Here is a 57,671-nt window from a genome sequence, read left to right as displayed (position 1 = left end):
TTTAACGGGATGTTGGAGCGTTATTCCAATAGAACTAAACGTTAACCCAAGTCCAATAGCCCCGGTTGATTTAGATGACATTGTAGTTTGTGATGATGATAACAATACCCAAGATGCCATTACCAGTATTGATTTGACTGTCAATACAGCTAGTATCTTGGCCCAACAACCTTTGGCTGCAAGTAATTATACTGTTGAGTATTACACCTCTCAAACGGCTGCTCAGGATGGAATTGCCCCGATTATGAATGTGACCAATTATACGGCTATGAACAACCAAACTATTTGGGTTAGAGTAGAAGATAATACCACGGGTTGTTTCAATATAGGTTCATTTGATGTTATCATCAATATTCCATTGTTACTAACCACACCTGCACCACTGAGTGTTTGTGATAATGATACCGATCCGAATAATCAATACCACAGTTTTGATTTAACGGTAAAAGATGCTGAGATCACCCAAGGATTATCAGGTTATACAGTAACGTATTACCCATCATTATCAGAAGCCCAAGCCGGAGGAGCAACCACCATAACAGATTTTACGGCTTATACCAATATATTTCCGGCGGTTCAAACCTTAGGCGTTTTGGTAACCAGCGCAGCGGGTTGTCAAAGCATTACGACTTTAGACATTAGAGTATTACCGGTACCAACACCGAACACCGACCCGAATCCTTTAGCACCACTATGTGATGACAACAATCCGGGAGATATGGTTGAAGTTTTTGATGTAACGGTAAATGCGGCTTATATCATTAACGGCGCCACGAATGTTACCTTGACTTACTATACCAATGAGGCAGATGCTCATGCTGCTCAGTTCCCGATAGCCGACCCGACTCAGGCTTTGGTAGGCGATAATGTTTGGATTAGAGTAGAGAACAACCAAGTGGATTATTTGGGTAATAACTGTTATGTATTGGTGGAACAACCCTTAACGGTTAATCCTTTACCTGAAGTCATCCAACCTTTGGCACCATACAGAATGTGTGATGACAATACCGACGGTATTGCACAGTTTGATTTGACCAACCCAATCTTGGCCACCGCCATTTTGGGTGCGAACCAAAGCCCGGCTGATTTTACCATTACGTATTACCTCACGGCAGCAGGAGCCAATCCGTTTACCAATACGGGAGAGACACCACTGGTGTCACCATATACTAATATTACGGCAGATGCTCAAGATATTTACATCAGAGTAGTGAACAATGCTACAGGTTGTGTTAATGCAACGGGAGTACTGACTTTGGCAGTGGAGGAATATGCTACGGCAACAGGAGCGCAAGAGTTTTCACAATGTGATGATTACAACGACCCATATGATGGGGTATTCCAATTGGATTTAACGCAATTCAACACGGCTATTCTCAACGGACAAGACCCGGCTGTTTTCTTGATTAGTTACTACCACAGTCAGGCTGATGCAGAGGCAGGGATTAATGCTATCCCACTGGCGGAAGCACAAGCTTATATTACCCAACCCGATACGGATCAGATTTGGGTTAAGGTAGAGAACAGCAGCAATAGCATTGTACCATTCTGTTATGCACTGACCACTATTGATATAGAGATAGAGCGTTACCCTAATCCGGTTATTGATACCCAGAATGATGTCACTACGATATGTGTTGACTTCACCACGGGAGAAGTGGTAAGACCACTGGTTTTAGAGAGTGGTATTGTCAACGCTTCGGATTATACTTTTGAGTGGTATGAGGATGGCAACTTAATTGTAGGTGCTACGGGTTCAACGTATACGGTAAACACTTCTTCACCAACGGGTGCTACCAGAAACTACCATGTACGAGTGATAAGCAATAGTGATTTATTGTGTGAGACTACCTCGGCAGACTTCCCGGTGATACAATCAGGACAGGCGGTTATAGCGTCAGGGACAGTAGGTTATACGGTAACCAATGCCTTTACGGATAGTCAAATTATTACGGTTACTGTTGAAGGTTGGGGAACGTATGAATACAGTTTGGATGACGGCCCAAGACAATCGAGCAATATCTTTGAAGGGGTTTCTTTAGGTGAGCATGTGATACATGTTTGGGATACCGAAGGAGGAGTAGCGTTTAGTTGTGAAGAGCTGACAATAATGGATGTTCAGGTAATTGATTATCCGCTTTATTTTACACCAAACGGAGACGGTATCCACGATACATGGAATATTGTTGGGTTGGATGGACAACCTAACGCAAAAATTTATATATTTGACCGCTATGGAAAATTACTGAAACAAATTAGTTCAGATGGAGACGGTTGGGACGGAACCTACAACGGAAAACCCTTACCATCAACTGATTACTGGTTTAGTGTGGAATATTTAGAACAAACCGCAGCCAAACAATTTAGAGCCCATTTCTCATTAAAAAGATAGTTTACAATGAATTTTAGAAGATTTTGTTTATTAGCATTACTTTTTTTATCACAAATTTCAATTTCTCAAGAAGGATTACCTGTTTATTCTGATTATTTATCAGACAACTATTACTTACTTCATCCTTCGATGGCAGGAGCTTCCAATTGTGCAAAATTAAGATTGACCGCCAGACAACAATGGTTTGGACAAGAAGATGCACCGGCGTTACAAACATTGAGTTTCAACGGTTCATTAGGAGAAAGATCTGGAGGAGGAATTATTGTTTTTAATGATAAAAACGGGTATCACTCTCAAACCGGGATGAAATTAACCTATGCCCACCATTTAATGTTTTCTCGTGACAGGGTTGACTTAAACCAACTATCATTTGGGATGAGTGCCGGTTTTGTACAGAGTAATTTAGATCAAAGTACTTTTTATACGAATGACCCAACTTATGATCCGTTAATTTTCCCATCAATGCAGAGAGCTTCTTATTTTAACGTTGACATTGGAGCTTCTTATAATTTCCTTGATTTTTATGTTCATGCAACGGTAAAAAATGCTTTGGCCAGTGATAGAAAATTATACTCTGACAGAGAACCTGTTAATCTTAGACGATTTATTTTGAATTCGGGTTATACTTTTGGTGATGAGGAAACTATTCTTTGGGAACCTTCTTTTATGTTCCAATTGGTTACCCAAACTCAAGAGAAAACCATTGATTTAAATATCAAGGCTTACAAAGAATTAGATTTTGGGCGATTATGGGGCGGCATATCTTATAGAAGAAGCCTTGACGGAGCACAATTCGTTGAGGGAAATGCGGTGTCTGATCAAAAAATGCAATATGTGACTCCTATTATTGGAGTTAATTTTAAGAATTATGTATTCTCCTATACTTACTCTCATTTATTGGGTAACGTAAATTTTGATACCGGAGGTTTTCACCAAATTACTTTAGGAATTAATTTATTCTGTAAAGCGGAGAAATACCACTGTAATTGTCCGGCAATTAATTAATTTAAATATACGTCCCGATTTATCGGGACTTTTTTTATGGTCATAAAATCTGTTAAAGGTAAGCATCCACAAATTCCAAAGGATTGTTATGTAGCTGAAAATGCCACCATTGTTGGGGATGTTATTTTGGGTAGTTCTTGTAGTGTTTGGTTCAATGCCGTCATTCGCGGGGATGTTCATTTTATAAAAATTGGCAATAAAGTCAATATTCAGGATGGTGCTATCATTCATTGTACTTATCAAAAACATCCGACGATTATTGGTAATAATGTTTCAATTGGGCACAATGCGATTGTTCATGGTTGTACTATACACGATAATGTATTGATTGGTATGGGTGCTATTGTGATGGACAATTGTGTGGTGGAAAGTAATTCGATAATTGCTGCCGGCGCTGTGGTTACTCAAAATACCGTGGTGGAATCGGGGACGATTTATGCCGGTGTTCCGGCTAAGAAGGTAAAAGATATTAATCAGTCTGACTTTGCCGGAGAGATTGAGCGTATTTCTAACAATTACGTGATGTATTCGAGTTGGTTTAAAGACGAATAAAAGAAGCCTGCCGTTTGATTTTAGCCCCGATTGGCGCGACTACCTTGTAGTGCAGAAAGCGGGAAAATGGTTTAAACGATTCCCGAGTGATTGGCTCCTAGAAATCTTTCCTTATTACTTCGTATTTATTTTGGAGAATATCATCCAAAACTTTTGGATTTGAATTAGAATAGAAAAGAGCTTTCCCTTTTTTAGATTTATCACTTAATCCGACACTTTCTATTAAAACTTTTTTAGTTTGGCGGGCTACTGCTTCCCCTGAATCAATGATTTTAATGTGATTTGGGAGTATTTTTTTGATTTGTGGGATAAGATAAGGGTAATGGCTGCATCCTAAGACGAGATAGTCGATATTGGCTTCAATCATAGGCTCTAAATAAGTATGCAATAGGTGATTCATTTCAGGGGAATTGATTTCCCCATTTTCTATAAGACCAACTAAGCCGTGGCCGATTTGCTCAATGATTTTGGTGTTTTGATATTTTTCGGCAGTTTGGTGGAATAATTCACTGTTTAAAGTACCTTGAGTGGCTAAAATTCCGATGATATGTTTTTCTGAATTGAGAGCTGCGGGTTTGATGGCCGGTTCTATTCCGATAAAGGGAACATCATATTTGGCACGTAATTCTTTGATGGCGTTGGTGGTTGCGGTGTTGCAAGCTACCACAATAATTTTGGCATTTTGGTTGAGAAGAAACTCGGTATTTTTTATGCTTAATTGGATGATTTCTTCTTTTGATTTTTGGCCATAGGGTGCATTTTTACTGTCGGCCAGATAAATAGTGTCTTCGTTTGGTAGTACATCATAGATTTCTTTCCAAATGGATGTGCCACCAATTCCGGAGTCAAAAAGGCCTATGGGGTTGTTGTTAGTCATAATAACAAAAGTAAAAAAAAACTGCTCAATCCCGAAGTCTCAGGTGAGCAGTTTTATAAAAGTATTTTTGATTTTAGAAACCTAAGTCTTTTTTAACATCGGCAGTTAAATCCGGACCGTCAGCTAGTAATAAATCAGCTAAGTTTAAAACGTATTGGTATCCTTTGGCTTTACCTACTTTAGTAATAGAAGCTTTGATTTTATCCATCAAAGGTTTTACCAGATCAGATTCTTTCTTTTGCAACTCTTTTTGAGCGTTATCTCTGTAATCAGTGATTCTTTTTACTAAATCTTGTACTTCCGCTTGACGGGTTTGATTCACAGCATCTCCTACAGTACCGGCTTCTTTTTCGTATTTATCAACTTTGGTTTGATATTCCTGAGCCATAGTTTTGTATTCCGCATCATAAGTGGCGCTCAATTTTTCCAATTGCTTTTGGGCATCTAACATCGCCGGCATTTTAGAAATAATTTCATTTACATCTACATGTGCAGTTTTAGCTTGAGCACTGATGGTTTGGCTTGTTCCTAAAAACAATACAGTAGCTATTAGTAATGATTTCAATCGTTTCATTTTAAAAAGTATTAATTATTTATTTATTATTATTTATTCTTCTTTTTTCGGTTCCCCGGTTTTTTCTTCTTTGGTTTTTTTTGCAGCTTCTCTATCGGCTAATATTTTTTTCTTTTTTTCTTCTAAAGCTTTCTTCTTGTCTTCTACAAGTTTTGCTCTGGCGGCAGCCTTTGCTTCTTTTGAGTTAGGGTCAACCGTTGTTGAATCTGAAGTTTTTTTATTGGTTTCAGGCGCAACTGTTTTATCACTTGTTGTTTTATCGTTAGCAGGAACCGTGCCACTTTTTTTGGCTTCTCGAGCTTCTGCGGCTGCTTTTCTTTTATCGTCTTGTTCTTTTTTCTTGGCCTCGGCAGCTAATTTTCTGTCTTCCATCAACTTATCTCTGGCCGCTTTTTTTTCTTCCAAGGCTTTTTTTCGAGCAGCCAATGCCGGATTTTCGTCTTCAACATCTTCCATGTATTCTTTCTTTTCCTGCTCTTTTAATTCTTTTTTAGAGAGTTGTTCTCTTCTTTCGGCTCTGGTGATACTTCTAACTACTTGGTCACTGATATCGTGTCTTTTGGCAGAAAACAACATGGTTAAATCAGAAGATTTGTCAAAGATAAAATCATACTTTTTTAGCTCGGCGATGTCTTGCACAGCATTGAAAACTTGGTCTTGAATAGGTTTTACCAAAACGGCTTTTTGGGTCATTAAATCACCATTAGGGCCGAATTTTTTTTGTTGAAAATCTAAAAGTTCATCTTCTTGAAACTTGATTTCTTCCTCACGCTCTTCTATTAATTCTTTAGTCAATAGTGCTTTTTCAGTTTTTAAAGCATCTTTTAATTTTGCAATTTCAATTTTTTTAGTTTCAATATCTTGCTTCCATTTTTGAGCTTTTTGCTCTAATTGGTTATTGGCTTCAGTATAATCGGGAACATTTTGCAGAATATATTCCATGTCAATGTAGCCAATTTTCACGCCTCTTGATTGAGCTTTTGCTTCAAAAACAAGGGATAAAAGTAATATTGATATTGCAAAATATTTTTTCATACTATTATGATTTATAAATATGTACCAAATATAATTAAAATTGTTGACCAATTATAAAATGTGTTTCCCATCCATTCTTTTGATTAGAACCCGAATTCGGAATTGCATCGAAACCGTGAGCAAAGTCTATACCTAACAAACCAAAGGCAGGCATGAATATTCTGATTCCGAAACCGGCAGAACGTTGCAATACGAATGGATTGTATTCTTTAAACGTATTGTAAGACGAACCGGCTTCTAAGAAAGTCAAAGCATAAATAGAAGCAGCTGCTTTTAAGGTTAAAGGATATCTTAGCTCTAAAGAGAATTTATTGTAAACGGTTGCACCGTCTGTGTTTGACAAGGATTGGTTAGGATATCCTCTTAACTGAATTACTTCGCGGCCATCTAAGGAGAAGTTGGCCAAACCATCCCCACCCAAGAAGAACCTTTCAAAAGGTACTAAACCGCGGCTATTGTTGTAAGCCCCTAGATAACCAAATTCGCCCAATGCTCTTAAGACCAGTGCTTTTGATTGAGAGCCGGCTAACCTGGTGTACCAATCGGCTTTGAATTTCAATTTGTAATACTCTAACCAATTAAATTTTTCTTGGTCAACTTTTGCTTTGTCTGCGGAAGCTTGAGTATAGTCGGCTCCCACTGTTTGGTATATATTTGAGCCTTCAGAAGTTTCAGCCAAGTAATCACCTACGGCCGGAATTTGTCCGGTAGCGGTTTCTACATAATTGATGCCTGCATTTTCACGGTATCTTAATTTGTAGGCTTTTTGATTTTCTAAATCGCCATAGTCTATGCCATTGAATAATGAATAAGGTAAAGTGAATTTAGCAGACACACTGAATTCAGAACCCGAAGTAGGGTAGATTGGATTTACGCCTTTGTTATTTCTACTCAAACCAAGGGTAAAAGCTAAATTACGTGAGGCACCATCTCCAAAAGTAAACAAACCGGTGTTGTAATTATTCAAATCATAGTATTGAAAACTTATGGAATTTGAAAACACAAAGAAATCATCCGGAACAGTTAATCGTTTGGCATATCCTACAGATAATGAGGTAATATTAAAACTTTTGCTTCGGTCTACATTGGTCGATCTTCCGGAGTATAAAAACTGTTTACTGTGCGACAATGAAGTCGAAAACTGAATTGGTTTTTTCCCACCTAACCAAGGTTCAGAGAACGACAAGCTGTAGGTTTGGAAAAACGAACTGGCTTGCAAACGCAAGGCTACTTTTTGTCCGTCACCCATAGGTAATGGTTTGTAGGCTTCTTTTTTAAACATATTTCTGGCGGAGAAATTGTTAAAAGACAAACCTAAGGTTCCGATGAAACCGCCGCCGCCGTAACCACCTTGTAACTCAATTTGGCTCGAGCCTTTTTCTACTACATTGTACTCAATGTCAACTGTTCCGGCAGCCGGATCTACATTTTTAAATTTGGGATCAATAGCTTCCGGGTCAAAGAACCCTAATTGTCCGATTTCACGAATGGTTCTAACTAAGTCTTCTTTGCTGTATTTTTGCCCGGGTTGGGTTCTTAATTCTCTGTAAATTACGCGGTCGTTGGTTTTGTCGTTTCCTACTACAGTAATGTTGTTGAAATAAGCAATCGGACCTTCCAAAACCCTGATTTCAAAATCGATTGTATCATTGGCTGTTTTAACTTCTACGGCATTAATGTTAGAGAATAAATAACCGCTGTTTTGGTACAAGTTGGTGATGTCATCACCATCAGGTTTTGATTTGTCAGCGATGCGTTTTTCCAATAAAACACCGTTGTAAGTGTCGCCTTTTTTAATACCCAAGATTCTACCCAATAATTGGTCTGAATATACCGAGTTTCCTAAGAATTTAATATTACCAAAATAGTATTTTCTACCTTCTTCTACTTTAATATTGATGGCCAGTTTCGATTTTTTGGCATTTAAAAACACCGAATCTTTGGTTACTCGAGCATCTCGGTATCCTTTTTCTTTGTATTTTTCTACTATGGAAGTTAAATCTTCTTGGTATTTTTCCTTAATGAATTTGGAAGCTTTAAATATTCTGATTGGATTGATTTGCTTGGTATTTTTCATGGCTTTTCTCAGTTTTTTGTCTGAGAATTTTTCATTGCCGTCAAAATTGATTTTTGTAATTTTCAATTTATCACCTTTATCAATATTAACCAACATTTTAACTTGGTTTCCTTCAGTGGTGTCGCGAGTAGTTGTAATGAAGACTTTGGTTTTGTAGTAACCGTCTTTTTTGTATTTGTTTTCGATGTAGTTCTTGGTTGTGGTAATCAAGTTTTCATTAACAATTTTCCCTTTTGTCAATTCATTTTCTTTGATTAAATCTTCCGCTTTTGCTTTTTTTAAGCCTTGAATTTTTACTTCACTCAATTTAGGAAGTTCGGCTATGTCTAAGTCAAGCCAAATGCTGTCACCTTCTGTTTTATTTACATAAAAATCAATGTCGCTGAATAACCCCAGTTTTCCTAATTTTTTGATGGCATTACTGATTTCTTCTCCGGGAACAGTCAATTGCTGCCCTTTTTCCAAACCGGAAAATGTTACTACGGTTTGCTCGTTGTAACTGATTTTCCCATTTACCTTAACATTCGCTAAAATATATTTTTTTCCTTGTTCAAAAGGGATTCTGTCTTGGGCTTGTAATTGAAAAATACTTCCAAAAAATAAGATAATTAGAAATATTTTTGAGGTTTTAATATGCACTGAAATTTTATTTAACTTGTTCACTTGTTTTTCCAAATCTTCGTTCTCTTTTTTGATAGCTGATGATGGCTTCATATAAATCGTCTTCTTTAAAATCGGGCCACAGTACGTCTGTAAAATAAAATTCTGCATAAGCAATTTGCCAAAGCAGAAAGTTACTGATCCTGTGCTCGCCACTGGTCCTAATTACCAAATCTACATCAGGTAGATTGTGCGTGTAAAGATGCTGATTAATAATTGATTCATCAAGACTGTCTATCGAAATTATATTATTTTTAACTTTATCACTGATAATTTTAACAGCATTTAACAATTCCTCCCTCGAGCCGTAGCTTAACGCCAATGTCAGCGTCATTCGGGTGTTATTTTTTGTTTTTTCTATTACGGATAAAAGTTCTTTTTTGGCTGATGAAGGAAGCATGTCAATGTTTCCTATACAGTTTAATCGGATGTTATTTTTTTGTAGGGTTTCTAACTCTTTCTTTAAAGAAGAAATCAAGAGTTTCATTAAAGTATCTACTTCCAATTTAGGGCGGTTCCAATTTTCGGTAGAAAATGCGTAAAGCGTCAAGTTTTCAACGCCTAATTTGGCGCATGTTTCTACTGTTACTCGAACAGATTTGGTCCCGTTTTCATGACCAAATGCTCTCAATAAACCTTTTTGTTTTGCCCAACGACCGTTCCCGTCCATAATGATGGCCAAGTGTTTGGGTAAATTCTCTTTGTTTATTTTGTCTAGTAAATTCATGCTTTATTCTGCGCAATAACATGGTTTTTCGGTGAAGGTGTACGTTAGTGTAAACCCTGTGAAAACATACCAATCTTTGCTGTTTATGTTGCCAAATTGCAATGGCGCTAAATTTTTATTCTTGGGTAAACTTCCATCCAAATTATCAGTAAAAGTGTACCGAGCACCGACTTCAAGTCCCAGCACAAGATGATTTGAAATATTGGTTTTGACGCCAACAATCATCGGAATGGCCAAAGTGCTTTCTGTATAATCTTTTTTGGTTTCTCCATTAACTACATACAACTCGTCGTAAGCAAAATAAGAAAGACCGCTAAAAACATACGGCGTAAATTTTCTTTTTAATAATTCATGCAGGTTGAAATCAAAAAAATTGAATTCCATACCGGCAGTGAACTCTTTAATGTTATTTTTAAATTTATAACCTCTTAAATTCCTGCCCGGAATTTCTGAGTCTAAATCGTTTGCTGTTATAGCCGACTGCATATAGGAAAATCTATATGAATGTCTAGGGCTTTTGTTCCATTTGTATACAATTCCGAAAGCCGGCTCATTTGGTGAGATGTAATTTGTTTTACCTACATCACCAATGAAGTTACTCCCGCCAAGAAAAACGCCAATCTCATTGATTTGCGCCCTCAAATTATTTTGGAAAACCAAACAAAAAAATAATACTAAAATCTTTTTCATTAAATTGAAAATAGCGTGCAAATATAACAATTCTCAGTACTTATATAGCATGAATTTCGGATTTCTGCCAAATAAAATAAAGCACTGATAATTACCAATGTTAGCAAGGTTCTATTCTAAAACGATTTTTTTAGAATTGTAGTATAAATAGGGGTGGATTTTTTCTAGTTTCTCTTGTCTTCTCCCCAAAGTAATTTGGTCCGTAGTGTCTTAAAAAAAGTCTCTTCCGGAATTTCCACCATGTTAATGTTGAAAGGAGTTTTCTTAATTTTGATAATCGAATGGTTATCCATCGAAGTAATTCGAGAGTCAAGCGAAACCAAATATTGTGCTTCTCTTCCCGAAACTTTCAGCGTGATTTCGGTCTCGTCCGGAATGACGAGCGGTCTGGCGTTCAAATTGTGTGGTGCAATGGGCGTAATAACCAAGCCCTTGACATCCGGGGTTAAAATGGGTCCGCCACAACTCAAAGAATAGCCGGTTGACCCTGTTGGTGTAGCAATAATTAATCCGTCAGCCCAATAAGAATTCAAATATTCGCCGTTCAAGGAAGTCTCAATTGTAATCATCGAAGTAGTATCTTTTCGACTCACAGCCACTTCGTTCATGGCAAAATTAATGTCGATTTCAGCATTGTTAGGGAAACAATCAATGGTGAGTAGTGTTCTTTGTGAGATGGTGTATTTTTTTTCTAAAACAATTTGCAAAAAAGATTCAATATTTTCTTTTTGTACTTTGGCCAAAAAACCCAATCTTCCGGCATTAACGCCCAAAATTGGTATCCCCGAATCCCGCACAAAAGTAGCGGCTCTTAAAATGGTTCCGTCACCACCAATACTAATCAAAATATCAAAGCCTTTATCTAAATCCTTGTGCGAAGAAAAAGTATTATATTGTTTTTCGACAATTTTTTCTTCATACAATATCTTCAAAAATCTTTCTTCAATAACCAATTCCACATTGTTTCTGTTGAAAAAAACAAAAATATCTTTGATAATCGGTCGCGTGTCGTTTTGATAATATTGTCCGAAGATGGCAACTTTCATAGGGTTTAGATTTTACTTTGTACCTTGTATTTCTAACTTCGTACTCAAGATTACATGTTTAAATATTTGTCCAAATACTCCGAACGCTCCTTCAGTGTATTCAAATAGTCATCTTCGTGGTGTTCGGAAATGATTTCGTAATTGTAGCGTCTGAACGATTGGATGATTTCATTAATACTGCCCAAAGTAATTTTTACCGTGACTTGTACTTTTTCTGCATTGGCTTCTGAAACAAAAAGGCCTAGAAGCTTACCGTTATTGCTTTCTACAATTTGGGCAATCTGACTCATCGAGTAATCAGAGACCGGTTTTTCAACCACAATAATGCCACCGGTTTCTTTTAAGAAAGGCGTTTCGTTTAAAAACTTGATCACATCGGTAATATCGTAGTAGCCGACATATTTGTTGTTTTCATCCAAAATCGGAACCACATTCGCATTGTTTCGGGCAAAAATCTCCAAAACATCCAACCAAATCATCGTAGTCCTGACAAAAAATCCCTCTAAAGCATAGCGGTAATCGGTGATGTCTTTTTGCATTTCAAAAGTTTCCGCATCAACAGCTGAGATACAACCTAAGTAAACACCATTGTCCAAAACCGGAAAATGAGAATATGTACTTTCGGCAAAAAAATCCTGAATATCGGCTACCGTTTCTCGACTGGAAAAAGGTTTAAAATCGTTGTTAATGTATTCTGAAAGTTCTCTCATGTATTCTTTTCTTTAGCGACTGCAAAATAATCAAATTTTGGGACATGCGTACTTGGTTTTACTTTGTATTTTTGTAATCACCCGAGGACGGTAGTCCGAACTGTATGAAATAAAATTTGTAAACGATATGCTTTATCAAAAATTGCTATGACAAAATTAAGTGTAAACATCAATAAAATAGCCACTTTGCGAAATGCCCGAGGTGGCAATGTCCCCGATTTATTACAAGTAGCCAAAGACATTCAGCATTTCGGTGCGCAAGGTATTACCATTCATCCCCGTCCCGACGAAAGACACATTCGCTACCAAGATGCGCGCGATTTAAGGCCAATTGTCTACACCGAATTCAACATCGAAGGCAATCCGCAACACAATTTTATCGATTTGGTTTTAGAATGTAAACCAGAACAAGTGACTTTGGTGCCTGATGCCATTGGTGCGATTACGTCATCAGCCGGTTGGGATACCATAAAGTTTCAGGATTATTTAACCGATGTCATAGCCGAATTCAAAAGAAACAACATTAGAACATCCATCTTTGTCGATCCAATTTCAGCGATGATTGAAGGCGCCAAAAAAACCGGAACCGACCGAATCGAATTGTACACCGAAGCATTCGCCCACCAATACAGTTTAGGCAACAAAGCCGGAATCGAACCGTATGTAAAAGCCGCCGTTTTGGCGAATGAATTGGATTTAGGGATTAATGCCGGACACGATTTGAGCTTAGACAACATCCAGTTCTTCAAACAAAATATTCCCGGATTATTGGAAGTTTCCATCGGTCACGCCCTAATTTCCGAGGCTTTGTATCTCGGCTTGGATAATGTTGTGAATATGTATTTGCAAAAATTAAAATAGATGTTACACTCCAGAATCGAAGGCGAAGGAAAGCCACTACTCATCATCCACGGATTTCTCGGTATGTCTGATAATTGGAAATCCTTTGGCTCACTCTATGCCGCCGAAGGTTTTCAAGTGCATATGCTTGATTTGCGCAATCACGGCAGAAGTTTTCATTCCGAGGAATTTAGTTATACGATTATGGCCAATGACGTTTTAGAGTATTGTCAGCACCATCAATTAACTAACATAAATGTGATTGGTCATTCCATGGGCGGCAAAGTAGCCATGCTTTTGGCCACAACACATCCGGAATTAGTAGAAAAATTAATCGTAGCCGACATCGGTCCGAAATACTATGCGCCGCACCATCAAGACATTTTAGCCGGATTGAATGCGGTAGATTTTTCGGAGAAACCCGATAGGAATCAGGTAGAAGAAACCTTGTATCCGTTTATTCCTGATTTTGGCACGCGCCAATTCCTAATGAAAAACCTCTATTGGATAGAACCGGGTCAACTGGCTTTTCGATTCAATTTGCCGGTTTTTAATGCCAAAATTGAAACAATCGGTGAAGCTTTGCCTAGTCAAAATCATTTTGACAAACCCACTATGTTCATCCGTGGCGGCAACTCAAAATACATTTTAGACAACGACGTACCCGAAATTCAAAAACATTTTCCTAATTTTAAATTAGTAACCATTCCCAACGTCGGCCATTGGCTGCATGCCGAAAATCCAAAGTTGTTTTTCGAAGAGACTATTAAATTTTTAAAATAAAACTATGAAACTACTTTTCAGAATACTAATTACCGCCATATTAGCCTTGGTCATATCCAAACTAATGAAAGGCGTAATCATCGACGAGTTCACTACCGCTTTAACCGTTGCCATCGTTTTAGGGTTGCTCAACTTTTTTGTAAAACCTATTTTGGTGCTCTTTACTTTGCCGGTCACTTTCTTTACACTTGGGTTGTTTTTATTGGTAATCAATGCTGTCATCATCCTACTTTGCGATGAATTTGTCGAAGGCTTTGAGGTCAGTTCTTTCTGGACAGCCATGCTCTTCAGCATCATCTTATCGCTTTCGCAATCTTTGGTTTACCAAATCACAGGCGATACAAAATAAGACCGTTAAAATCAACAAAATAAACTTGGTTGGGTTGCAGAAATGTTATACTTTTGCAACCCAATTTTAGTATGTAAAAAACACAAGAAATGAACATCACAAGAAATAATGTAGACGCATTAAATGCTGTAGTTACTGTTGAAGTATCAAAATCGGATTACGCAGAAAAAGTAGAAAAAGTATTAGCAGATTACCGAAAAAATGCTGCTATTCCCGGATTCAGAAAAGGTGCCGTGCCGATGAGTTTAATCCAAAAACAATACGGAAAAGCCGTGTTGTTAGACGAAGTAAACAAATTGTTGCAAGAAAACTTGAACAACTATTTAGTTGAAGAAAAATTAGACATCTTAGGGAATCCGCTACCTAAAGTAACTGAAGATTTCAATTGGGATGTGGAAGATTATAAATTCGAATTCGAATTGGGTTTAGCACCGGAATTCAATGTAGATTTAACAGCTAAAAACAATGTAGTGCAGTACAAAATCGTAGCCGACGATAAAATGTTAAACGACCAAGTGGCACGCATCCAAAAACAATACGGAAAACTAATCTCTAAAGATACTGTTGAAGCCGGTGATGATGTTTCAGGTATTTTTGCCAACGAAGAAAAAGGCATCAACAACAGAACAACTTTGTCTTTAGACGTTTTCGCAGATAAGAAAACCGCAAAAGCCTTCATCGGTAAAAAAGTAGGCGATGTAGTAACCTTAAAAACCAAAGGCCTATTCGATGACGATCACAAATTAATGGATTATTTGGCCGTGGGTCACGATGATGTTCACGGTTTAGATATCGAAGTAACGTTCACCATCGATGAAGTAAATACACACGAACCGGCTACTTTAGACCAAGAATTGTTCGACAAATTATTCGGACCTAAAGTGGTAACGTCTGTAGACGAGTTGAAAGCCAAAATCAAAGAAGACGCCGAAAAACAATTCGCCCAACAAGCCGATCAAAAATTCTTAAACGATGTAACCGAGTTCTTAATCGCCAACACCAAGTTCGATTTACCGGCCGAGTTTTTGAAAAAATGGATCCAGTCTGCCGGTGAAAATCCGTTAACTGCGGAAGAAGCTGAAGCGGAATACACCAAGTCTGAAAACGGTTTGCGTTACCAATTGATCGAAGGCAAAATCATCACCGAAAACGGTTTGCAAATCACTTTCGACGATTTAAAAGCCTACACTACTGAGCTAATCAAAAAACAAATGGCACAGTTCGGTCAAATGAACCCAACCGACGAAGATGTGCAAGGTATCGTAGCCCGCGTCATGTCAAACCAAGACGAAGTACGTCGTTTGTCAGAGCAAGTAATGAACGAAAAAATGCTAAACTTGTTCAAAGACAAAGTTAAAGCCAAAACCAAAGAAGTCAACTACGACGAGTTCATCAAAGCAATGTACGGTGAATTAAAACACTAAAAGATTATTTACTATATTTGAGCGTCAAAGTAATTTGGCGCTTTTTTATTGGAAGCTAATCCGGCTATCCGCGCTACACGGTAGCTTGCTCCTATCCGGGCTAGGGCATTGTAGTCAGACACAATGTCATCTTTTAAAAAAGGCACAACCTTTGACTGAATCAAAAGCATAGGAAGTTTACGGTGTACTACTTTAAACTTTTAAACTCATAAACTTTTAAACCAAAATCTAAAATGGACTACGGAAAAGAATTTAAAAAGTTTGCGACCAAAAAACATGGCGTAAACAGTCTGTATTACGATAAAATCGTAGGAAGCATGACCCCTTACATCATTGAAGAGCGTCAATTAAACATTTCGCAACTCGACGTGTTTTCACGTTTGATGATGGACAGAATCATCTTCATGGGAACGGGTGTCGACGATTATATGGCCAACATCATCCAAGCGCAATTGTTGTTCTTAGAAAGTGTTGACGCTTCTAAAGACATCCAAATTTACATCAACTCTCCGGGTGGCAGCGTGTATGCCGGACTCGGAATTTACGATACCATGCAGTACATCAAACCCGATGTAGCGACCATTTGTACGGGTATGGCAGCCTCAATGGGCGCCGTATTATTGTGTGCTGGAGCGGCCGGAAAACGTTCAGCCTTACCGCATTCCAGAGTCATGATTCACCAACCATCTGGCGGCGCCTCAGGTGTAGCTTCGGATATGGAAATCAACTTAAAAGAAATGTTGAAACTGAAAGACGAATTGTACCAAATCATTTCTCAACACTCAGGACAACCATTCGATAAAGTGTACAAAGACTCAGAACGCGACTATTGGATGATCGCCGATGAAGCCAAAGAGTACGGAATGATTGATGAAGTGTTAAGAAGATAAAAAAGGTGTCAGTTGTCGGTTGTCGGTTGAAAGCTAAATGCTGACAACCAACAACCGACAACCGATAACCGACAACAAAAAAAATGGCAAAACAAGTTTTAGAATGTTCCTTTTGCGGGAGGAAAAAACCGGAGACCAATTTATTAATCGCCGGGATTAATGCGCATGTCTGTGATCGTTGCATCGAGCAAGCACACGGTATCGTCATGGAGGAATTAAAAGGAAATGCCGTAAAACAATCGGCCGATTTGGTGTTGAAAAAACCCAAAGAAATTCGAGCGTTTCTCGACCAATACGTAATCGGACAAGACCAAACCAAAAAAGTCATGTCGGTAGCCGTATACAACCACTACAAGCGTTTAATGCAGTTGCAACACGAAGAAGATGTAGAGATTGAAAAATCCAACATCATCATGGTAGGCCAAACCGGAACTGGAAAAACCTTAGTAGCCAAAACCATCGCGCGAATGTTAGATGTTCCGTTGGCGATTGTGGATGCCACCGTTTTAACCGAAGCCGGTTATGTGGGTGAAGACGTGGAAAGTATTTTAACCCGTTTGCTGCAAGCCGCCGATTACGACGTGGCCAAAGCGGAAAGAGGGATTGTATTTATTGACGAAATAGATAAAATTGCCCGCAAGAGCGATAATCCATCCATAACCCGAGATGTTTCGGGTGAAGGTGTGCAACAAGCTTTACTGAAATTATTGGAAGGAACCATGGTCAATGTGCCGCCTAAAGGTGGGAGAAAACATCCCGACCAAAAATTCGTAGAAGTCAACACCAAAGATATTCTGTTCATAGCCGGTGGTGCTTTTGACGGAGTAGAGAGAATCATTTCCAAAAGATTAAACCGTCAAGCGGTTGGGTACAGCACATCTAAAAATGCAGAAGGGATTGACAAAGACAATTTGTTGCAATACATCATCCCGAAAGACATTAAAGATTTTGGATTAATTCCCGAAATCATTGGTCGTTTGCCGGTGTTGACCCACATGGATCCGTTAGATAAAGCCACCTTACGCGCCATACTAACCGAACCCAAAAACGCTCTAATCAAACAATACGAAAAGTTATTCGCCATGGATGAAGTGAAGTTCACCATCACTGATGAAGCTTTGGATTATATAGTAGAAAAAGCGTTGGAGTACAAACTCGGTGCCCGCGGATTGCGTTCGTTGTGCGAAGCCATTTTAACCGATGCGATGTACGACTTACCAAGTTCGGACGAAAAACAACTCCACATCGATTTGGATTATACCCACGATGCGTTGACCAAAAACTTATTGAAACGTTTAGAAATAGCGTCCTAAAAAAAATCCCTCGACTGAGGGATTTTTTTATTTATCAATCTTACTGTTTGCCGGATTCTAAAACCAGTTTCGCAATATTTTGCACAAGCTGGGTAGGTGAAATACAATCGCAATTGGTAAATCCAACAACATAAATATCTTCATTAGGCAAGTAAACCCCCATCGATTTATAGCCAAAAATACTACCGCCGTGTTCGCGAGACATACTGTCGTTAATTTTTCTGAGATGCCAACCATAACCGTAGTTTATAGTTTCACCATTGTTTAGTGAATAGGGTTGGAATAGTTTTTTGGTGTTTTCCTTGTTCAATAATGTGTTGTTGTTTAAGGCTATTTGCCATTTCAACATATCTTTTAAGGAAGACATAATCGCTCCGGAAGCAAAAGGAACACTATAGTTGATCACGGTTTTGTTGACATAACCGGATTCTTTTTTGTGATAACCGTAAGCTCTTCTGCTAATGATTTGTCTGTCGGTTGCATAACCGGATTGCGTCATGTCGATTTTATTAAAAATATGGTTTTCAATAAAATCTTCATAAGTCTCCCCGGAAACTAACTCAATGATATAACCTAAAATCACATAACCCGAGTTGTTGTAGTCAAACTTTTGTCCGGGAGAAAAATCAACCGGTTCATTTTTAAAAAAGTCAACCATCATTTTGGGTGTCATTTCTTTCTGAGCAATGTCTTTAATAGATTTCATTTTGGTAAAATCTTTGATGCCCGAAGTATGCGTCAACAAATGATGAATGGTAATTTTATCACCGGCAGGAAAATCAGGAACATACTTTGATAACAAATCATTGGTGTTTAGTTTGCCCTGCTCTTGTAACATCAAAATTGAAACGGCTGTAAACTGTTTTGTCATCGAGCCAACTTGGAAAACATAATCGGTAGTAAGGTTAACCTCTAACTCAATATTGGCTTTTCCAAAAGCATTTTGATAGATGATTTCCCCTTTTTTCGCGACCATGAAAACACCTCCGGGACCATTCTTGTCTTTGATTTCAGGTTGAATTAAAGCTTCAATTTTTTCCGAAAGACTCTGAGCAAAAATCGGATTAGGAATTGCAGTAGCAAGCACAGACAGTAAAGCTATAAAGGCACTTTTAAAATGGTATTTCTTCATTTTTTTTCGAATTTTAAAAGTTCTTTATTTCATAAAACCACCGCCTGAACGGTTTTTTTCAATATTAATTTCTGTATTTTCTTTTTTCAAACTTAAATCACCAAAATTATAAGTCAATGATATTCTGAAAGTTCTCGAATCTTGTTTTTGGTAAAACTTGGTTTGTAAATTGGTCGAAGAAACCAAGGCATTTACCTCATTACTATTGAAAACATCAAAACAATGCAAACCGATTTTCAGGTTTTTGTTTAGGAAATCTTTGTTGAAAGAAATGTCAAATTGTTGTATAGGTTTGGTGATTTGATAGATTTCCCAAGTGCCTTTCGGTAAAATAAAGTAGGACATGGTATTCTTAATTTCCCAAGGCAAAATAAATTGCGCTTGCGCAGAATAGTTCCAAATGGGTTTATTCTCAAATGAGAAAGTATAACCTTCCGTAGTGGTTTTGATGTAATTCACATTGAAGAAAATGTAATTCATCTTGTCCATATTGTTCATGCGCTTTTCAAACTCTTCTTTTCCTTTAAAAAAGTAATCCAACGGAACCGGAAAGGAAGCAAACAAACTCATTGTTTTAACTTTATCAAACTGTTGGAAGGTTTGGTTACTAACCAGTTCTCCGGGTTCGGCAGTGAAAATAAAATTATTTCTGTCGCGCGCAATGGTATAATTTCCACCCAAACTCACAAACTGAAACGCCGTCAGTTTTAATTCGAAGTTGTCAAAAAATGCCGGATCTAAAAACGGATTTCCCTGAGAAGTATTGTACTGGTCAAAGTTGGCAAAATTGTTCGGATCTAAGACATTATAATCCGCTTGGAAAATTTTCTTAGAGTAAGAAGCCGACAAATTCATGTTTTCGCTAAACTCATACAAAGCACTGGCATTGGGGAAAAAGTTGGAATTGGTGAAATCAACTTCTGTCTCAGTACCATCCTGAATCGCCAAACGATCTACCTTGTAATCTTCAAAACGCAATCCGGCAGTCAAACTCAGTTTTTTGATTTTTTTGCGAACTTCTGCATAAAAGGCTAAGTTGGTTTCGGTATAATCAAAATCGATTATGCTGTTGGTTGGCGTATTTAGGTTGTAAATTCCCTTGTCATTTACTTTAAGGATATTGTATTTTCCACCGGTGTTGAGCGATAAATCCAATTTTTTAAACGGAATAGCAAAGTCGTATTTCAAATAATAATTGGCCAAATTAAAATCGATTTTTCCATTGTAGTAAGTCGACTCTCCATTGTTTTGACCATTAGAAGTTGTGTTTGGATTTCTGTTGAAAAAATTACTGTAAGCAATAATATCCAAAGTCCTGCCAATAGTATCCAATTTGGTTTTGTATTGCAAACTCAACTCGTTAACGCTGTTTTTCATTTTTGACAAACCATTGTTGGAAAAGTCAATTCCGGTGCCGACTGTGCTGGCTTCATTGGTAATTCTATCGTTGCCTAAATTCAAATTGTAATTCAATAACAAATTCGATTTTTCGTTCAATTTATAGTTCGTACCGGTTCTGAAATAGAAATTACGATTGGTAAACTGAGCAAAATTCTTTTGGAATAATCTTTCATTTGGGGAAAAAGAGGTGAAGGTTTGGTCATTGCGGTTGTTACTTTCGCTGTCCATATAATTGTAGCCAATCATGGTTTGCCAACTCAATTCTTTTACTTTTCCGTTTAGTAAAATTTGCGGACTCGGTTTTTGATATTGGTTAAAATTATAGTTGATATTGAAACTAGCATTCAATCCTTTTTTGCGTTTCGTACTGGTGACAATATTGATAATCGAACCGCTCGCATCAGCATCAAAGGAAGCGCCGGGATTGTAAATCAGTTCGACTTTTTCAATAGCGTTAGCGGGTAAAGTTGATAGGTAATTTTGTAAATCATTGCCGCTTAACGAACTCGGAGCGCCATCAATATAAATGGTAACCCCTTTGCTGTTTAAAGTAATCGTTCCTGTGGGTGAAGTAATTACACCCGGAATTTTTTTTACGGCTTCGAGACTGCTCCCGCTGTTGAGCATCGCATTGTCGCGGACGCTGATGGTGGTTTTGTCGGATTCGACTTTTAGGTACTGTTTTTTGTTCCCGTAAATCGTAACCTCTTTTAATTCATTCGGATTTTCTGAAGTTTTTTTTTCTTCTGTTTTTGGTGCTTCTTGCGCAAAAGTAAAAGCAGTCGCAAGTAGGCACAAGGCGATACTTAGTGATTTCATTGGTGATTGATTTATTGAACATCAGTAAACTGATATTCGATTGATTGATGATTGTCTGTAAGACTTTCATGAAAACCAAATGTTACACTTCCAATGAAATTTTTTAGCAAATATTTTTTAATGGAACAATGTCGAGCGTTGGTTTTTCGATATCACATCGACTTGGACCACAGCCCAATCTTCTTGGTCCACAAGAAGTTAGAAAGCAAAAGAGTAGTAGTAAAACAAGGATTTTTTTCATTTGAAATTTTCTTGAAATTTTAAGATTTAGAATTTACAGAATGTTGCATCTGCATCAACTGTTCCAAATAATCCCTTTGGTTTGACAGTCTCGGTATTTTATGTTGACCGCCCAGTTTGTCATTTTCCTTGAGCCAATCATAGAATAAGTTCTCTCGAGCCACATTGATTTTGAGTTCGTTCAAAGTCATGTTGTTGTAGCGTTTGGCTTCGTAATCGGAGTTGACAGACTGAATATTTTCGTCCAATACTTTTTGGAACAAAGCGATATCTTCCGGGTGTTTTTTAAACTCTATCATCCATTCGTGCGCGCCTTTTTCTTTACCTTCCATAAAAATCGGAGCCACAGTATAATCAATCACTTCGCAATGAAGCGCCGAACAAGTTTTCGCCAAAGCCAAATCGGTGTTTTCTATCATTAACTCTTCGCCAAAAACATTGATATGGTGTTTCGTTCTTCCGGAAACTCTGATTCTGTATGGATTTAAAGAAGTAAAACGAACGGTATCGCCAATCATATAACGCCAAAGTCCGGCATTGGTGGTAATCACTATTGCATAATTTTTGAACAATTCCACATCAGCTAAACGAACAATTTTTTGATTTGGTGTGCCAAAAGTATCCATCGGAATGAACTCGTAGAAAATCCCGTAATCCAACATCAACAACAAATCATTAGAATAATTCAAATCCTGAATGGCGAAAAAGCCTTCGGAAGCGTTGTAAATTTCGTAGTATTTAAAATCCGATTTCGGCAAAATCTTCTTGTATTGCTCGCGATAAGGTTCAAAACTCACGCCGCCGTGGAAATACACTTCCAAATTCGGCCATAGCTCAAACATATTTTCTTTTCCGGATTCGGTTAAAATTCGGTTTAGCAATACCAACATCCAAGACGGCACACCGGCAAAACTCGTTACGTTTTCGGTCTTCGTTTCGTTGATGATGGCGGTGAGTTTGCTTTCCCATTCGCTCATCAAAGAAACTTTATTGCTTGGCGTACTGCTGAATTCCGCCCACATCGGCATATTTTCAATCAAAATCGCTGATAAATCGCCGAAGAAAGTATTGTTGTTTTCGTAAATCTGAGAACTGCCGCCTAGGCGCAAACTTTTGCCCAAAAACATCTCGGAATTCTCATTATTGTTCAAATACATGCACAACAAATCTTTGCTGGCTTTGTAATGACAATCTTCTAAGGCTTCGTTACTTACTGGGATAAATTTGCTTTTGGCGTTGGTGGTTCCGCTCGATTTGGCGAACCATTTAATGGGTGTGTTCCAAAAAATATTCTGATAGCCTTTGCGCGTTTCTTCAATCATCGGCTCCAAATCTTCATAAGAAGAAACCGGTATTCGCTCGGCAAAAGTTTCGTAAGATTTGATGCTGTCGAAATCGTATTTTTTGCCCAAAACCGTTTCGTCACAATTCCGAATCAAATTCATCAACAACTCATTCTGCACTTCATGCGGGTATTTTAAAAACAACTCAATCTGGTGAATGCGCTGTTTCAAAACCCAAGTGGCGATAGAATTGATGATTGGAAATGGCATAAAATAGAATTATAAATTATGAATTACGAATTATGACTTGAGTGCGCAGCGCGAATTATATGTAGCGAAGCGAAATAAGTTATAACTTTACCAAATATAGAAAATAATTTTAAGAATAAAAGATGACTTACGAAGGGGTTTTAACCAAAATGCAAACCGAATTCTCCAATCCAATCCAATATTATTTGGTGTTTGAGAACAGTTTTTTAAGCCTGAACCAATTGTTAGACAAATCTTTGGAAATTAATTTTGTGGGTTACCAATGTTTGAATTGCGGTAAAAAGAAGAAGATTTTCCGTCAGGGATTTTGTTATGATTGCTTTATGAGCTCAGCCGCTGCCGGCGATTGGATTATGAAACCGGAGTTAAGTACAGCACATTTAGACATCGAAGATCGTGATTTAGAATATGAGAAAAAAGTGCAATTGCAACCGCATATTGTTTACTTGGCTTTATCGAGTGAAGTGAAAGTCGGCGTAACCCGAAAAACCCAAGTGCCAACACGTTGGATTGACCAAGGTGCAGTCCAAGCCGTTCCGATTGTAGAAGTACCAAATCGCTATTTGGCCGGAATAACCGAAGTCGCTTTGAAAAACCATTATGCCGATAAAACCAATTGGCAAAAAATGTTGAAGAATGATGTGCCCGAAGTAGATTTGATGGCAGAAAGATTAAAATTGGAAAATCTGATTCCAACAGAAGTGCAAGAATTTTTCAACCCGAATAAAGAAGATTTATACCAATTACATTATCCGGTGCTACAGTATCCAGGTAAAGTGAATAGTTTGAGTTTAGACAAATCACCGAATTTTTCCGGAAAACTCACCGGAGTCAAGGGACAATACCTCATGTTTGAAGACGGAACCGTTTTTAACGTTCGAACCTTTGAAGGCTATGTGGTGAAAATCAGTATTTAAATAAAAACCCTTTCCGTTGAGAAAGGGTTTACTTCGTTCGTGTCTTTATTTTATTTAGTTGGCGTCGGTGTTGTTTCCGTTTTTGGCGCTTCTTTTTTCTTTTTGTTGAATAAATCTTTAATTAAACTGTTCGCTTTGGTTTGAACGTCCTTCTTGACATCGGTTTTGGTGGTGTCGGTTTTGGGTTTGGTCGCGTTAGAAATGATAGAATTGACTGCGTCTTTTCCGCCGGAAACTAACTTGTCTTTTTGTTGTTTCACCAAATTGTTGACTAATGATGTGGTGGCTTGTTTGACATCGGTAGTTACTTTCGGATTGGAAAAACTGCCGCCCAAAATAGCGTTAATCGGCACATTCTCTACTTTTTTGGCATCGGCCGGAGACAATTTGGCAATCAGATTATTGGCTTCGGTTCCTAAATATTTCGCCGGAACATCGAGCTTTAAATTGTAGTTCATGTTTTGGTCAAAACCATGCGTGCCGCCGATGGTTGCTTTAATGTCTTGGTATTTTAAATCGAAAGGTTTTACGTTCACTTTTCCGTCTTTAAAAGTAATGGCAGCTTTCAAATCGTTGAGGTTTAGTTTTTTCAAATCCACAAAACCTAGCTTGCTGTCTAAGGCAGTCAACAAAGTAGAATTACTTGAGTTTACAGTTGTCGAAAGCAATTGTCCCAATAAATCTCCCGAGAGACTTTTTAAATCGGGGGTCATTTCTTTGGCGTCTAAATTTCCGGACAATTTAATTTTGGAATTTAGTTTTCCGTTGATCACTCCGGCAATCGGGGCTATTTTTTTCATCATTTCCAATTGGGTGAAAGTCTGCATGATGTCAACCCCATTTAAACCTAAATCCATGTTGAATTTCGGGGTTTTTTCTTTAGTCGAAACATCGCCGTTAAACGCGATCGAACCACCGAAAATATCGGTTTTTCCGTTTTCTAAAGTAGCTTTTTGGTCTTTAATAATCACTTTCCCCGAAACATTTTTCAAAACCAAGTTGTCGTACAAAACGGTGTTGGCTTTGGCGGTTAAAGAGCAGTTTAAGAAAGCCGGAATCTTCATAGGTTCGCTGGCTTTGGCTTCTTTAGCAGTTTCGGTTCCGGTAGTCATGAAATCATTTACCGCTAACTGATTAGATTGCAGATTGAAATTGCCTTTCAACTCTTGGTTTTTGAATACAAAACCGTAGAAGTTTTCCAACACACCATTTACAGCCAAATCAGTTTTGCCGGTTGTCGCATTGAATTGTTTTAAATTCACCCGACTTGGATCAAAAGAAACCAAAGCACGACTGATTTTCATCGTTTTGCCATTTTCATCCGTATAATTGAAACCCGTTAAGTCAATCGTTCCCGCATTTTTAATTCGGGCATAATCGCTTTTTTCTACCGATTGCATATCAAATTCCGTAGTCACATCGGCTTTTAAAACTCCGGTTAACGGTTTGTCTAATTTTACAGGATAAGCTTTGGTTAAGTTTCCTAAGTTGATTGTTCCTTTTAAAGCGGCATTCACCAAAGCATTTTCGGCTATATTTTTAATATTGGCTTTCGCATTAAATACATCTTGGTCGATTTGGAACGAGAGTTTGTCTAAATTGACATAAGTATCATTCATCAAACCGGTTTCGTTGATGATTTTAGTATCGATGATAATATTTTGAACCGATTTCGGCAAATTCGGATATTGGAACGAAGCGTTATTCGAAGCAATATCGATATTGAATTTCGGAACAGTCGTGTCGGTTAATTTTCCTTTGGCAAAACCTTTTACGGTAAAATCGCCACTGGTTTTCACGTCTTTCAAATTGCTCGAATATTGCGCCGGAATTAAGCCCAGAAAGTTTTTAAAGGAAGAAGTCGGCGTTTGAAAAGTCAAATCATACACTTGTCCGTCATCCGCCATTTGGATAAAACCGTCAAATTTAAGAGGCAATTCGTTGATTTTAGCTTCGTTTTTCTTGAAGGTATATTTACTTTGGTCTAAGTCGATGCCGAGTACAGCATCTAAAGATATCGCTACGTTTTTCATGTAGTTGACTTTATCCATATCAAGCGAAACTTTTGTAGTAGTTTTGGTAACCAAATCCAATTTGGAAGCAGCAAAATCTCCGGTTCCTTCGTGGTTGATACTGTCTAAAACCATTTTGATTTTAGAACGTTCATCGTAGTATTGGAACTTGAAATTTTCTACCGAGTATTCTTTTATAGATAAGGAAAGCGGTTTGCTTTTACTATCGTCTGCTTTCTTTTCTTCTTTTAAAGCGATGTCGAAATTACCAAGGCCGTCTTTGTTAAAAATGATATTAATCAGTCCGTTTTTAGAATCGATTCCGTCAATTTGCATCGGTTCATCATCGCTATTGAACAATTGTCCGATGGACATTTTCAAATTCAATTCTTCAAAAGCCACTAAAGTATCGCCTTCAAACGGCGCTTTGTTGATGATAGAGAGTTTTTCAATATTGACACTCGCATTCGGGAAGTTTTTGAACAAACTCAAATCGGCATCTGCGAAAGCCACTTTGGCATCGACTTTTTCATTGATGGCTTTTTCGATTTTGGCTTTGATTTGGTCTTTAAAGAAATACGGAATCGCAAAAGCGGAAACTACTAAAAGCAACAAAACAATTCCGACTATTTTTAGGATTTTCTTTAACATGATGTGATAGATTTAGTTACGCATTGGCTAAACAAAAATAATGCCTTTTCCATACAAAGTGGTTACTATTTATAGAAGTTTTATGATTTAGGGCCAAATGAATTGTTGAGAAATTGTTATTAATAGTCGGGCTGTTTTTGCCGTTATTCTGAAATAGTTTTAGTTAATTTGTGCATCTATGAATAAGCAGCATCAAGTCATTTTATCTTTAGGCACCAATCAAGGCAATCGTCTCGAAAATATTGAGCGTTGTATTGATGATTTGCACAAAGAAGTTGGCACTATCATCAAAGTTTCTAAACTATATGAAACACCATCTTGGGGTTTTGAAAGTCACTCGTTTTACAATTGTGCTTTGGTAATGAACACGAACAAATCGGCACACCAAATCTTGGAAGAAGTTTTGTTGCTCGAAGAAGCTTTAGGCAGAGTTCGTGAAGATGTAGTCGGTTATCAAGCTCGAATGATTGATATTGATGTAATTGCTTTTGATGAAGAAATTATCGCCTCTGAAAAGTTACAAGTGCCGCATCCGGAAATGCAGAACCGCTTGTTTGTGTTGTTGCCGATGCGCGATTTAAACCTCGATTGGCGTCATCCGATTTTACAAAAATATTTGCATGAATTGTTAGTCTTGTCAGAAGATAAAAGCAACTGCAAAGTGGTTCAGAATTTAGAAATTCCAATTGCCAAAATCAAACTAGATCATTTCAACTATATTGCCATCGAAGGAAATATTGGCGCCGGGAAAACCACATTGACCAATAAATTAGCCGAAGATTTTAATGCGAAAACCGTGTTGGAACGATTTGCAGACAATCCTTTTTTGCCGAAGTTTTATGAAGATCAAAATCGGTATGCATTTCCGTTGGAGATGTCTTTTTTGGCCGACAGGTATCAGCAAATTTCCGATGATTTGGCGCAATTTGATTTGTTCAAGGATTTTATCGTGGCGGATTATCATATTTTTAAATCGTTGATTTTTGCCAAAGTAACTTTAGCCGAAGATGAGTTTCGTTTGTACAAAACGATGTTTGATATCATCTACAAAGAAATGCCTAAACCCGATTTGTATATTTATTTGTACCAAAGCACCGAAAGACTTTTGGCGAATATCAAAACCCGAGGCAGAAGCTACGAACAAGAAATTCCGGCGGAGTATTTAGAAAAAATCAATAATGGTTATTTGGATTACATCAAATCTCAAAAGGATTTGAACGTCTTAATTATAGATGTAACCAATAGGGATTTTCTAAACAACCAAGACGATTATGTTTTTGTTTTGGAAGAAATTCGAAATAAGATACAATAATATTATCGCATCATCGCAAAGTGACCTTTGATTTCAGGCGTAGAGTCGTTTATTTTAGCCACAAACCAATAATCGGTAGAAGGCAAAAGCGCCCCGTTATAAGTGCCGTCCCAAAAAGGGTTATAACGATTTAAAACGGTTATTAATTTTCCGAATCGATCAAAAATCCTTACTTCTGCATTCGAGAAGAAACTCGCACCTTTGATAGACCAAGTATCATTAACGTTATCCCCGTTAGGGGTGAAAAAAGCAGGAACAGAAATGACGATAAAAGTTTTTTGATCAAAGCCACATTGGTTTCTTTCTCTCACATAGCCTATATACATTCCGCCTTCATTTACCGTAAAAACATTCGAACTTTGGTATATAATACCATCCAGTGAGTATTCAAAATCACCGCTTTGAGTGGTGTTGATAGTTACTATTAAACCATTGGTTTCTATAGATGAAATTACCGGTTGTGCATGATAAGTAATACTGAAATTTTTTGTTTTAGAACAGTTTTCCGGGGCCGGTGTTGTTACTATTACAGAATAATTAGTCAAGCCATTACTGACAATAGTTTGTGTGGTTGCTCCGGTCGACCAAAGATAGTTCATGTTTGGATTGCCGGCACTGAGTACAATGGTTTCGCCTTCGCAAAGGTCTATAAATTCATCGGCTACAACAGGAGATGCAAAAACCTGAACTTCAACCATTTCTCTATCAGAAAGACAGCCATTGTTATTGGCTTCAGCGTAAAAAAAAGTATCTTGTTGGATGTTAGGAACAACAAATTGAGTTCCGGTAAAAATAGGGGTTGTACTGTTTGGGCTGTCATACCAAAAAAGAGTTCCGATTGTGGTTGCCAAAGCAATGGTTGTATTGCTACCAGTACATAATGAATAAGGTGAGTTAACGGTCAAAACAGGCTTTGGCGTAACTGAGGCCGTCACCGGAACTCTCAAATCATCAGGACAACTGCCTGAGTGGGCTGCGGCATAAAATAGGGTAGTTGAGGTTATATTGGGTGTATTAAAAGTATTGCCCGTGGCTATAGGTGTTCCGCCTGTAGGTTGTGAATACCAATTGACTGTGCCTGTATTTGAAACCGCTTGTAACGTAACCGAACCTGATCCGCATCTGGAACCATTTGTGGTAGCAGTTATTGAACCGATAGTCAGTGTTGTGCTCGTTGCGATATTTAAGATAGGATCTCCGGGAGTTCCGCCATATTCCACTATATATCCTTTGGGTTGGTAATTGCCACTGGTTTCGCCTGTATTCGACAAATCATTCCACGAACCGGGAATTCCTACTCCCGGAGCCGTGATGTGAGCATAATCTTCATCTCCCGCATTATTGGGTTCACCGGTATTCCAAAAGGCAAAATTATTGGTAAAACCGGAAAAGGTTCCATTCCAAAAAACGGTACCGATTTCAGGACCGGTCATCCACCTCCAAATGCCTTCTGTTTGCTCATCACTGCCGCCAATCCATCCGGCGCCGGTGGTTTGCTCTCCCGAAATTTGGGCTTCCTCGGCGGAGGTTATGGTGGCCAAATAGCCTTGTAACCCGTAATAAGTACTGCTTTGAGCAGCAGCTCTGGCTGCCGTCCAAGTGATTCCTAAATTGGGGATATAAAGATAGTAATGACCGTTTGACGGAAGGTAATTCGCTTGTCCGATGGTAATAGAAAAGTTTCGAGTACCTGTTGGATTGGCGGCGCTTGTGGAAAATTCGATATCTTTTATGGCGGCTACTAATTCGACATAAGTGGGTTGTCCGCTGACACCGGTTAATGTTAATGTGCCTGTAGTAGCATTCCAGACCGTATTGATGTTAGGGTGGTTTCCGGTCAATGTCAGGGAATCATCGCCTAAATCATAACCTGATGAAATCTGGATGTATATGGCATCAATTCCCGTGTCATCAGGATCAGTGATGGTCATATCTGTAACGATTTTCATCGATGTTCCCGGACAATAAATTTGATTTCCTACTGCAATTAAAGTTGGAGCGATATTAGTAGCTTGCATTTTGCCTAATGAGACAGATGCACTTCCATAAATGAAGGGTGAAGTGCAAAACAATATCACTAGCAATACAAGGTAATTCTTTTTCATGGCCATAAAAATAATCAAAAACGGCCCTTTTGTATTATAAAATTATCTTAAAAAGTAAGGAAGAGATTTAAAATGTCATCTTTTGGAATAAATCCCAAACAACAATTCCGGCACTAACGGATATGTTTAGAGAATGTTTGGTGCCAATTTGGGGAATCTCAATGCAACCATCGCAAAGTTCGATGGCTTTTTGGGAAACGCCGTAAACTTCATTCCCAAAAACTAAAGCGTATCTTTCGGTTTTCTCTATTTTGAAATTCTGAAGAAATACAGCCTTGTCTACTTGTTCAATGGCAAAAACTTTAATATCTTCTTCTTTAAGGCTTTCAATTACCTCAGTCACTTCTTTTTGGTATTCCCAAGCGACGGTTTCGGTGGCGCCTAAGGCTGTTTTGTGAATTTCTTTGTTCGGCGGAATTGCTGTAATGCCGCACAAGTATATTTTTTCAATCAAAAAAGCATCAGCGGTTCTGAATACAGAACCAATATTATGCAAACTTCTGATGTCATCAAGGATGATAATAATGGGCGTTTTTTCAGCTTCTTTGAAATCAGCTATTGATTTTCGGTCTAATTCTTTATTTTCAAGCTTTCGCATTGCTTTATTTTTATTTTATGGAATTCTCCCTTTGGGTTTGTGTGGCAAAGATATTCAAAAAAAAAGTCCCGATTAAATCAGGACTTTTTCGAATTTATAATTAAGTTCAATTAGCTTTTTGTAGGCTCAACTTTAGTTTCAGCCGGTAAAACGTTTCCTTTAATAGTAAGTACTTTGTTTTCTTGACCTACTGCATTTGATTTTACAGTAACTGTTTTTTGGAAAGATTGCCCTGCTCTTGAAGTGTCATATTTCACTCCGATTACACCTCTTTCTCCCGGTTGGATTGGTTTTTCCGGTTTAGAAGGAACGGTACATCCGCAAGAACCTTGTGTGCTTTCGATAATTAATGGTTTTGTTCCGTTATTTACGAATACAAATTCTCTTTTTCCGTCAGAATTAGCAGGAATTGTTCCGTAATCGATAGTTTCGTTTTCGAATAACATTCCCGGTCCGTCCACTTTAGGAGTTTCCACTTTTGCAGCAGCTTTTGTAGCTACTTTTTTTGCTGTTTGAGCGTTTGAATTTGTAACGCCAAAAGCAACTAAGGCAGCAAGTAAAATTATTTTTTTCATCGTATAATGTTTTTAAGTTTCTGTAGCAAATCTATCTAAAATTTAAAACCGAGTCTTTTTTTTTACCTTAATATTAAATTAATTTTTTTTGCATCAGCTATTCGACCTAAAATATTTAAATTCGCTTTCTTATTCAATTTAAATCGAAATCCATTGTCAGCCAAAGAAACCAAAGCCAAGGAAACGCCTTTAATGAAGCAATACAACGAGATTAAAAATAAATATCCCGATGCTTGTTTGTTATTCAGAGTTGGCGATTTTTATGAAACTTTTGGAGAAGATGCCATTCGAGCTTCTAAAATTCTCGGCATAGTTTTGACCAAACGTGGCGCCGGTTCAGAAACCGAAACCGCTTTGGCCGGGTTTCCACATCATTCCTTAAATACGTATTTGCCTAAATTAGTCAAAGCCGGATTGCGTGTGGCGATTTGTGACCAATTGGAAGATCCTAAAATGACCAAAACCATTGTAAAACGTGGTGTAACCGAATTGGTAACACCGGGTGTTTCGATGAATGATGAGGTTTTGCATTCTAAATCCAATAATTTTTTGGCTTCTGTTTACTTTAGCAAGCGACAACTCGGTGTGGCTTTTTTGGATGTTTCCACCGGGGAATTTTTAACCGCGCAAGGTAATGAAGAATACATAGATAAGTTGTTGCAGAATTTTAGTCCGAGTGAGATTTTAATTCAAAAAAACAACAAAGCCCAATTCAAAGAAGTTTTCGGAGAAGATTTTAATGTTTTTTATCTGGAAGATTGGGTTTATAAAGAAGATTATGCAATTGAGACTTTGCAAAATCATTTCCAAACCAATTCCTTAAAAGGTTTTGGGATTGAAGAATTGCAAGATGGGATTATTGCATCAGGGGCGATTCTTTATTACTTATCTGAAACACAACATAACAAAGTTCAGCACATCACCAATATCCAACGCATAGCGGAAGACGCTTATGTTTGGATGGATCGATTTACGATTCGCAATTTGGAATTGTACCACAGTCATTCTCAAAATGCCGTAACGCTTTTGGATGTGATTGATAGGACGCTTTCGCCAATGGGTTCAAGGTTACTAAAACGTTGGTTGGCTTTGCCTTTGAAAGACATTAATAAAATCAGAAGCCGTCATGAAGTGGTTACTTATTTGAAAGACAATCAGGAAATCCTTCAAAAAATTCAATACCAAATTAAACAGATCTCCGATTTGGAACGTTTGATTTCGAAAGTAGCCACCGGTAAAATTTCGCCCCGTGAAGTGATTTATCTCAAAGAATCTTTAGATGCGATTATTCCAATAAAGACGATTGCATTGGAAAGCAAACAAGAAGCGGTTCGTGTCATTGGCGACAATTTGCATGCTTGTGATTTGCTTCGCGAAAAAATAAAAACGACGATCAATCAAGATTCACCGGTTTCGATTGCCAAAGGAAATGCCATCGCTACTGGAGTTCATGCCGAATTGGATGAACTGAGAAGTATTGCATTTTCAGGTAAGGAATATTTGGAAGGAATTGAAACTCGTGAGTCTGAGCGCACCGGAATATCTTCACTTAAAATCTCTTTCAATAATGTGTTCGGTTACTATATTGAAGTTAGAAATACCCACAAAGACAAAGTGCCGGCGGAATGGATCAGAAAGCAAACTTTAGTCAACGCCGAAAGATACATTACTGAAGAATTAAAAGAATACGAAACTAAAATTCTCGGCGCCGAAGAAAAAATTCATCAAATCGAAAGCCATTTGTTTGAGCAATTGGTGATTTGGATTGGGACTTACATCAAACAAGTTCAATTGAACGCTAATTTGGTAGCCCAATTGGATTGCTTAACTTCTTTTGCGCAATTGGCAATAGAAAATGATTATGTGTGTCCGATTTTGGATGATACTTTTGAATTGGAAATTACCAATGGTCGTCATCCTGTGATTGAGAAACAATTACCGGTCGGTGTTCCTTATGTGGCCAATGATGTTTTCTTAGACAGAGAAACCCAACAATTAATCATGATTACCGGACCGAACATGTCGGGTAAGTCGGCGATTTTAAGACAAACCGCTTTAATTGTATTGCTGGCGCAAATGGGAAGCTTTGTTCCGGCAGAAAAAGTCAGAATGGGCGTAGTCGATAAAATCTTTACTCGAGTAGGCGCCAGCGATAACATTTCGATGGGTGAATCGACTTTTATGGTCGAGATGAATGAAACAGCTTCTATTTTGAATAATATTTCAGACAGAAGTTTGGTCTTGTTAGATGAAATCGGTCGAGGAACCAGTACTTATGACGGAATTTCGATAGCTTGGGCGATTGCCGAGTTTATACACGAAAATCCGGCAAGACCAAAAACTTTATTTGCAACGCATTATCACGAACTAAATGAAATGAGTGAATTGTTGCCGAGAATTCAGAATTATAATGTTTCGGTAAAAGAGTTAAAAGACAATGTCCTTTTTATTCGAAAGTTGGTTAAAGGCGGCAGCGCACACAGTTTCGGAATTCATGTAGCCAAAATGGCCGGAATGCCGCAAATGGTAATTCAAAAAGCCCAAAAGCTTTTAAAGAAATTAGAGAAGAATCATTCCAGTGATGCATTAAACACTATCAAATCGGCTAAAGATGAAATGCAACTCAATATTTTCAGTATGGATGATCCTTTGTTGGAAGAAATCAGAGAAGACATCCTCAATTTAGATATCAATACTTTGACACCGGTGGAAGCTTTAATGAAGCTAAATGAGCTAAAAAGAATGTTGTTAAAAAAATAACACAATCGGTTGATTTTGCTAATCAGCGAATTAGATTTTCAAAAAGTTTTTTTCTAAAAAAAGGTTTGTATAATTCAATTTTAGTGTTACATTTGCATCCGCAATACAGCACAAGTATTGTGTTCTTATAAAATTTGAAATGCGAAAATAGCTCAGTTGGTAGAGCGCGACCTTGCCAAGGTCGAGGTCGCGGGTTCGAGCCCCGTTTTTCGCTCAACATCTATACGCTCGGATGGTGAAATTGGTAGACACGCTGGACTTAAAATCCAGTGAACAGCAATGTTCGTGCGGGTTCAAGTCCCGCTCTGAGTACAAAAGCCTCTAACTTTGTTAGGGGCTTTTTTTATGTTTTTCACTTTGATTTTTTAATTAAGACTATGGCTTTTACGAATCCAACTTCGTAACTTCGAAGCTAATTTGAAAGCAAAAGCCTCTAACTAACATTAGGGACTTTTTTATTTTATTATCTTTAGATTTCTATGGGCACTTTTGTAATTAGCAAACGATTGAATGATTTCTACAAATTTGAGTTTGTCTCCAGAAAGGGGAAGACTATTTTTACCGGCAATGATTATGAGCTTCGATTTGAATGCGAGGAAGCTATTGAGGATTTAAAAGCTTCAATAGATGCTTGTCAGTTTCTGAGATTTAAAACCGCTAAAGGAAAATGTTTTTTTAAGTTGATGAAAGCCGAAACGGTATTGGCTACCAGCAGAAAATATTCTACAGAATTGATGATGCAGAAAGGGATAGCTGAGATTGTAAAATATGGTTCGGCAGCTGAAATTCTGGATTTCTCTACCGGAGATTCTATATTTTCTGAACTCTAACTATTACTTAAAAGTTTTTCAATATTAATTTAAAAAAGAAAGCCACGCATTGCGTGGCTTAATTTCTTACTGTAATTTAAAATTACTTAGCAGCTGGAGCTTCAGCAGCTGGAGTTTCAACAGCTGGAGAGTCAACCGCTGGAGAGTCAACAGCAACTTCTGGAGTTTCAACAGCTGGAGAATCAACCGCTACTGAATCAGTAGTAGCAGCAGCTTCAGTCTCAGCTTGTTTACAAGATACTACAGTTAATGCAGCAACAACAGCTAAACTTAAAAATACTTTTTTCATCTTACTTAATTATAAAAGGTTAATTATTAATTCGGAGCAAAGATATAAATTTTTTCATTTGGAAAAACTTTTATTTTAACTTTTTTTAAAATCTCTATTTTGCTTCGCTTTTTTACTTAACAATAATCGTGCCAAAACTTAAGAATTGCTTAATTTCTTCTATTTTTTCTTTGGAGCAATAATTTTCATTTCTTTAATCAAATTTTCTGCGCCGGCAAATTTATCTATCACAAACAATACATAACGGATGTCAACCATAATGTTTCGGCATATTTCAGGAGAGTAATAAATGTCGCTCATCGTTCCTTCCCAAACCCTGTCAAAATTCAGGCCAATTAAATTTCCGTTGGCATCCAAGGCCGGACTTCCAGAGTTTCCTCCGGTGGTGTGATTAGTAGCAATAAAAGCTACCGGCATTTTGCCTTTTACACCGTAATTTCCGTAATCTTTAGTGTTGTATAAATCAATTAGTTTTTTGGGAACATCAAATTCGTAATCGCCGGGAATGTATTTTTCAATTACACCGTCTAAGTAAGTAAATGGTTCATAAACTACAGCATCATTAGGCTTGTAGCCTTTGATTTTTCCGTAAGTTACTCTAAAAGTACTGTTGGCATCCGGGAAAATGCGATCTGATTTTTGGCTCAATTCTAAGATGGCTTTCATATAGGTTCGTTGCGTAGCCACATTTCTCAAATTGATTTCATCGTATTTGGGCGCCACATTTTTCAAATATCCATCAGCCATAGCTTTAATTACTTGGAATCCTTTGTCTTTATTTAAGTTTTCTAAAACGGTTTTGCTGTCGCCGGTTAGTAGTACTTTTATTTTGTCGTAACTTACCAATTGGGATTGGGAAAAAACTTCAGCGGTCAAACTCGGAACATTGATATTTTCAAACGCACTCGGCAAAAATTGTTTCGGATATTTCTTTGCATAAATTTCTATCAATTTCTCGAATACTTTTTCGTCAACCTGCGCATTAAAATCTTTGTAAAAATCTCCCAAACCGTTGATTAAATTGTTTCTTCTGTCGTTGAAAGATTGTTCTCCTTTGGTATTGTAAATTTGTTCTAATTGGTACAATTTATAACCCAAACTCAGGATTTCAGTATTGCGCAAAGCCACTTCTGTAAATACATCTCTGGCCAAAGCATAGTCTCTGATCTCAGCATAATTTTTTTCAAAATCAGCTAACAAATTGCCATATTCTGCTTGCTTTCCGGCAGTAATAACCTTTTGTTGGAACTTGACTTCAAATTCTTTTTTGATGCCAATCGCATTTGATTTTTTTAATCCTTTGGTTTCGCCCATCCATTTTTTCCATGAATTGGCAATGCTGGCATTTTTTGAAGCGTATTGAATTTTAATCGCATTGTCTTTTCGCATGAATTCATTTTGCACTTTTAAGGCGGCATCGCGAATGTCAACTTTAGCCGGATTCAAAGTGTTTACTATTTGTTCAACGGCAACTGCGGGCAAGTATTCTTGCGTTCTTCCGGGATAACCCATGACCATAGTGAAATCATTTTCTTTTAAGCCTTTGATGGAAATAGGGAAGAAATATTTGGGTTTGTAAGGTACATTTTCTGTAGAGTAAGCAGCCGGGCGATTGTTTTTATCGGCATAAATTCGGAACAATGAAAAATCGCCGGTATGTCTTGGCCAAACCCAGTTATCTGTATCCGAACCAAATTTTCCAATCGAACTTGGTGGTGCGCCAACCAAACGAACATCGCGGAAAGTTTCGGTTACAAATAAAAGGTATTGATTGCCGTCATAAAAAGTACGAATGCTGTTTTCCTGCCAAGATTCTTTAGGCAATGTTCGGCTCAAAACCCCAATGTTCTCCTGAATTTTTTTCTGCTTTTCCGTTTCAGAGGCTAAAGTGGTTACGCCTTCCAGAACTTTTGTGGTAACATCTTCAATTCGAATGATGAAGGTTACAAATAAGTCTTTGTTGGGCAATTCATCTTCCATTTTGTAAGCCCAAAAACCATTGGTCAAGTAATCGTGTTCAACGGTAGAGTGACTTTGAATGTTGTCATAACCACAGTGGTGATTGGTTAAGATTAACCCTTTGTCTGAAATCACTTCGGCCGTACAACCACCATCAAAATGCGGTACAGCATCTTTCAAACTGGATTTGTTGATGGAATAAATATCATCGGCACTGATTTTCATGCCTAAATTTTTCATTTCGCTTTCGTTCATCCCTTTTAATAAAGAAGGAATCCACATACCGCCTTGTTGCGCTTGGGTTTGAACGAAAACAAATAAGAGAAGCAGTCTTAAAAATTTCATGAGTTTGTTTTATTTGTTAAGTTTATTTGTTTGTTTTTAGTTTGATTTGTTACCAATGTGTCTCAAAATTACATCGGTAGCACCAATGTTCATTTGGACAAATGTTTCGCAAATATGTCCTTTTTCATGTCGAATATCTTCGTTTGAAATTAAATTATCAAAAGCATCATTGAGTTCGCTTTGAGTTGAAATCGAAATACAACCTTCCATATTAACCAAGGCCGTAGCTTCTGCAAAGTGCGAATAATTAGGGCCAACCACAATCGGAATTCCAAAAGTTGCCGGTTCCAAAATGTTATGAACGCCCGGATTACCGAAGCCGCCACCAACATAAGCGATATCGGCATAACTGTAAATTTTGGTCAAAATACCGATGGTATCAATGATGAAAACTTGAAATTCGGTCAAATTACGGGTTTCCTTTTCCGATAATAAAATGGTTGACTTTGTGATTTGAGATTGAAGATTCGAAATTTGTTCCGATTTAATGTTGTGCGGCGCAATGATGAATTTTACCTTGTGATTGCTTTCATTGATGAAATTCACCAACAAACTTTCGTCTTTGGGCCAAGAACTTCCAATGACAATCGTTGTAGTGTTGTTTTTAAATTGATTGATAAAATTTAAAGTGTTGTCTCGGTACAAAATAGAAACTACGCGGTCAAATCGGGTGTCGCCCGATATTTTGACGTTATGGTAGCCTAAAGATTGTAACAGCTTTTTCGAACTTTCATTTTGCACAAAAAAGTAGTCAAAGGTTTTCAGTGCGTTACGATAAAATCCGCCATACCATTTAAAGAATGCTTGCTTTTCTCTGAAAATCCCCGAAATCAAATAAGTTTTGATCCCTACGCTTAGGGACGCTTTCTTCAATTCATTCAAATAATTCGGCCAATATTCATATTTGATAAAAAACACCAAGTCGGGATGAACCCATTTCAGAAATTCTCGAGCGTTCGATTTGGTGTCTAATGGCAAGTAAACCGTCACATCCGCAATTGGATTGTTTTTGCGAACTTCATAACCCGAAGGCGAAAAAAAAGTGAGTACAATTTTATGATTCGGAAATTCTTGTTTGATGCGTTCCATCACCGGCAACCCTTGTTCGTATTCGCCTAAAGAAGCGGCGTGGAACCAAATGGTTTGGTCTTCGGGATTAATTTTGGCCTCTAAAGTTTCAAAAACCGACTTTCTGCCGTTGACAAACAGTTTTATTTTGGGACTGAAAAGCGCCAATACTTTCACAAGTTGTGAAGCCAAAACCAGTAAAATATTGTATAAAAAAAACATCCCTAAAATTTTGATGCGCTAAAATACGTTTCTTTTACGGAACATGGAATTCTACTTCAGAATTTCTTACTTTTGCTACTCATAATTTTTTAGAACATGAGAAAAATTCAGATGGTTGACTTAAAAAGTCAATACGAAAAAATAAAAGATACTGTTAACGCTTCGATTCAGGAGGTTTTAGATACCACAACTTACATTAACGGACCATTGGTTCACGAATTTCAGAAAAATTTAGAGGAATATTTAAACGTGAAACACGTGATTCCTTGCGCCAACGGAACTGATGCTTTGCAAATTGCCATGATGGGCTTGGATTTAAAACCCGGCGATGAGGTAATTACAGCCGATTTTACGTTTGCCGCAACCGTTGAAGTAATCGCTTTGCTACAATTGACGCCGGTTTTAGTCGATGTTGATATAGTGAATATGAACATTTCTATCGAGGCAATTAAGAAAGCGATTACGCCTAAAACCAAAGCCATTGTACCGGTGCATTTGTTTGGTCGCGCTGCGAATATGGAAGCGATTATGGCGATTGCCAAGGAACACAATTTATACGTAATTGAAGACAATGCCCAAGCGATTGGTGCCAATTGTAAATTTTCTGACGGAACTAAAAAGAAAGCGGGAACTATTGGTCACGTATCTTCAACCTCATTTTTTCCTTCTAAAAACTTAGGTTGTTACGGTGATGGTGGTGCGATTTTTACCAACGACGATGCTTTGGCACACAAAATCAGAGGAATCGTAAATCATGGAATGTACGTGCGTTACCATCATGATGTGGTAGGCGTAAATTCCCGATTGGATAGTATTCAAGCCGGTGTTTTGAATGCTAAATTGCCTTTCTTGGATGCTTACGGAAGAGCGCGTCAAGATGCGGCTCGTAAATATTCGGCAGCTTTTGAAGGGCATAAAAATATTATTGCTCCGAGTATTTGTGATATTTGTGATTGCCACGTTTTTCATCAATATACTCTAAGAATTATTGATGCCGACAGAAATGGGTTGATGGAACATTTATTAGCGAAAGGGATTCCGTGCGCTATTTATTATCCGATTCCGTTACACAGTCAGAAAGCTTACGCCGATTCTCGTTACAAGGAAGAAGATTTTCCGGTAACGAATCAATTGGTGAAAGAAGTAATTTCATTGCCAATGCACACCGAATTAGATGACGAGCAAATTAAGTTCATCACCGACAGCGTTTTAGAGTTTTTAAAATAGTTGATGGTTTATGGTTGATAGTTGAAGGTTTTTCATCTAACAACCAACAACCAACAACAGACAACTTAATTTATGAAAGTAGTAGTAACAGGCGGTTTAGGATTTATAGGGTCACATACCGTGGTTGAATTACAAAACCAAGGTTTTGAAGTTATAGCCATTGATAATTTATCGAATTCTTCCATTACAGTTTTAGACGGCATTGAAAAAATAACCGGTAAAAAACCGCTTTTTGAAAACATCGATTTAAGAGAAAAATCGGCAGTTCAAAATTTCTTCCAAAAACACCCTGATGTTGTTGGGATAATACATTTTGCTGCGTCAAAAGCTGTTGGAGAAAGTGTAGAGAATCCATTGTTATATTACGAAAATAACATCAATGCTTTGGTGTATGTTTTACAAGAATTGACCCAGTTAACTCAAGCCAACTTTATCTTCAGTTCATCTTGTACGGTTTATGGTCAAGCCGAAAAAATGCCGATTACCGAAGACGCTTCAGTGCAACCGGCCATTTCGCCTTATGGCAATACCAAGCAAATTGGAGAAGAAATCATCAAAGATGCTGCTAAAGTTACCAAAATCAACGCTGTTTTATTACGCTATTTTAATCCGATTGGAGCGCATCCGACGGCCGAAATAGGGGAATTGCCTTTGGGTGTACCACAAAATTTAGTACCGTTTATTACCCAAACCGCCATGGGATTGCGTCAGGAATTATCGGTTTTCGGCAATGATTATCCAACTCCTGACGGAACTGCTGTTCGTGATTATATTCATGTAGTCGATTTGGCCAAAGCCCACGTCATTGCTTTACAAAGGTTGTTAAACCAACAAAATGCTGAAAAAGTAGAAACTTTCAATCTTGGAACCGGAAAAGGAAGTTCTGTTTTGGAAGTCATCAATGCCTTCGAAAAAGTATCCGGACAAAAATTACCTTATAAAATGGTAGCCCGAAGAGAAGGCGATATTACATCGGCTTATGCTAATACCGATAAAGCCCGAGAAATTCTAGGCTGGCAAACCGAATTGTCTTTAGAAGAGGCTTTGGCTTCCGCCTGGAAATGGGAGCAAAAAATTAGAAGCTAAGACGCCAAAAACCGCAACTTAAGTGTCGCAAATCTCTTTTTTACATGAATGAAAAACCCGATTTCAAATTACTATTCTGTCTATTTATAGTAGCGGTAGTTTGGGGCACCACTTATTTGGGCATTCGCGTAGCAGTAGAAACCATGCAACCTTGGTACATCACTTCTACTCGACAAGGATTAGCCGCCTTAATCGTTTTGGTTATTTTACTTTACAAAAAACAATTGGCTTGGATTGGTTGGGAAAACTTAAAATTACAATTCATACCGGCAATCTTAATGATTGTTTTGGCCAATGGTTTTACCACGATTGCTGAACAAAGCGTTCCGAGTGGCTTGACTTCCATCTTGAGTGCACTTTCGCCTTTGGTGGTTTTCTTAGGCGGAACCATGATTGGACAGCAAAAGATCTCACTCAAAGGTTTTATAGGGGTTATGGTAGGTTTCTTGGGAGTTGTTTTTATTTTCAGGGATGGTTTGGGGGATATTTTAGATCCCAATTACAAAACCGGAATCTTTTTCTTGAGTATAGCTATTTTATCTTGGTCGGTCGGAACGATTTATACCAAAATGCACACGCATAAGTCGAACAATATTGCGCTGAATTTGTTTTACCAATTTTCTATTGCGGCCATTATCCAGTTTGTTTTAGCCTTGATAATAAATCCCGATGTCGACTTTAATACTTGGAGTTTGAGAAGTATTTTAGCGACATTATACCTTTCCGTTTTTGGCTCGGTGATTGCTTTTTTTGCTTATCATTACGCTTTGAAAAGAGTAACCGCTACACAAATTACGGTGCTGAATTACATCAATACCATTATCGCCGTTTTCTTGGGCTGGTTGCTTTTGGATGAAAAAATCACCTTCGACTTCGTGATTGCCACCGCCTTGATTATTTTGGGCGTATTCATCACTAATTATAAGCGGACCCGAGGCAAAGCCGAACAGAGCGAAGCTAAATAAAAAAAATCCCCACTTTTGATGGGGATTTATTATTTTCTATTTAGCCGATTCTTTTAACTTTTTGGCGGCTTCTTCCAGTTTGTTAGCGCTTTTGATTTTGGCGCTGTCAATTTCGGCTTTGGTCTTTTCTTTTAAAGAATCTAACTTACTTTCTGCTTTAACTTTAGCCGAATCAATTTTTTCTTTTACTTCTTCGGTTACAGCGTCTTGTGCAGCATCTAACTTTTCTTTGGTTTCGTCTTTGCAAGAAGCTAATAAAGCTACTATGGCAAAGGATAAAATTAACTTCTTCATGATAATTATGATTTAATTTTTAATAACAAATTCGGGTCAGGACAATTCCGCAAATAGAATGCCAAGGTTTTTGAGCTGCAAACACCGGGATAATCACCGATTTTATTTTCCATGTCGGTGATGATTTGAAAATGTAAATGTGGTGCATAATCTCCGTTAATCGGTGGCAAGCCCAAGGTTGCTATTTGTTCACCTTTCCCAACAAAGTCTCCAACTTTTTTCCCGTTTAAACTATCCAAACTCAAATGACCGTACAAGGTGTGAAAAGTGCAGCCCTCAATTTCATGTTTTAAAATGATTGTCGGACCATAATCGCCCAAAGCAGTATTATTTTGGAAACTATGAATTTTGCCATCCAAAGCGGCGTAAATCGGAGCCGGTTCGTTTATCCATAAATCTAAACCAATGTGAATATTGCGTTCGTCTGAATTTTGGTCATTGAAAACCGTACTTCTTTGGTACAAATTGCGATGTTCGATGTAACCGCCGAAAGCGATTTTGGCCTTATTTCGATTTAAATAATCCTGAATGTATTCCTCGTAATCTTTCGCGGTAGTCAAATGTTGAGCAGCCAACTTTTCATTGGTCACCGACAAATCCAAAGCCACATAATCCGCATAATCAATATCATTTGAAATGACTTTCGACGATTCGGTTTTACTTAAGATTTCGAGTAAGTTTTTCATTAAGCCGAGATCGTTTCTACTTCTCTGTCGATTTTATTCACTAAGCCAACCAATACTTTTCCCGGGCCAACTTCTGTAAAATTGGTCGCACCGTCTTTAATCATTTGCTGCACCGATTGTGTCCACCTTACCGGAGCGGTTAATTGAATGATTAAGTTTTTCTTGATTTCATTAGCGTCAGATACAGCGCTTGCCGTTACGTTTTGGTATACCGGACAACTCGGAGTATTAAAAGTAGTGGCCTCAATAGCAGCTGCCAATTCTTCACGAGCCGGTTCCATCATAGGTGAGTGAAATGCACCACCAACAGGCAACAACAAAGCTCTTTTGGCACCGGCTTCTTTCATCGCTTCACAAGCTTTTTCTACTGCTGAGAATTCGCCTGAAATGACCAATTGTCCGGGACAGTTATAATTTGCCGCCACCACAACGCCGTCAATCGAAGCACAAACATCTTCTACGATTTTATCTTCTAAACCTAAAACAGCTGCCATGGTTGAAGGCGTAATTTCGCAAGCCTTCTGCATCGCTATTGCGCGTTGGGAAACCAATTTCAGTCCGTCTTCAAACGACAAAGTGCCATTGGCTACCAAAGCTGAAAATTCGCCAAGCGAGTGACCGGCAACCATATCAGGATTGAAGTTTTCTAAAGTTTTGGCTAAGATTACCGAGTGCAAAAACACCGCCGGTTGGGTTACTTTGGTTTCTTTCAATGCTTCAGCAGAGCCTTCAAACATAATGTCGGTGATGCGGAAACCTAATATTTCATTGGCTTTTTCGAATAGCGTTTTGGCTATGGTTGAGTTTTCATATAAGTCTTTGCCCATTCCGGTGAATTGAGCGCCTTGACCGGGAAATATGTATGCTTTCATTTGGATAAAATTAGAGCACAAAAATAAGGATAACTATTAAATAAAGAACATCTCATTTGAAATTGTAACTTTTAATGCAATTCTTACGTCAAATGGGTAACCTTTAATCAAAAAAAATATGAAAAAGAACTTACTTTTTGTGATTCTCCTTTTTTTAGTGATTTATTTAACAATGCCGGTGCTCAATTATGGTTTCTATAGCATTGGTGTCTTGATTTTATTGTTGTTGTTTTTCTTGTTTTTCTTTTCACTCGGCATTACAACGGATGCTGCCCATAAGAAATTTATTGTCAAGAATAAGCCTAAAAAGTGGCTGCTTTGGTCGATGGTAGTGGTATTGGTTTATTTAACGGTTATTCCTTTATTCACTTCAGCTACTTTTCTCTACACTTCACAGTACCAAAAAATGATTGGTGAGGTTAAGAAAGGAAATGAAATTGCCAAGCACATTGCGCCAATCTCTATGGATAAAATTAGGGTCGTTGATCAGGATTTAGCTTATTTGTTGGGTGAAAAAGTGATTGGTTCACAACCGGCTTTGGGAAGTCAAATCCAATTAGGGAAATTTTCCATTCAAAAAGTCAATAACGAATTGTTTTGGATAGCGCCTTTGTTGCATTCCGGTTTTTTCAAATGGTTCAATAACATGGATGGAACTCCGGGCTATGTAATGGTTTCGGCAACCAATGAGCGAGATGTGCGATTGGTTGAATCAGTAAATGGTAAGCCGGTTCGAATTAAATACCAACCTTCAGCTTATTTCCAAAGCGATATTCACAGACATGTTTATTTTAACGGATATGCTACTGTTGGTTTAGAAGATTTTGTATTCGAAATTGACGAAGCCGGAAATCCATATTGGGTAATTTCTACTTACAAAAAGGAAATTGGTTTTTCAGGCAAAAATGCCACGGGTGTAATTGTAGTTGATGCGCAAAGCGGAGCCATTAATGAATATACTATTGCGGATACTCCGGCGTGGATAGATCGTATACAACCGGCTGTAATTATAGAAGAACAATTAAACGATTGGGGCGAATTAATCAATGGGTATTGGAACTTTTCCAACCGAGATAAGTTGCAAATTACGGAAGGGTTGACTTTAGTTTACGGTAAAAATGACCGCTCGTATTGGTACACCGGATTAACTTCTGTAGGTAGTGATGAAAGTGCAGTCGGATTTGTTTTGGTGGATACCCGAACCAAAGAAACTACCTTCTACAAGCAAAGTGGTGCTACCGAATATGCTGCTCAACAATCGGCTGAAGGTAAAGTACAGGAAAAAGGATATAAGACTTCTTTGCCAATTCCGTACAATATCAACAACATTCCAACATACGTAATGACACTCAAAGACGACGGCGGATTGGTAAAAATGTATGCCATGGTCGCTATTAACGATTACACTATTGTTGGAGTAGGAAACTCCATGAGAGAAACGTTGACTGCTTTCAAGAGTGCCTATAATTCTTCGGGGAATAAAATTAATCCGGGCGCTTCTGAGGCGAAGAAAAGTGTAAAATCTATTATCACCCGAATCCAAAATGATGTGAAGAACGGCAACAGCTTTTATTATTTTACCATCAAAGATTACCCGAGTATTTTTGTGGGTTCAACACAGGTTTCTGGAGAATTGCCAATTACTGTTGTGGGGGACAGTGTGGAGATTTCGTTTGATATTGATGAAGAAAAAATTATTGATGTCACGAGATTTGATAATAAAGCCTATAAATAGCCAAAAGCCCTAACGATGAGTTAGGGCTTTTTTTATAAACTAATGGCAGCTATTAAATATTTCAAATCACTGTCGAGTATTTCATTGGTGATTTTTCCGTCTTTGAAATTGTCATAAAAACTGGGTAAAGAAAAACTACCTTTTACTTCTGCACCTTGAAACGGGAATCTTTTAGTGGCAATATCCAAAACACTTCCGCCACCGCGTGCTCCGGGTGAAGTAGCCAATAACAACATCGGTTTTTGTTGAAAGGTTTTAGCGTCGATTCGCGAAGCCCAATCTAAAGTGTTTTTGAAGGCTGAAGAGTAAGCGCCATTGTGCTCTGCCAAAGAAAGTACGATAAAATCAGCGCTGCCTATTTTGGCATAAAAATCTTGTGCCAAAGGATGAATACCGTTCTCTTTTTCACGATCAACGGAAAAAACTGGCATGTCATAATCGTTTAAATCTAAAACTTCAATGTCAACATTTTGAAACAAATTAGCCGCATAAACTGCCAATTGCTTATTAATAGAGTTCTTGCTCGACGAACCGCCAAAAGCTATAATTTTCTTCATTTTTCGTTGTTTAAATAATAAGTCAAGGCACCCGACGGACACTTTTTGACCGTCTCAATTATCTTCTCTGTGGTGGAACCTTCAGGGGTAATCCACGGTTTTTCTTTAGGCTTGAAGACATCAGGATTGTTGCGGACGCAATTGGCAGAATGCGTACATTTTCCCGATTGCCACACTATGGTTACCTCGCCATTAGTGTATTCTTTAGTTAGGTCTTTTGGATCCATAATTTTATATTTTGGTGTTAATTTGTATCTGGTTTTTTAGGATTTTTGACACCGGACATTTTTCAGCAATGAGTAACAAACGTTCTTTTATTTCGGGTGAAACCTCATTAGAAAAAGAAATATCGCGAGTGACAGTTGTGGTCAATTCTCCATTAATTTCTTGGGATAAATTTAGTGAAATATTGATTTCCGGAATGTCCCAACCTTTGCGGTCAATGTACATTCTCAAAGTCGATAAAGTACAACCGGCTAGTGAGGCTAAGAATGTTGAAAACGGGTCGGGCCCAATATTTTGTCCGCCTACATTTTCGGGTTCGTCCATCAGTAAAGTGCCGTTGCGCCAAGAAATGGTGCACAAGTATTTTTGGGTTCCGATGGTTCCTTCTACGTTATTTTCTAAAAGATTCGCCATGACTGTGGTATTATAAAACGTCTCTAAACTCGGTAACTTTATCAAAAACGCTTTTCGCAAACGGACAAAGCGGAATGATTTTGATGCCGTTTTCACGAGCATATTCTACGGCTTTGGTGACCATTTTTTTGCCGAAACCTTTGCCTTCATTTCCCGGTTTTACTTCGGTGTGGTCAATAATAATTTGTTTTTCGCCAGCAAAGACAAAAGTCATCATCGCTTCGTGTTTACCATCAACATCAATGTAAAAAAAACCTTTATTTCCATCGATTTTAAGTTGTACTTCTGTGCTCATAATTTTTTAATTTAAAGAAAGGCAAACTTCAGTCTAAATCCGCAGTCTGCCTTCTTGTATTTATTGAATCATTGGAACTTCCATTAAAAGAATTTCAGCATCGGTTGTAGCTTCGAACGTTACTTTTTCGAAATCAGTTATACCCAAGCCGTCGCGTTGTTCTAATTCCTGACCGTTTACTTTTACGTTTCCTTTGATTACGAATACGTAAAGTCCGTTGCCTTCTTTTTTGCGGTTGTAGTCCAAAGCAATTCCTTTGTCCAAATTACCCATGTGAAACCAAGCGTCTTGGTGAATCCAAACCCCGGCATCATCTGCATTAGGCGAAAGAATTTGTTGTAATTTATTGTGACGATCGGTAGTGTCTAGAGTTATTTGTTGGTAACGCGGTTCTACATTTCTGTATTTCGGAAACAGCCAAATTTGTAATAAATTGGTTTGTTTGTCCGCATTCGGATTGAACTCAGAGTGTTGGATTCCGGTTCCGGCACTCATCACTTGAACGTCGCCAAATTTGATTACTTCGGTATTGCCCATGCTGTCTTTGTGCGCCAAATCGCCTTCCAACGGAATGGTGATAATTTCCATGTTATCGTGAGGATGCGTTCCGAAGCCCATGCCGCCGGCAACAATATCATCGTTTAAAACTCTTAAGACACCAAACTGAACTCTATCGGGATTATAATAGCTTGCAAAACTAAAAGTATGATGGGCATTTAACCAACCGTGATTGGCATGTCCTCTTGTATTGGCTTTGTGCAAAATTGTATTTTTCATAATGTATAAATTTACTAATTATTATGATACAAATTTACAACCGCTAAGTGACGTAAGCACTTAATGTAGATTAAGAAAGAAGTTTTCAGTCCCGAAGCTTCAGGACAGTTGGTAGTGTTCAGAATGAAATAAGATTACTTTTTCAACATTCGCGCTTTCATCTTACTAAAGAATTCAGGCGTTACGCCAATAAAGGAAGCGATTTGTTTTTGAGGCACTTTTTGAATAAGTGTTGGGTATTTTTTGCAGAATTTATCAAAGCGTTCTTCGGCTGATAAGCTCAAATTGTCCATCAATCTTTCTTGGTAAGCCACCAAGGAGTTTTCGACTATGATTCTGAAAAAACGTTCCAGTTTTGGGATTAAGTGGTAGAGTTCTTCTTGGTTTTCTTTGGAGAGTAAAACCACTTCGGCATCTTCTAAAACTTCGATAAAAAGATTGCCGGGTTTTTGGGAAAGCAAGCTGTACATGTCACCAATCCACCAACCTTCGCAGGCAAAACTCAAAACGTGTTCAACAATATTATCATTGATGGTAAAGCTTCTGAGTAAACCGGAGTTGACGAAATAAGAATGTTTACAGACTTCACCTGCATTGAGAAGAATGGATTTGGCTTTGAAGTGTTTGATTTCGATTTTAGATAAAAAAAGCAACTCTTCCTCGGGAGAAAGAGTTACTATTTTTGAAATATTATCAAGGATTTGCGCCAAGAGTTAGTTTTTATTTTCTCGGAAGTAATTTGAATTCTGTTACCACAAATACATTGTTTTTTAATTCCCCAACTACTTCAGCTTTTCTTACCGCTGAACAAAATCCGTCAGCAGCATGGGCATCGCCGTGGTCATCTAATTTTGTGCCTTCCACAAAGTAAGGTTTGCCGTCAACCATGGCGGCCAAATCACATCCTTTTTTGATTTCTTTCATGCCAAACATACATTGTCCGCAAGCCACTTCTACAATTACGGGTTCTTTGGCTGCAGCTTTTTTCTCTTGAGCATTCATGCTGGTTGCGCCCAACATAAAAGCAAGAATTAAAAATACTTTTTTCATTTTTTACAGGTTTATGGTTATTAATTTTGCGACTTCTTTGGCCTTTTCGGTTACTGTTTCGATGTTGGTTCCCAATGAATCATGGGTCAAAACAACACCCATTCTGCGATAAGGTCTTGAAGTTGGTTTTCCAAAGATACGAAAATCTGTTTTAGGTAATGCGGCTACCGCTGAAATTCCGGAATAGGTTGGATTGTTGGAGTTGCCATGGGCCAAAATTACCGCACTAGCGCCTGCTTTTTCCAAAGTAATTTCGAAAATAGGTAAACTTAAAACTGCACGCAAATGCAATTCAAATTCGTTAAAGTTTTGCGTTCCGGCTAAAGTAACCATTCCCGTATCGTGTGGTCTTGGCGATAATTCTGAGAAATAAACGCCTTCATCCGTCAGGAAAAATTCTACACCAAAAAGTCCTGCGCCACCGAGTGCTTCGGTTACTTTTCTCGCCATTTCTTGGGCTTCGGCTATGTCTTTGTCAGATACGATGGCGGGTTGCCAACTTTCTTGATAATCGCCGCGTTCTTGTCGGTGACCAATAGGTGCACAGAACAACGTTGGATTATTATTTTGTGTTACTGTAAGCAAAGTAATTTCGGAATTGAAATTGACGAAGGCTTCTACAATGACTTCCACGATATCGCCACGCGAACCTTCCTCGGCGTATTGCCAAGCTTTTTCGATATCGGTTTCGGTTTTGATGGTTGATTGTCCTTTGCCGGAAGAACTCATTAGGGGTTTTACCACACACGGAATGCCAACTTCAGCCACTGCTTTTTGCAGTTCTTCTGCAGAAGTTGCGTAGCGATAATTGGCTGTTCTAAGACCTAATTCTTTAGCTGCTAAATCTCGTATGGCTTTACGGTTCATGGTGAAATTGGCCGCTTTCGCCGATGGCACAACCGTAATGCCTTGCTTTTCATAATCGTAAAAACGTTCGGTGCGAATGGCTTCAATTTCGGGAACGATGAAATCGGGTTGGTGTTTAGCAACGATGCGGTCCAATTCGGCACCATCGAGCATGTTGATGACTTCGAATCCGTGGGCAACTTGCATGGCCGGAGCGTTTTCATAACTGTCGACAGCAATCACGGTTTGCCCTATTCTTTGGGCAGCGATTACGAATTCTTTTCCTAATTCGCCCGAACCTAATAAGAGTATTTTTGACATTCTATTTAATTTTGTAGTGTTGTCTAATGGTTTTATGCGTTAGGGATTGCAGTGGAAATCCTTTAGTTTTTAAACTAAAGATTGCAACGAAAAGCCCGACCTGAAAGGGAACGCCCTATTGTTTATTAAAAAGCCCCAAGTTTCCTTGAGGCATAATATCTTAAGTCAGTGCTTCTTTGATTCTTTTGAACGCTTCGGATAGTAAGGCTTCACTGGTGGCGTAAGACAAACGAATGCAGTTTGGATTTCCGAAAGCGTCTCCGGTTACGGTCGCAACATTGGCTTCGGAAAGCAAATACATCGAGAAGTCATCGGCGTTGGCGATTAGTTTGCCGCGTAAGGTTTGGCCGAAATAAGCTGAAACATCCGGGAACAAATAGAAAGCACCTTCGGGCACGTTGATTTTGAATCCTGGAATTTCTTTGGCTAATTCTACTACCAAGTTTCTACGGTTTTTGAAGGCGGTTACCATTTCGTTTAAAACACTTGGGTCAGCATCAACAGCGGTAATTGTGGCTCTTTGCGCAATGGAGTTGGCACCCGAAGTTACTTGGCCTTGCATTTTGGTACAAGCTTTGGCAATAAATTCCGGAGCACCAATGTAACCGATTCTCCAACCGGTCATGGCAAAAGCTTTGGCTACACCATTTACGGTAATCGTTCTGTCGAACAAGCCCGGAATGGTTCCGATGCTGCAGAAAGTTCCGGAGAAATTGATGTGTTCATAGATTTCGTCAGAAACGATATAAATGTTTGGGTGTTTTTCTAAAACTTTACCAATGGCTTCAAGCTCTTCACGGTTATAAACCGAACCGCTAGGGTTGCATGGTGAACTGAACCACATCATTTTGGTTTTAGGGGTGATGGCTTTTTCCAGTTCTGCTGCGGTCATTTTGAAATCGCTTTCCACAGAAGTCGGCACTTCCACCGGAACACCGCCTGACAATTTGATAATTTCGTAATAAGAAACCCAGTATGGAGCGGGAAGAATTACTTCATCGCCGTCGTTCAACATAACTTGCGCTACGTTGTATAAAGATTGTTTGGCACCGGTTGAAACTACAATATTGGCCGGTTTGTAATCAAGATTATTATCTCTTTTGAATTTTCGGCAAATGGCGTCTTTCAATTCGGCATAACCGTCAACCGGAGTGTAAGTACTGTAATTTTCGTCAATAGCTTTTTTGGCAGCTTCTTTAATAAAATCGGGAGTGTTGAAATCGGGTTCGCCTAAACTTAGGCTGATAATATCTTTTCCTTGGGCTTTTAATTCTCTGGCCAAAGCCGCCATGGCTAATGTTTGTGAAGTAGATAAATTGTTAATTCTGTCCGATAAAATGCTCATTGTGTTGTTGTATAGGATGTTAAATAAAGAGACGCCAATAAAGGCGTCCCGTTTTGTTATGCTAATTGAGGTTGTCTTCCCAGTTCTTTTAAGTGCTTGAAATGCGAGGCAATAGCAGCACGTGTAGTTTTGAACTCGTAGTAAGGCAGTTCACATTCTTTGGCGGTTTGCTTTACAATTTCGGCAATTTTGCCATAATGAACGTGGCTGATATTCGGGAAAATGTGGTGTTCAATTTGGTGATTTAAGCCACCGGTATAATAATTTACCAGCCAATTTTTAGGCGCAAAGTTGGCAGTGGTGAATAATTGGTGGATGGCCCAAGTGTTTTCTATTTCGCCGTTTTCATCCGGAATAGGGTTGTGGGTTTCTTCTACTACGTGCGCCAATTGGAAAACCACACTTAGGATAACTCCGGCGGTGTAATGCATTACTAAAAAGCCTAAAACTACTTTCCACCAAGTGATCCCCATGACCATTGGAATGACCAACCATATAGAGAAATAAATGATTTTGGTAATGATTAAAGTAGTCCAACGAATCACCGGTTTTTTGAATTCGCCATAAGAAAGGTTTCTTTTCAGATAGCGTTTCATTTGAAGGAAATCGGTAGTGATGGCCCAGTTGAACGTTAATAATCCATATAAAAATACAGAGTAATAGTGTTGGAATTTATGGAATTTATACCATTTGGCTTCTTTGGTAAAACGCATGATTCTTCCGGCTTCGAGGTCTTCATCATGTCCTAAGATGTTGGTATACGTATGGTGTAAAACATTGTGTTGCACTTGCCAATTATATACATTTCCGGCCAAAATATAAATACTGCCGCCCATGATTTTATTGACCCAAGATTTAGAAGAATAAGCACCGTGATTGCCATCGTGCATTACGTTCATGCCAACGCCGGCCATTCCAACGCCAATGACAACGTTTAGTAAAAGGTAAGCCCAAAAAGGCATATCCATAGCCAACAAAATAAAATAGGGAGTCAAGAAAATGGAGAACATAACAATGGTTTTCAGGTGCAGTTTCCAATTTCCGGTTTTGTCAAGGTTGTTTTCTTTAAAATAGTTATTTACTCTGGTATTTAGAGTTCGGAAGAATTTCAAACTATCCGTTTTAGAGAAAATAGGTGATGTGGTGTTCATTTATTGTAATTCAAAATTTTGCTCAAAGATAATTATAATACTTTTTGAAAGATTATAAACAAATCATAATTATCAACCAAAAGCACTATTTTTGTTGAAAAATCAATTTATGGAAGAAATTATCAAACAATTTCCTAATCTTACTGAGAATCAACTCTTACAGTTTCAAAAATTAGAGGCTTTATACCAAGATTGGAATGCGAAAATCAATGTAATTTCTCGAAAAGATATAGCTGAACTGTATACGAAACACGTTTTGCATTCGTTGGCGATTGCTAAAATTCAACCTTTTGAACCCGGAACGTATGTTTTAGATGTTGGGACCGGTGGTGGATTTCCCGGAATTCCGTTAGCGATATTGTTTCCCGAAACCCGTTTTTACCTGATTGATGTGATTGCCAAAAAAATAAAAGTAGTGCAAGCCGTTGTTGACGGATTAGGGTTGAAAAATGTCAAAGCCGAACAAATGCGTGCTGAGAATGTCAAAGGCGATTATGATTTTATTGTGAGTCGCGCCGTGACCAATATGCCCGATTTTGTGTCTTGGATTAAAGACAAAATCAAAAAACAAAACAAACACGAATTGAAAAACGGAATCCTTTACCTCAAAGGTGGTGATTTGACCGAAGAGCTAAAAGACTTTCCAAAAGCGACTGAATACAACATAGCTGAATTTTTCAAAGATGAATTCTTCGAAACTAAGAAAGTAGTGCATTTGCCGCTTAAGTTTAAAGCATAAAAAAAGCCTCTCAACTGAGAGGCTTTTTTTTAATCTTTTACAATTTTCTTGGTTACACTTCCATTTTCATTACCGATGGTGATGAGGTAGACACCTTTGGTCAGCACAATCGGAATTTGAAATGTTCCGCTAATCGTATTATTTTTAGATTGATAAATGGTTTTGCCCAAGATGTCATTTATTGTAATCCCGGCATTTTCTAAAGTATAAGAAGTATTAATTTCAATGGAATTGGTCACAGGATTCTTAATCCAAAGTGTTTCAAAAGCCGGATTTGTTGTTGTCAATGAACCATTGATGATTTCTTCCAAAGCAAAAGTCACATTGTTTTGGTTTAAAGTCACGTGGTTTTCATTAACAGTTGGAATAGAAGAAGCTACAAATGGTGTCACAGAATTTCCGGTTACGGGAGTGTATAAATTATTGGTTCCGGAAATGGCCATAGAACTCCAAGTAGGAATAAAGGTGAAATAATCGGCATTAAGATTGTCGAAAAACTCTACTAACAAAGGATCTGTTCCTGCATCGGCTTGAAAACCACCCATATCAAATCTTCCGCCCGGTGCCGTATCTAAACCATCAGTGTAAGTTGGCGATTTTGAATTGGCTAAGCTTTCATATATCGTTAACCAAGTGCCAAAAACAAGAGTTTGACCTCTGAAGCGACTTACTTGATTGGTCACATTGGCTGCCGGTGTAAACCGTTGGTTAATTATGGCTCTTTGTGTTGTGGTAACATTAAAAGTATGATTCATTACCTCAAAATTCGGGCTGTAATTCATAGTGCCATTACCGGCACCGTTTGAAATTGCAACGTTTCTTACAGTTGTAGGGAAACCCATGGCATTTAACTCATTTTGAAAAGCTGTCCGGTAATTGGGCGCGCCGGTCGGAACCAAAGAAGCTGATGCGGTATTGAATTCAAAATTACTTCCGCTTTGTAAATGGCCTTCCATGTGGTCAATCAGCATTTGTCGGGCAGCGGAGCTTTTTATCATTCCGTCTACAATAGGTTGCAGCGCAGCATTTCCTAACGGGCCGTAAGCCATATAATTAAAAAGATGTTGGAAACCAATAGGTACATTGGCTCCTTGGTGTGGTGAATCAAAAGAAATATACAATCGTGTGTCGTGATTCAAGGCATTCATTTCCATGTAACGTAGAGCATAACGTGAAATCAATCCACCCATACTTGGACCTATAATTACATTTTTTTGAGTACCAACTTTTTGCGCGTTGATTTGATTGATTATTTCAACCAAAACAAAAGCATTTCTCTGGATAAAGTCGACACCACCATCAACTACCGTTGTGGTATTTGGTCTGGTATAAGTTGGAAAATTAACCAAAATAATATCAAAGCCTTGTGTTCTTAAATAATCGGCCAAGTTTTGTCCGGCACCGTAATCCAAACCGGCATAAAATAAAGGGATAGTGTTGGTATCACCCGGATCAAAACCATCAACTACAAAAACAGGTTTGTCTAAAACGCCGTCAACAGTATCGGGAAAAATTTCATATTCACCTTGGCCCAAGTGTGGAACGGTTTCACCATAACCTTGGTACGGAATTGTAGCTGTGATTGTATTAATAACATTGGGTTGGAAATTATTCTGAGAATTGCGTGCGTCGGCGTTGTTGTTTTGGTTGTCAACGGTTAATACAAATGACTGAACAATAGTTTCTCCGTTCGTGAATTGAAGACGACAATTTACCGTTTGCAGCCCATTGGAGTTGAACCGGATAGAAAGCGGTGTGTTTGTTGAAATAGTTTTCCAGGTTTCTTCTCCGTTAGTTTGGATGGCGATACTTAGGATATGTTTGTTGGTCGTGTTAAAAATCAATTCTTCTTTTACAATAAAAGTAACCAGACTGCTTTTAGATTTTGCCAATAAAGGAGCAATCAAATTAAGGGTGTGTTTTTGAAAAACGTTTTGCGCATTTGGTTTGGATTCGAAAAGATTGTTTGCTGTTAAAAAAACATCACCGTTTTCTATTGCAGTTGGATTTATTTTTTCAAAATCAGCAATCAGCACACCTAATGGAACCTGATTTTTAGCAAAACCCAAGTTAGCTGCTTCTCGCAATTTTTCTAATTTCGGCAAGCGTTGCAAAAAGTCAGCACGTTGTATTTCGTGATAGGCTTGCAGAAAATAGTTGGTGTTTATTCCGTTCTTTTTGGATTCCGTGGCATTGGATAGGCTAAAAACACGGTCGTAAAGAATTTTAGTTTCTGTTTTGTCTCGAAGTAAATCATAGGATTTGTCTTGAGCAAAGCCACAAATTGAAAAAGCGGAAAATAATAAAACAGTAATTTTTATTTTCATAATCTTTTGGATGTTGGTTTTGACGTTCGAAGATACAAAAAATTAATAATCAATGGTATAAAAAAAGCCCAAGTAAAAACTTAGGCTTAAGGTTATTGTTAAAAGAAATTTTTATTCTCCCAGAAAAGGATATCTATAGTCTTCCGGAGTAACAAAGGTTTCTTTGATGGTTCTTGGAGAAACCCAACGCAACAAGTTCTGCATTGAGCCCGCTTTATCATTGGTTCCCGAAGCTCTGGCTCCGCCAAAAGGTTGCATGCCGACAACGGCTCCGGTTGGTTTGTCGTTAATATAGAAGTTTCCGGCGCTGTTTTGCAAAGCCAAGGTAGCTTCTTCAATCGCATATCGGTCTTGGCTGAAAATCGCTCCGGTTAAAGCATACTCTGAAGTACTGTCCACCAATTGCAAAGTTTCCGCCCATTTGGCATCTTCGTAAACGTAAATGGTCATTACCGGTCCGAAAAGTTCGGTTTCCATGGTAGCGTATTTTGGATTGGTAGTTACAATCACTGTTGGTTCGATGAAATATCCTTTTGATTTGTCATAATTACCGCCAACGATAATTTCGGCATCGCTGTCTTTTTTAGCTTGGTCAATAAAACTCGCCAATTTGTCAAACGAACCTTCGTGAATTACAGCCGTGATAAAGTTACTGAAATCTTCCGGTGAACCCATTTTCATCGATTTCACATCGGTAATCAATTGTTCTTTAACCGCCGGCCACAAACTTTGCGGAATATAACCTCTGGAAGCCGCAGAACATTTTTGCCCTTGGAATTCAAAAGCACCACGGGTAATTCCGGTTACCACTTGTTTTACATTGGCACTTGGATGCGCTAAAACGAAGTCTTTTCCACCGGTTTCTCCGACGATTCTTGGATATGTTTTGTAAGTATGGATATTTTCGCCGATTTTTTTCCAGATTTCTTTGAAAACGAAAGTTGAACCGGTATAGTGAACTCCGGCAAAATCAGGGTGTTTTAAAATTGTATCGGTAATCATCACCGGATCTCCAAAAACTACATTGATTACGCCATCAGGAACACCGGCTTCTTTAAATATATCAATAATTACTTTGGCTGAAAAAACTTGGCTGTCACTTGGTTTCCAAACGACTGTGTTGCCCATCAAAGCAGCACTAGCTGGAAGATTCGCAGCAATTGCGGTAAAGTTAAACGGCGTAATCGCATATACAAATCCTTCCAACGGACGGTATTCTACGCGGTTCCAAATATCAGAAACTGATTTAGGTTGGTCGTTGTAAATTTGAGTCATAAACTCCACATTGTATCTCAAAAAGTCAATCAACTCACAAGAAGCATCAATTTCCGCTTGGAAAATAGTTTTTGATTGCGCAATCATTGTCGCGGCGTTGATTTTGGCTCTGTATGGTCCGGCAATCAATTCGGCTGCTTTCAAAAAGATAGCCGCACGTTGTTCCCAAGCCATATTGGCCCATTTTTTTCTGGCTTCCAAAGCGGCAGCAATGGCTTTTTCTATATGTGCTTTTTCGGCCAAATGGTATTTTCCAACCACGTGTTGATGGTCATGTGGTGCCGTCATGTTTCGGGTATTTCCGGTACGAATTTCTTCGTGGCCAATGTAGTTCGGAACATCTATAGTCTCGTTCCACATTTTTTTATAAGCGGCTAAAACAGCTGCTTTTTCGGGTGAATTCGGTGCGTATGATTTTACGGGTTCATTAACCGCTTTTGGGACATGAAAAAAACCTTTTGGCATGATATGAAAAGATTAAAAATTTGACATTTGAATAACTAAAGAGATTCTTTTTTAAGAATTTCTAAATGCGACACAAAAGTACAAAGGAATTTTTGAATTTTTAATAAGACAAGCCAAAGATTAATTTGTCTTTAACACGACTTTTAGTTCAAAGCAAACGGTGCGCTTAATTTGAAGGTTGGCACAATTACTTTAAACGTTTTGGTAGTCGTAAAATTAATCATGTTGAAGTAACCACTCATCGCGCCGAAAGGAGAAGACAACAAACAACCCGAATTATAAGTGTG

General features: G+C 38.2%; 53 protein-coding genes and 2 tRNA genes (2 of these 55 running past the window's edge). 20 read left to right on the top strand and 35 right to left on the bottom strand.

Annotation, left to right across the window (positions count from 1 at the left end):
- The 3 genes in view from P7V56_RS00820 to P7V56_RS00810 are tightly spaced (at most 36 nt apart) and all read left to right on the top strand, a layout consistent with a single transcriptional unit that may run on beyond the window.
- Positions 1-2,392, top strand: partial view of an FIDD domain-containing protein gene (locus tag P7V56_RS00820; RefSeq protein ID WP_304986232.1) — the end only. 4,508 nt of this gene lie to the left of the window's left edge; 2,392 of the gene's 6,900 nt are visible here — the last part of the coding sequence; the start codon falls outside the window, past its left edge; it ends in the stop codon at positions 2,390-2,392.
- Between the two features lie 6 nt (positions 2,393-2,398).
- The gene (locus P7V56_RS00815; protein ID WP_171222009.1) at positions 2,399-3,397 is read left to right on the top strand and encodes a PorP/SprF family type IX secretion system membrane protein; all 999 of its coding nucleotides are present in this window, start codon (positions 2,399-2,401) and stop codon (positions 3,395-3,397) included.
- A 36-nt stretch (positions 3,398-3,433) separates the two neighbouring features.
- Positions 3,434-3,949 (top strand): gamma carbonic anhydrase family protein, encoded by a 516-nt coding sequence (locus P7V56_RS00810; RefSeq protein ID WP_171222010.1) that lies wholly within the window; start codon positions 3,434-3,436, stop codon positions 3,947-3,949.
- A 97-nt stretch (positions 3,950-4,046) separates the two neighbouring features.
- Here P7V56_RS00810 and murI read toward each other — a convergent pair whose 3' ends face one another.
- The 8 genes from murI to P7V56_RS00770 form a co-directional block, all read right to left on the bottom strand.
- On the bottom strand, positions 4,047-4,826 hold the full coding sequence (murI, locus tag P7V56_RS00805; protein WP_171222011.1) for a glutamate racemase: 780 nt from the start codon (positions 4,824-4,826) through the stop codon (positions 4,047-4,049).
- A gap of 73 nt (positions 4,827-4,899) precedes the next feature.
- The gene (locus P7V56_RS00800) at positions 4,900-5,400 is read right to left on the bottom strand and encodes an OmpH/Skp family outer membrane protein (RefSeq protein WP_171222012.1); all 501 of its coding nucleotides are present in this window, start codon (positions 5,398-5,400) and stop codon (positions 4,900-4,902) included.
- A gap of 33 nt (positions 5,401-5,433) precedes the next feature.
- Entirely contained in the window at positions 5,434-6,435 is a 1,002-nt protein-coding gene (locus P7V56_RS00795; protein ID WP_171222013.1) for an OmpH/Skp family outer membrane protein, read from the bottom strand.
- A 34-nt stretch (positions 6,436-6,469) separates the two neighbouring features.
- Positions 6,470-9,226, bottom strand: a complete 2,757-nt coding sequence (locus P7V56_RS00790; protein WP_171222014.1) for a BamA/OMP85 family outer membrane protein — start codon at positions 9,224-9,226, stop codon at positions 6,470-6,472.
- Entirely contained in the window at positions 9,159-9,899 is a 741-nt protein-coding gene (gene uppS, locus P7V56_RS00785; protein ID WP_171222015.1) for an undecaprenyl pyrophosphate synthase, read from the bottom strand. The genes P7V56_RS00790 and uppS overlap by 68 nt, the downstream gene beginning before the upstream one ends.
- A gap of 3 nt (positions 9,900-9,902) precedes the next feature.
- Positions 9,903-10,589, bottom strand: coding sequence for a type IX secretion system protein PorG (gene porG, locus P7V56_RS00780; RefSeq protein ID WP_171222016.1), 687 nt, complete (start codon positions 10,587-10,589; stop codon positions 9,903-9,905).
- A 164-nt stretch (positions 10,590-10,753) separates the two neighbouring features.
- Positions 10,754-11,635 (bottom strand): NAD kinase, encoded by an 882-nt coding sequence (locus tag P7V56_RS00775; RefSeq protein WP_171222017.1) that lies wholly within the window; start codon positions 11,633-11,635, stop codon positions 10,754-10,756.
- Positions 11,636-11,685: 50 nt separating this feature from the next.
- Positions 11,686-12,345 carry a CBS domain-containing protein gene (locus P7V56_RS00770; protein ID WP_171222018.1) on the bottom strand — a complete coding sequence of 220 codons (660 nt, stop codon included), beginning with the start codon at positions 12,343-12,345 and terminating at the stop codon, positions 11,686-11,688.
- 147 nt (positions 12,346-12,492) lie between these two features.
- Between P7V56_RS00770 and P7V56_RS00765 the strand changes: the two genes are divergently transcribed.
- The 6 genes from P7V56_RS00765 to clpX all read left to right on the top strand — a co-directional run bounded on the left by P7V56_RS00765 (position 12,493) and on the right by clpX (position 17,944).
- On the top strand, positions 12,493-13,206 hold the full coding sequence (locus tag P7V56_RS00765) for a pyridoxine 5'-phosphate synthase (protein WP_171222019.1): 714 nt from the start codon (positions 12,493-12,495) through the stop codon (positions 13,204-13,206).
- The gene (locus tag P7V56_RS00760; protein WP_171222020.1) at positions 13,207-13,968 is read left to right on the top strand and encodes an alpha/beta fold hydrolase; all 762 of its coding nucleotides are present in this window, start codon (positions 13,207-13,209) and stop codon (positions 13,966-13,968) included.
- A gap of 4 nt (positions 13,969-13,972) precedes the next feature.
- Positions 13,973-14,317, top strand: coding sequence for a phage holin family protein (locus P7V56_RS00755; RefSeq protein WP_171222021.1), 345 nt, complete (start codon positions 13,973-13,975; stop codon positions 14,315-14,317).
- A gap of 89 nt (positions 14,318-14,406) precedes the next feature.
- On the top strand, positions 14,407-15,741 hold the full coding sequence (gene tig, locus P7V56_RS00750) for a trigger factor (protein WP_171222022.1): 1,335 nt from the start codon (positions 14,407-14,409) through the stop codon (positions 15,739-15,741).
- A 233-nt stretch (positions 15,742-15,974) separates the two neighbouring features.
- The gene (gene clpP, locus P7V56_RS00745) at positions 15,975-16,631 is read left to right on the top strand and encodes an ATP-dependent Clp endopeptidase proteolytic subunit ClpP (RefSeq protein ID WP_171222023.1); all 657 of its coding nucleotides are present in this window, start codon (positions 15,975-15,977) and stop codon (positions 16,629-16,631) included.
- A gap of 83 nt (positions 16,632-16,714) precedes the next feature.
- Entirely contained in the window at positions 16,715-17,944 is a 1,230-nt protein-coding gene (gene clpX, locus P7V56_RS00740) for an ATP-dependent Clp protease ATP-binding subunit ClpX (protein WP_171222024.1), read from the top strand.
- Positions 17,945-17,984: 40 nt separating this feature from the next.
- Here clpX and P7V56_RS00735 read toward each other — a convergent pair whose 3' ends face one another.
- The 4 genes from P7V56_RS00735 to P7V56_RS00720 form a co-directional block, all read right to left on the bottom strand.
- Positions 17,985-19,076 (bottom strand): serine hydrolase domain-containing protein, encoded by a 1,092-nt coding sequence (locus P7V56_RS00735; RefSeq protein ID WP_171222025.1) that lies wholly within the window; start codon positions 19,074-19,076, stop codon positions 17,985-17,987.
- Positions 19,077-19,100: 24 nt separating this feature from the next.
- Positions 19,101-21,296, bottom strand: coding sequence for a TonB-dependent receptor domain-containing protein (locus P7V56_RS00730; RefSeq protein WP_171222026.1), 2,196 nt, complete (start codon positions 21,294-21,296; stop codon positions 19,101-19,103).
- Positions 21,297-21,399: 103 nt separating this feature from the next.
- Positions 21,400-21,537: a hypothetical protein gene (locus P7V56_RS00725; RefSeq protein ID WP_171222027.1), complete on the bottom strand. Its 138-nt coding sequence runs from the start codon at positions 21,535-21,537 to the stop codon at positions 21,400-21,402.
- Between the two features lie 19 nt (positions 21,538-21,556).
- Entirely contained in the window at positions 21,557-23,089 is a 1,533-nt protein-coding gene (locus tag P7V56_RS00720) for a GH3 auxin-responsive promoter family protein (protein WP_171222028.1), read from the bottom strand.
- Positions 23,090-23,211: 122 nt separating this feature from the next.
- Between P7V56_RS00720 and P7V56_RS00715 the strand changes: the two genes are divergently transcribed.
- Positions 23,212-24,006 carry a DUF2797 domain-containing protein gene (locus P7V56_RS00715; RefSeq protein ID WP_171222029.1) on the top strand — a complete coding sequence of 265 codons (795 nt, stop codon included), beginning with the start codon at positions 23,212-23,214 and terminating at the stop codon, positions 24,004-24,006.
- 50 nt (positions 24,007-24,056) lie between these two features.
- On the opposite strand, the gene P7V56_RS00710 is transcribed toward P7V56_RS00715, so the two are convergent.
- Entirely contained in the window at positions 24,057-26,669 is a 2,613-nt protein-coding gene (locus P7V56_RS00710) for an AsmA-like C-terminal region-containing protein (RefSeq protein ID WP_171222030.1), read from the bottom strand.
- Positions 26,670-26,847: 178 nt separating this feature from the next.
- On the opposite strand from P7V56_RS00710, the gene folK reads away from it, so the two are divergent.
- Positions 26,848-27,981: a 2-amino-4-hydroxy-6-hydroxymethyldihydropteridine diphosphokinase gene (gene folK / locus P7V56_RS00705; RefSeq protein WP_171222031.1), complete on the top strand. Its 1,134-nt coding sequence runs from the start codon at positions 26,848-26,850 to the stop codon at positions 27,979-27,981.
- Positions 27,982-27,983: 2 nt separating this feature from the next.
- On the opposite strand, the gene P7V56_RS00700 is transcribed toward folK, so the two are convergent.
- The 3 genes from P7V56_RS00700 to P7V56_RS00690 form a co-directional block, all read right to left on the bottom strand.
- Positions 27,984-30,086 (bottom strand): Ig-like domain-containing protein, encoded by a 2,103-nt coding sequence (locus P7V56_RS00700; protein WP_171222032.1) that lies wholly within the window; start codon positions 30,084-30,086, stop codon positions 27,984-27,986.
- A gap of 67 nt (positions 30,087-30,153) precedes the next feature.
- Entirely contained in the window at positions 30,154-30,684 is a 531-nt protein-coding gene (locus tag P7V56_RS00695; protein ID WP_171222033.1) for an RNA methyltransferase, read from the bottom strand.
- 110 nt (positions 30,685-30,794) lie between these two features.
- Positions 30,795-31,259, bottom strand: coding sequence for a DUF1573 domain-containing protein (locus P7V56_RS00690; RefSeq protein ID WP_171222034.1), 465 nt, complete (start codon positions 31,257-31,259; stop codon positions 30,795-30,797).
- Positions 31,260-31,412: 153 nt separating this feature from the next.
- Between P7V56_RS00690 and mutS the strand changes: the two genes are divergently transcribed.
- The 4 genes from mutS (at position 31,413) to P7V56_RS00670 (ending at position 34,849) form a co-directional block, all read left to right on the top strand.
- On the top strand, positions 31,413-34,019 hold the full coding sequence (mutS, locus tag P7V56_RS00685) for a DNA mismatch repair protein MutS (RefSeq protein WP_171222035.1): 2,607 nt from the start codon (positions 31,413-31,415) through the stop codon (positions 34,017-34,019).
- 141 nt (positions 34,020-34,160) lie between these two features.
- A tRNA-Gly gene (locus tag P7V56_RS00680) sits at positions 34,161-34,233 on the top strand.
- A 12-nt stretch (positions 34,234-34,245) separates the two neighbouring features.
- Positions 34,246-34,331 (top strand) — tRNA-Leu (locus tag P7V56_RS00675).
- Positions 34,332-34,498: 167 nt separating this feature from the next.
- Positions 34,499-34,849: a YegP family protein gene (locus P7V56_RS00670; RefSeq protein ID WP_171222036.1), complete on the top strand. Its 351-nt coding sequence runs from the start codon at positions 34,499-34,501 to the stop codon at positions 34,847-34,849.
- Between the two features lie 82 nt (positions 34,850-34,931).
- Here the strand turns inward: P7V56_RS00670 and P7V56_RS00665 are convergent, their stop codons facing one another.
- From P7V56_RS00665 to P7V56_RS00655, 3 genes are all read right to left on the bottom strand, one after another.
- Positions 34,932-35,138, bottom strand: a complete 207-nt coding sequence (locus P7V56_RS00665) for a PG1828 family lipoprotein (RefSeq protein ID WP_171222037.1) — start codon at positions 35,136-35,138, stop codon at positions 34,932-34,934.
- 159 nt (positions 35,139-35,297) lie between these two features.
- Positions 35,298-37,442, bottom strand: coding sequence for a S46 family peptidase (locus P7V56_RS00660; RefSeq protein WP_171222038.1), 2,145 nt, complete (start codon positions 37,440-37,442; stop codon positions 35,298-35,300).
- A gap of 36 nt (positions 37,443-37,478) precedes the next feature.
- Entirely contained in the window at positions 37,479-38,732 is a 1,254-nt protein-coding gene (locus tag P7V56_RS00655; RefSeq protein ID WP_171222039.1) for a 3-deoxy-D-manno-octulosonic acid transferase, read from the bottom strand.
- Positions 38,733-38,828: 96 nt separating this feature from the next.
- Here P7V56_RS00655 and P7V56_RS00650 point away from each other — a divergent pair, with 96 nt between their 5' ends.
- The 3 genes from P7V56_RS00650 (at position 38,829) to P7V56_RS00640 (ending at position 42,010) form a co-directional block, all read left to right on the top strand.
- Complete coding sequence (locus tag P7V56_RS00650) at positions 38,829-39,959, top strand: DegT/DnrJ/EryC1/StrS family aminotransferase (RefSeq protein WP_171222040.1); 1,131 nt, start codon at positions 38,829-38,831, stop codon at positions 39,957-39,959.
- Positions 39,960-40,031: 72 nt separating this feature from the next.
- Positions 40,032-41,045 (top strand): UDP-glucose 4-epimerase GalE, encoded by a 1,014-nt coding sequence (galE, locus tag P7V56_RS00645; protein ID WP_171222041.1) that lies wholly within the window; start codon positions 40,032-40,034, stop codon positions 41,043-41,045.
- Positions 41,046-41,089: 44 nt separating this feature from the next.
- Positions 41,090-42,010 (top strand): DMT family transporter, encoded by a 921-nt coding sequence (locus P7V56_RS00640; RefSeq protein ID WP_171222042.1) that lies wholly within the window; start codon positions 41,090-41,092, stop codon positions 42,008-42,010.
- Positions 42,011-42,046: 36 nt separating this feature from the next.
- On the opposite strand, the gene P7V56_RS00635 is transcribed toward P7V56_RS00640, so the two are convergent.
- Genes P7V56_RS00635 through fabD form a run of 3 tightly spaced genes read right to left on the bottom strand, consistent with a single transcriptional unit; the run spans position 42,047 to position 43,862 of the window.
- The gene (locus P7V56_RS00635) at positions 42,047-42,304 is read right to left on the bottom strand and encodes a hypothetical protein (protein WP_171222043.1); all 258 of its coding nucleotides are present in this window, start codon (positions 42,302-42,304) and stop codon (positions 42,047-42,049) included.
- A gap of 5 nt (positions 42,305-42,309) precedes the next feature.
- Complete coding sequence (locus P7V56_RS00630; RefSeq protein WP_171222044.1) at positions 42,310-42,990, bottom strand: peptidoglycan DD-metalloendopeptidase family protein; 681 nt, start codon at positions 42,988-42,990, stop codon at positions 42,310-42,312.
- Positions 42,990-43,862 carry an ACP S-malonyltransferase gene (gene fabD / locus P7V56_RS00625; RefSeq protein WP_171222045.1) on the bottom strand — a complete coding sequence of 291 codons (873 nt, stop codon included), beginning with the start codon at positions 43,860-43,862 and terminating at the stop codon, positions 42,990-42,992. The genes P7V56_RS00630 and fabD overlap by 1 nt, the downstream gene beginning before the upstream one ends.
- Before the next feature lie 118 nt (positions 43,863-43,980).
- Here fabD and P7V56_RS00620 point away from each other — a divergent pair, with 118 nt between their 5' ends.
- Positions 43,981-45,597 carry a hypothetical protein gene (locus tag P7V56_RS00620; RefSeq protein ID WP_171222046.1) on the top strand — a complete coding sequence of 539 codons (1,617 nt, stop codon included), beginning with the start codon at positions 43,981-43,983 and terminating at the stop codon, positions 45,595-45,597.
- 32 nt (positions 45,598-45,629) lie between these two features.
- Here P7V56_RS00620 and P7V56_RS00615 read toward each other — a convergent pair whose 3' ends face one another.
- The 10 genes from P7V56_RS00615 to P7V56_RS00570 form a co-directional block, all read right to left on the bottom strand.
- Complete coding sequence (locus P7V56_RS00615) at positions 45,630-46,154, bottom strand: NADPH-dependent FMN reductase (protein WP_171222047.1); 525 nt, start codon at positions 46,152-46,154, stop codon at positions 45,630-45,632.
- Positions 46,151-46,381 carry a (4Fe-4S)-binding protein gene (locus tag P7V56_RS00610; RefSeq protein WP_171222048.1) on the bottom strand — a complete coding sequence of 77 codons (231 nt, stop codon included), beginning with the start codon at positions 46,379-46,381 and terminating at the stop codon, positions 46,151-46,153. Before P7V56_RS00610 ends, P7V56_RS00615 begins: the two co-directional genes overlap by 4 nt.
- A 4-nt stretch (positions 46,382-46,385) precedes the next feature.
- Entirely contained in the window at positions 46,386-46,793 is a 408-nt protein-coding gene (locus tag P7V56_RS00605; RefSeq protein ID WP_171222049.1) for an OsmC family protein, read from the bottom strand.
- A gap of 10 nt (positions 46,794-46,803) precedes the next feature.
- Positions 46,804-47,088, bottom strand: a complete 285-nt coding sequence (locus tag P7V56_RS00600; protein WP_171222050.1) for a GNAT family N-acetyltransferase — start codon at positions 47,086-47,088, stop codon at positions 46,804-46,806.
- Between the two features lie 60 nt (positions 47,089-47,148).
- Positions 47,149-47,865 carry a pirin family protein gene (locus P7V56_RS00595; protein ID WP_171222051.1) on the bottom strand — a complete coding sequence of 239 codons (717 nt, stop codon included), beginning with the start codon at positions 47,863-47,865 and terminating at the stop codon, positions 47,149-47,151.
- Between the two features lie 134 nt (positions 47,866-47,999).
- Positions 48,000-48,575, bottom strand: a complete 576-nt coding sequence (locus P7V56_RS00590) for a Crp/Fnr family transcriptional regulator (RefSeq protein WP_171222052.1) — start codon at positions 48,573-48,575, stop codon at positions 48,000-48,002.
- Between the two features lie 10 nt (positions 48,576-48,585).
- Positions 48,586-48,915 carry a DUF6370 family protein gene (locus P7V56_RS00585; RefSeq protein ID WP_171222053.1) on the bottom strand — a complete coding sequence of 110 codons (330 nt, stop codon included), beginning with the start codon at positions 48,913-48,915 and terminating at the stop codon, positions 48,586-48,588.
- A 3-nt stretch (positions 48,916-48,918) separates the two neighbouring features.
- Entirely contained in the window at positions 48,919-50,118 is a 1,200-nt protein-coding gene (gene purT / locus P7V56_RS00580) for a formate-dependent phosphoribosylglycinamide formyltransferase (protein WP_304986264.1), read from the bottom strand.
- Between the two features lie 124 nt (positions 50,119-50,242).
- Complete coding sequence (locus tag P7V56_RS00575; protein ID WP_171222055.1) at positions 50,243-51,427, bottom strand: pyridoxal phosphate-dependent aminotransferase; 1,185 nt, start codon at positions 51,425-51,427, stop codon at positions 50,243-50,245.
- 56 nt (positions 51,428-51,483) lie between these two features.
- Positions 51,484-52,578 (bottom strand): fatty acid desaturase family protein, encoded by a 1,095-nt coding sequence (locus P7V56_RS00570; protein ID WP_171222056.1) that lies wholly within the window; start codon positions 52,576-52,578, stop codon positions 51,484-51,486.
- Positions 52,579-52,687: 109 nt separating this feature from the next.
- Between P7V56_RS00570 and rsmG the strand changes: the two genes are divergently transcribed.
- Positions 52,688-53,317 (top strand): 16S rRNA (guanine(527)-N(7))-methyltransferase RsmG, encoded by a 630-nt coding sequence (rsmG, locus tag P7V56_RS00565; protein ID WP_171222057.1) that lies wholly within the window; start codon positions 52,688-52,690, stop codon positions 53,315-53,317.
- 29 nt (positions 53,318-53,346) lie between these two features.
- Here rsmG and P7V56_RS00560 read toward each other — a convergent pair whose 3' ends face one another.
- The 3 genes from P7V56_RS00560 to apaG all read right to left on the bottom strand — a co-directional run.
- Positions 53,347-55,644: a T9SS type A sorting domain-containing protein gene (locus P7V56_RS00560; protein WP_171222058.1), complete on the bottom strand. Its 2,298-nt coding sequence runs from the start codon at positions 55,642-55,644 to the stop codon at positions 53,347-53,349.
- A 111-nt stretch (positions 55,645-55,755) separates the two neighbouring features.
- Entirely contained in the window at positions 55,756-57,384 is a 1,629-nt protein-coding gene (gene pruA / locus P7V56_RS00555; RefSeq protein ID WP_171222059.1) for an L-glutamate gamma-semialdehyde dehydrogenase, read from the bottom strand.
- Positions 57,385-57,527: 143 nt separating this feature from the next.
- On the bottom strand, positions 57,528-57,671 hold the 3' portion of the coding sequence (gene apaG, locus P7V56_RS00550; RefSeq protein ID WP_171222060.1) for a Co2+/Mg2+ efflux facilitator ApaG/CorD. The gene runs 243 nt beyond the window's last position; 144 of the gene's 387 nt are visible here — the last part of the coding sequence; its start codon lies beyond the right edge, outside the window; the stop codon is at positions 57,528-57,530.

The organism is Flavobacterium sp. IMCC34852 (assembly GCF_030643905.1).
In the GTDB taxonomy this organism is placed as follows: Bacteria; Bacteroidota; Bacteroidia; order Flavobacteriales; family Flavobacteriaceae; genus Flavobacterium; species Flavobacterium rivulicola.
Note: the sequence above shows the minus strand (reverse complement) of the source record. Positions and strands in the feature narration are given on the sequence as shown.

Excerpts from the sequence above, each read along its gene's own strand:
- P7V56_RS00815 (WP_171222009.1), top strand. The coding sequence starts at position 2,399 with ATGAATTTTAGAAGATTTTGTTTATTAGCATTACTTTTTTTATCACAA.
- P7V56_RS00810 (WP_171222010.1), top strand. The coding sequence starts at position 3,434 with ATGGTCATAAAATCTGTTAAAGGTAAGCATCCACAAATTCCAAAGGAT.
- murI (WP_171222011.1), bottom strand. The coding sequence starts at position 4,826 with ATGACTAACAACAACCCCATAGGCCTTTTTGACTCCGGAATTGGTGGC.
- P7V56_RS00800 (WP_171222012.1), bottom strand. The coding sequence starts at position 5,400 with ATGAAACGATTGAAATCATTACTAATAGCTACTGTATTGTTTTTAGGA.
- P7V56_RS00795 (WP_171222013.1), bottom strand. The coding sequence starts at position 6,435 with ATGAAAAAATATTTTGCAATATCAATATTACTTTTATCCCTTGTTTTT.
- P7V56_RS00790 (WP_171222014.1), bottom strand. The coding sequence starts at position 9,226 with ATGAAGCCATCATCAGCTATCAAAAAAGAGAACGAAGATTTGGAAAAA.
- uppS (WP_171222015.1), bottom strand. The coding sequence starts at position 9,899 with ATGAATTTACTAGACAAAATAAACAAAGAGAATTTACCCAAACACTTG.
- porG (WP_171222016.1), bottom strand. The coding sequence starts at position 10,589 with ATGAAAAAGATTTTAGTATTATTTTTTTGTTTGGTTTTCCAAAATAAT.
- P7V56_RS00775 (WP_171222017.1), bottom strand. The coding sequence starts at position 11,635 with ATGAAAGTTGCCATCTTCGGACAATATTATCAAAACGACACGCGACCG.
- P7V56_RS00770 (WP_171222018.1), bottom strand. The coding sequence starts at position 12,345 with ATGAGAGAACTTTCAGAATACATTAACAACGATTTTAAACCTTTTTCC.
- P7V56_RS00765 (WP_171222019.1), top strand. The coding sequence starts at position 12,493 with ATGACAAAATTAAGTGTAAACATCAATAAAATAGCCACTTTGCGAAAT.
- P7V56_RS00760 (WP_171222020.1), top strand. The coding sequence starts at position 13,207 with ATGTTACACTCCAGAATCGAAGGCGAAGGAAAGCCACTACTCATCATC.
- P7V56_RS00755 (WP_171222021.1), top strand. The coding sequence starts at position 13,973 with ATGAAACTACTTTTCAGAATACTAATTACCGCCATATTAGCCTTGGTC.
- tig (WP_171222022.1), top strand. The coding sequence starts at position 14,407 with ATGAACATCACAAGAAATAATGTAGACGCATTAAATGCTGTAGTTACT.
- clpP (WP_171222023.1), top strand. The coding sequence starts at position 15,975 with ATGGACTACGGAAAAGAATTTAAAAAGTTTGCGACCAAAAAACATGGC.
- clpX (WP_171222024.1), top strand. The coding sequence starts at position 16,715 with ATGGCAAAACAAGTTTTAGAATGTTCCTTTTGCGGGAGGAAAAAACCG.
- P7V56_RS00735 (WP_171222025.1), bottom strand. The coding sequence starts at position 19,076 with ATGAAGAAATACCATTTTAAAAGTGCCTTTATAGCTTTACTGTCTGTG.
- P7V56_RS00730 (WP_171222026.1), bottom strand. The coding sequence starts at position 21,296 with ATGAAATCACTAAGTATCGCCTTGTGCCTACTTGCGACTGCTTTTACT.
- P7V56_RS00725 (WP_171222027.1), bottom strand. The coding sequence starts at position 21,537 with ATGAAAAAAATCCTTGTTTTACTACTACTCTTTTGCTTTCTAACTTCT.
- P7V56_RS00720 (WP_171222028.1), bottom strand. The coding sequence starts at position 23,089 with ATGCCATTTCCAATCATCAATTCTATCGCCACTTGGGTTTTGAAACAG.
- P7V56_RS00715 (WP_171222029.1), top strand. The coding sequence starts at position 23,212 with ATGACTTACGAAGGGGTTTTAACCAAAATGCAAACCGAATTCTCCAAT.
- P7V56_RS00710 (WP_171222030.1), bottom strand. The coding sequence starts at position 26,669 with ATGTTAAAGAAAATCCTAAAAATAGTCGGAATTGTTTTGTTGCTTTTA.
- folK (WP_171222031.1), top strand. The coding sequence starts at position 26,848 with ATGAATAAGCAGCATCAAGTCATTTTATCTTTAGGCACCAATCAAGGC.
- P7V56_RS00700 (WP_171222032.1), bottom strand. The coding sequence starts at position 30,086 with ATGAAAAAGAATTACCTTGTATTGCTAGTGATATTGTTTTGCACTTCA.
- P7V56_RS00695 (WP_171222033.1), bottom strand. The coding sequence starts at position 30,684 with ATGCGAAAGCTTGAAAATAAAGAATTAGACCGAAAATCAATAGCTGAT.
- P7V56_RS00690 (WP_171222034.1), bottom strand. The coding sequence starts at position 31,259 with ATGAAAAAAATAATTTTACTTGCTGCCTTAGTTGCTTTTGGCGTTACA.
- P7V56_RS00670 (WP_171222036.1), top strand. The coding sequence starts at position 34,499 with ATGGGCACTTTTGTAATTAGCAAACGATTGAATGATTTCTACAAATTT.
- P7V56_RS00665 (WP_171222037.1), bottom strand. The coding sequence starts at position 35,138 with ATGAAAAAAGTATTTTTAAGTTTAGCTGTTGTTGCTGCATTAACTGTA.
- P7V56_RS00660 (WP_171222038.1), bottom strand. The coding sequence starts at position 37,442 with ATGAAATTTTTAAGACTGCTTCTCTTATTTGTTTTCGTTCAAACCCAA.
- P7V56_RS00655 (WP_171222039.1), bottom strand. The coding sequence starts at position 38,732 with ATGTTTTTTTTATACAATATTTTACTGGTTTTGGCTTCACAACTTGTG.
- P7V56_RS00650 (WP_171222040.1), top strand. The coding sequence starts at position 38,829 with ATGAGAAAAATTCAGATGGTTGACTTAAAAAGTCAATACGAAAAAATA.
- galE (WP_171222041.1), top strand. The coding sequence starts at position 40,032 with ATGAAAGTAGTAGTAACAGGCGGTTTAGGATTTATAGGGTCACATACC.
- P7V56_RS00640 (WP_171222042.1), top strand. The coding sequence starts at position 41,090 with ATGAATGAAAAACCCGATTTCAAATTACTATTCTGTCTATTTATAGTA.
- P7V56_RS00635 (WP_171222043.1), bottom strand. The coding sequence starts at position 42,304 with ATGAAGAAGTTAATTTTATCCTTTGCCATAGTAGCTTTATTAGCTTCT.
- P7V56_RS00630 (WP_171222044.1), bottom strand. The coding sequence starts at position 42,990 with ATGAAAAACTTACTCGAAATCTTAAGTAAAACCGAATCGTCGAAAGTC.
- fabD (WP_171222045.1), bottom strand. The coding sequence starts at position 43,862 with ATGAAAGCATACATATTTCCCGGTCAAGGCGCTCAATTCACCGGAATG.
- P7V56_RS00620 (WP_171222046.1), top strand. The coding sequence starts at position 43,981 with ATGAAAAAGAACTTACTTTTTGTGATTCTCCTTTTTTTAGTGATTTAT.
- P7V56_RS00615 (WP_171222047.1), bottom strand. The coding sequence starts at position 46,154 with ATGAAGAAAATTATAGCTTTTGGCGGTTCGTCGAGCAAGAACTCTATT.
- P7V56_RS00610 (WP_171222048.1), bottom strand. The coding sequence starts at position 46,381 with ATGGATCCAAAAGACCTAACTAAAGAATACACTAATGGCGAGGTAACC.
- P7V56_RS00605 (WP_171222049.1), bottom strand. The coding sequence starts at position 46,793 with ATGGCGAATCTTTTAGAAAATAACGTAGAAGGAACCATCGGAACCCAA.
- P7V56_RS00600 (WP_171222050.1), bottom strand. The coding sequence starts at position 47,088 with ATGAGCACAGAAGTACAACTTAAAATCGATGGAAATAAAGGTTTTTTT.
- P7V56_RS00595 (WP_171222051.1), bottom strand. The coding sequence starts at position 47,865 with ATGAAAAATACAATTTTGCACAAAGCCAATACAAGAGGACATGCCAAT.
- P7V56_RS00585 (WP_171222053.1), bottom strand. The coding sequence starts at position 48,915 with ATGAAAAAAGTATTTTTAATTCTTGCTTTTATGTTGGGCGCAACCAGC.
- P7V56_RS00575 (WP_171222055.1), bottom strand. The coding sequence starts at position 51,427 with ATGAGCATTTTATCGGACAGAATTAACAATTTATCTACTTCACAAACA.
- P7V56_RS00570 (WP_171222056.1), bottom strand. The coding sequence starts at position 52,578 with ATGAACACCACATCACCTATTTTCTCTAAAACGGATAGTTTGAAATTC.
- rsmG (WP_171222057.1), top strand. The coding sequence starts at position 52,688 with ATGGAAGAAATTATCAAACAATTTCCTAATCTTACTGAGAATCAACTC.
- P7V56_RS00560 (WP_171222058.1), bottom strand. The coding sequence starts at position 55,644 with ATGAAAATAAAAATTACTGTTTTATTATTTTCCGCTTTTTCAATTTGT.
- pruA (WP_171222059.1), bottom strand. The coding sequence starts at position 57,384 with ATGCCAAAAGGTTTTTTTCATGTCCCAAAAGCGGTTAATGAACCCGTA.